This window comes from bacterium SCSIO 12643, assembly GCA_024398135.1.
In the GTDB taxonomy this organism is placed as follows: domain Bacteria; phylum Bacteroidota; class Bacteroidia; order Flavobacteriales_G; family Salibacteraceae; genus CAJXZP01.
In genome coordinates, this window is sequence record CP073750.1 from 2191513 (window position 1) to 2249183 (window position 57671).

At 37.4% G+C, this 57671-nt stretch carries 52 protein-coding genes and 1 tRNA gene (2 of these 53 only partly in view); 40 read left to right on the forward strand and 13 right to left on the reverse strand.

The window, feature by feature from the left end; genetic code table 11:
* The 10 genes from KFE94_09265 to KFE94_09310 all read left to right on the forward strand — a co-directional run.
* Positions 1-36, forward strand: partial view of an Lrp/AsnC family transcriptional regulator gene (locus KFE94_09265; protein UTW64872.1) — the final stretch only. 438 nt of this gene lie to the left of the window's left edge; 36 of the gene's 474 nt are visible here — the last part of the coding sequence; the start codon falls outside the window, past its left edge; the stop codon is at positions 34-36.
* Positions 36-389, forward strand: coding sequence for an MmcQ/YjbR family DNA-binding protein (locus KFE94_09270; GenBank protein UTW64873.1), 354 nt, complete (start codon positions 36-38; stop codon positions 387-389). The genes KFE94_09265 and KFE94_09270 overlap by 1 nt, the downstream gene beginning before the upstream one ends.
* Positions 390-947: a DUF502 domain-containing protein gene (locus tag KFE94_09275; GenBank protein ID UTW64874.1), complete on the forward strand. Its 558-nt coding sequence runs from the start codon at positions 390-392 to the stop codon at positions 945-947.
* A 6-nt stretch (positions 948-953) separates the two neighbouring features.
* Positions 954-1709: a 1-acyl-sn-glycerol-3-phosphate acyltransferase gene (locus tag KFE94_09280; GenBank protein UTW64875.1), complete on the forward strand. Its 756-nt coding sequence runs from the start codon at positions 954-956 to the stop codon at positions 1707-1709.
* Positions 1706-1996: an Asp-tRNA(Asn)/Glu-tRNA(Gln) amidotransferase subunit GatC gene (gatC, locus tag KFE94_09285; GenBank protein ID UTW64876.1), complete on the forward strand. Its 291-nt coding sequence runs from the start codon at positions 1706-1708 to the stop codon at positions 1994-1996. The genes KFE94_09280 and gatC overlap by 4 nt, the downstream gene beginning before the upstream one ends.
* A 94-nt stretch (positions 1997-2090) precedes the next feature.
* Entirely contained in the window at positions 2091-2990 is a 900-nt protein-coding gene (locus KFE94_09290) for an EamA family transporter (GenBank protein ID UTW64877.1), read from the forward strand.
* Between the two features lie 57 nt (positions 2991-3047).
* Entirely contained in the window at positions 3048-3920 is an 873-nt protein-coding gene (locus KFE94_09295; protein UTW64878.1) for a YicC family protein, read from the forward strand.
* A gap of 1 nt (position 3921) precedes the next feature.
* On the forward strand, positions 3922-4488 hold the full coding sequence (gmk, locus tag KFE94_09300; GenBank protein ID UTW64879.1) for a guanylate kinase: 567 nt from the start codon (positions 3922-3924) through the stop codon (positions 4486-4488).
* An 11-nt stretch (positions 4489-4499) separates the two neighbouring features.
* Positions 4500-5111, forward strand: coding sequence for a nicotinate-nucleotide adenylyltransferase (locus KFE94_09305; protein UTW64880.1), 612 nt, complete (start codon positions 4500-4502; stop codon positions 5109-5111).
* Positions 5108-6091, forward strand: coding sequence for a glycosyltransferase family 9 protein (locus tag KFE94_09310; protein UTW64881.1), 984 nt, complete (start codon positions 5108-5110; stop codon positions 6089-6091). The genes KFE94_09305 and KFE94_09310 overlap by 4 nt, the downstream gene beginning before the upstream one ends.
* Here the strand turns inward: KFE94_09310 and KFE94_09315 are convergent, their stop codons facing one another.
* Positions 6092-7102, reverse strand: a complete 1011-nt coding sequence (locus KFE94_09315; protein ID UTW64882.1) for an SPASM domain-containing protein — start codon at positions 7100-7102, stop codon at positions 6092-6094. It abuts the gene before it with no gap.
* Between the two features lie 84 nt (positions 7103-7186).
* Here KFE94_09315 and KFE94_09320 point away from each other — a divergent pair, with 84 nt between their 5' ends.
* The 3 genes from KFE94_09320 to KFE94_09330 are packed head-to-tail and all read left to right on the forward strand — an operon-like array spanning position 7187 to position 11573.
* Complete coding sequence (locus KFE94_09320; GenBank protein ID UTW64883.1) at positions 7187-8095, forward strand: amidinotransferase; 909 nt, start codon at positions 7187-7189, stop codon at positions 8093-8095.
* An 18-nt stretch (positions 8096-8113) separates the two neighbouring features.
* The gene (locus KFE94_09325; GenBank protein ID UTW64884.1) at positions 8114-10984 is read left to right on the forward strand and encodes a S9 family peptidase; all 2871 of its coding nucleotides are present in this window, start codon (positions 8114-8116) and stop codon (positions 10982-10984) included.
* Between the two features lie 10 nt (positions 10985-10994).
* Positions 10995-11573: a uracil-DNA glycosylase family protein gene (locus KFE94_09330; protein UTW64885.1), complete on the forward strand. Its 579-nt coding sequence runs from the start codon at positions 10995-10997 to the stop codon at positions 11571-11573.
* Here KFE94_09330 and KFE94_09335 read toward each other — a convergent pair.
* Positions 11570-12814, reverse strand: a complete 1245-nt coding sequence (locus KFE94_09335; protein ID UTW64886.1) for an ABC transporter permease — start codon at positions 12812-12814, stop codon at positions 11570-11572. The genes KFE94_09330 and KFE94_09335 overlap by 4 nt on opposite strands.
* 244 nt (positions 12815-13058) lie before the next feature.
* Here KFE94_09335 and purH point away from each other — a divergent pair, with 244 nt between their 5' ends.
* Genes purH through KFE94_09365 form a run of 6 tightly spaced genes read left to right on the forward strand, consistent with a single transcriptional unit; the run spans position 13059 to position 20150 of the window.
* On the forward strand, positions 13059-14573 hold the full coding sequence (gene purH / locus KFE94_09340; GenBank protein UTW64887.1) for a bifunctional phosphoribosylaminoimidazolecarboxamide formyltransferase/IMP cyclohydrolase: 1515 nt from the start codon (positions 13059-13061) through the stop codon (positions 14571-14573).
* Positions 14574-14609: 36 nt separating this feature from the next.
* On the forward strand, positions 14610-15632 hold the full coding sequence (locus tag KFE94_09345) for a rod shape-determining protein (GenBank protein ID UTW64888.1): 1023 nt from the start codon (positions 14610-14612) through the stop codon (positions 15630-15632).
* Positions 15633-15668: 36 nt separating this feature from the next.
* Positions 15669-16493, forward strand: coding sequence for a rod shape-determining protein MreC (mreC, locus tag KFE94_09350; protein ID UTW64889.1), 825 nt, complete (start codon positions 15669-15671; stop codon positions 16491-16493).
* Positions 16490-17005, forward strand: coding sequence for a hypothetical protein (locus KFE94_09355; protein ID UTW64890.1), 516 nt, complete (start codon positions 16490-16492; stop codon positions 17003-17005). Before mreC ends, KFE94_09355 begins: the two co-directional genes overlap by 4 nt.
* Positions 17006-18850 (forward strand): penicillin-binding protein 2, encoded by a 1845-nt coding sequence (mrdA, locus tag KFE94_09360; GenBank protein UTW64891.1) that lies wholly within the window; start codon positions 17006-17008, stop codon positions 18848-18850.
* On the forward strand, positions 18837-20150 hold the full coding sequence (locus tag KFE94_09365) for a rod shape-determining protein RodA (protein ID UTW64892.1): 1314 nt from the start codon (positions 18837-18839) through the stop codon (positions 20148-20150). Before mrdA ends, KFE94_09365 begins: the two co-directional genes overlap by 14 nt.
* 60 nt (positions 20151-20210) lie before the next feature.
* Here the strand turns inward: KFE94_09365 and KFE94_09370 are convergent, their stop codons facing one another.
* From KFE94_09370 to KFE94_09385, 4 genes are all read right to left on the reverse strand, one after another.
* Complete coding sequence (locus KFE94_09370; GenBank protein ID UTW64893.1) at positions 20211-21641, reverse strand: leucyl aminopeptidase; 1431 nt, start codon at positions 21639-21641, stop codon at positions 20211-20213.
* 117 nt (positions 21642-21758) lie between these two features.
* Positions 21759-22274 carry a hypothetical protein gene (locus KFE94_09375; GenBank protein UTW64894.1) on the reverse strand — a complete coding sequence of 172 codons (516 nt, stop codon included), beginning with the start codon at positions 22272-22274 and terminating at the stop codon, positions 21759-21761.
* A complete protein-coding gene (locus KFE94_09380) occupies positions 22267-22953 on the reverse strand; it encodes an HAD family hydrolase (GenBank protein UTW64895.1) in 687 nt (228 codons plus the stop codon). Before KFE94_09380 ends, KFE94_09375 begins: the two co-directional genes overlap by 8 nt.
* A 73-nt stretch (positions 22954-23026) precedes the next feature.
* Positions 23027-24577, reverse strand: a complete 1551-nt coding sequence (locus KFE94_09385) for an aldehyde dehydrogenase family protein (protein ID UTW68250.1) — start codon at positions 24575-24577, stop codon at positions 23027-23029.
* 156 nt (positions 24578-24733) lie between these two features.
* Between KFE94_09385 and KFE94_09390 the strand changes: the two genes are divergently transcribed.
* A complete protein-coding gene (locus KFE94_09390; protein ID UTW64896.1) occupies positions 24734-25579 on the forward strand; it encodes a DUF2911 domain-containing protein in 846 nt (281 codons plus the stop codon).
* A 114-nt stretch (positions 25580-25693) separates the two neighbouring features.
* Complete coding sequence (locus KFE94_09395; GenBank protein ID UTW64897.1) at positions 25694-26683, forward strand: HAMP domain-containing histidine kinase; 990 nt, start codon at positions 25694-25696, stop codon at positions 26681-26683.
* On the opposite strand, the gene KFE94_09400 is transcribed toward KFE94_09395, so the two are convergent.
* The gene (locus KFE94_09400; protein UTW64898.1) at positions 26680-29883 is read right to left on the reverse strand and encodes a choice-of-anchor L domain-containing protein; all 3204 of its coding nucleotides are present in this window, start codon (positions 29881-29883) and stop codon (positions 26680-26682) included. The genes KFE94_09395 and KFE94_09400 overlap by 4 nt on opposite strands.
* A 113-nt stretch (positions 29884-29996) precedes the next feature.
* Here KFE94_09400 and KFE94_09405 point away from each other — a divergent pair, with 113 nt between their 5' ends.
* Positions 29997-31385, forward strand: a complete 1389-nt coding sequence (locus tag KFE94_09405; GenBank protein UTW64899.1) for a dipeptidase — start codon at positions 29997-29999, stop codon at positions 31383-31385.
* A 152-nt stretch (positions 31386-31537) separates the two neighbouring features.
* Here the strand turns inward: KFE94_09405 and KFE94_09410 are convergent, their stop codons facing one another.
* The gene (locus tag KFE94_09410) at positions 31538-32812 is read right to left on the reverse strand and encodes a hypothetical protein (protein UTW64900.1); all 1275 of its coding nucleotides are present in this window, start codon (positions 32810-32812) and stop codon (positions 31538-31540) included.
* A 255-nt stretch (positions 32813-33067) separates the two neighbouring features.
* Positions 33068-35935, reverse strand: a complete 2868-nt coding sequence (locus KFE94_09415; GenBank protein ID UTW64901.1) for a carboxypeptidase-like regulatory domain-containing protein — start codon at positions 35933-35935, stop codon at positions 33068-33070.
* A gap of 218 nt (positions 35936-36153) precedes the next feature.
* Here KFE94_09415 and KFE94_09420 point away from each other — a divergent pair, with 218 nt between their 5' ends.
* The 3 genes from KFE94_09420 (at position 36154) to KFE94_09430 (ending at position 38948) form a co-directional block, all read left to right on the forward strand.
* Complete coding sequence (locus KFE94_09420; GenBank protein UTW64902.1) at positions 36154-36819, forward strand: response regulator transcription factor; 666 nt, start codon at positions 36154-36156, stop codon at positions 36817-36819.
* Positions 36820-36857: 38 nt separating this feature from the next.
* Entirely contained in the window at positions 36858-37901 is a 1044-nt protein-coding gene (locus tag KFE94_09425) for a sensor histidine kinase (GenBank protein ID UTW64903.1), read from the forward strand.
* 78 nt (positions 37902-37979) lie between these two features.
* Entirely contained in the window at positions 37980-38948 is a 969-nt protein-coding gene (locus tag KFE94_09430; GenBank protein UTW64904.1) for a threonylcarbamoyl-AMP synthase, read from the forward strand.
* Positions 38949-38950: 2 nt separating this feature from the next.
* Here KFE94_09430 and KFE94_09435 read toward each other — a convergent pair whose 3' ends face one another.
* From KFE94_09435 to KFE94_09445, 3 genes are read right to left on the reverse strand one after another with little or no spacing between them, the layout of a single operon-like run.
* Positions 38951-39280, reverse strand: a complete 330-nt coding sequence (locus tag KFE94_09435; protein ID UTW64905.1) for a nucleotide pyrophosphohydrolase — start codon at positions 39278-39280, stop codon at positions 38951-38953.
* Positions 39280-39732, reverse strand: coding sequence for a D-tyrosyl-tRNA(Tyr) deacylase (gene dtd, locus KFE94_09440; protein UTW64906.1), 453 nt, complete (start codon positions 39730-39732; stop codon positions 39280-39282). Before dtd ends, KFE94_09435 begins: the two co-directional genes overlap by 1 nt.
* 29 nt (positions 39733-39761) lie before the next feature.
* A complete protein-coding gene (locus KFE94_09445; GenBank protein UTW64907.1) occupies positions 39762-41036 on the reverse strand; it encodes an aspartate kinase in 1275 nt (424 codons plus the stop codon).
* Positions 41037-41186: 150 nt separating this feature from the next.
* Between KFE94_09445 and KFE94_09450 the strand changes: the two genes are divergently transcribed.
* From KFE94_09450 to KFE94_09515, 14 genes are all read left to right on the forward strand, one after another.
* Entirely contained in the window at positions 41187-41915 is a 729-nt protein-coding gene (locus KFE94_09450) for a Bax inhibitor-1/YccA family protein (GenBank protein ID UTW64908.1), read from the forward strand.
* A 10-nt stretch (positions 41916-41925) separates the two neighbouring features.
* Positions 41926-43605, forward strand: a complete 1680-nt coding sequence (locus KFE94_09455) for a TlpA family protein disulfide reductase (protein UTW64909.1) — start codon at positions 41926-41928, stop codon at positions 43603-43605.
* A 219-nt stretch (positions 43606-43824) separates the two neighbouring features.
* Positions 43825-45645, forward strand: a complete 1821-nt coding sequence (locus KFE94_09460; GenBank protein ID UTW64910.1) for a hypothetical protein — start codon at positions 43825-43827, stop codon at positions 45643-45645.
* A gap of 186 nt (positions 45646-45831) precedes the next feature.
* Entirely contained in the window at positions 45832-46212 is a 381-nt protein-coding gene (locus tag KFE94_09465) for a hypothetical protein (protein ID UTW64911.1), read from the forward strand.
* Between the two features lie 88 nt (positions 46213-46300).
* On the forward strand, positions 46301-46795 hold the full coding sequence (locus KFE94_09470) for a hypothetical protein (GenBank protein ID UTW64912.1): 495 nt from the start codon (positions 46301-46303) through the stop codon (positions 46793-46795).
* A gap of 160 nt (positions 46796-46955) precedes the next feature.
* The gene (locus KFE94_09475) at positions 46956-47993 is read left to right on the forward strand and encodes an efflux RND transporter periplasmic adaptor subunit (protein ID UTW68251.1); all 1038 of its coding nucleotides are present in this window, start codon (positions 46956-46958) and stop codon (positions 47991-47993) included.
* Between the two features lie 20 nt (positions 47994-48013).
* Positions 48014-52642, forward strand: coding sequence for an efflux RND transporter permease subunit (locus tag KFE94_09480; protein UTW64913.1), 4629 nt, complete (start codon positions 48014-48016; stop codon positions 52640-52642).
* A 130-nt stretch (positions 52643-52772) separates the two neighbouring features.
* Positions 52773-53813, forward strand: a complete 1041-nt coding sequence (locus KFE94_09485) for a S9 family peptidase (GenBank protein ID UTW64914.1) — start codon at positions 52773-52775, stop codon at positions 53811-53813.
* Between the two features lie 15 nt (positions 53814-53828).
* Positions 53829-54767 (forward strand): hypothetical protein, encoded by a 939-nt coding sequence (locus KFE94_09490; GenBank protein ID UTW64915.1) that lies wholly within the window; start codon positions 53829-53831, stop codon positions 54765-54767.
* On the forward strand, positions 54742-55425 hold the full coding sequence (locus KFE94_09495) for an ABC transporter ATP-binding protein (protein ID UTW64916.1): 684 nt from the start codon (positions 54742-54744) through the stop codon (positions 55423-55425). The genes KFE94_09490 and KFE94_09495 overlap by 26 nt, the downstream gene beginning before the upstream one ends.
* Positions 55426-55448: 23 nt before the next feature.
* Complete coding sequence (locus tag KFE94_09500; GenBank protein UTW64917.1) at positions 55449-55820, forward strand: VOC family protein; 372 nt, start codon at positions 55449-55451, stop codon at positions 55818-55820.
* Positions 55821-55854: 34 nt separating this feature from the next.
* The gene (locus tag KFE94_09505) at positions 55855-56268 is read left to right on the forward strand and encodes a hypothetical protein (protein UTW64918.1); all 414 of its coding nucleotides are present in this window, start codon (positions 55855-55857) and stop codon (positions 56266-56268) included.
* Positions 56252-56623, forward strand: coding sequence for a DUF2752 domain-containing protein (locus tag KFE94_09510; GenBank protein ID UTW64919.1), 372 nt, complete (start codon positions 56252-56254; stop codon positions 56621-56623). Before KFE94_09505 ends, KFE94_09510 begins: the two co-directional genes overlap by 17 nt.
* A complete protein-coding gene (locus tag KFE94_09515) occupies positions 56614-57000 on the forward strand; it encodes a nuclear transport factor 2 family protein (GenBank protein ID UTW64920.1) in 387 nt (128 codons plus the stop codon). The genes KFE94_09510 and KFE94_09515 overlap by 10 nt, the downstream gene beginning before the upstream one ends.
* 110 nt (positions 57001-57110) lie before the next feature.
* On the opposite strand, the gene KFE94_09520 is transcribed toward KFE94_09515, so the two are convergent.
* Positions 57111-57183, reverse strand: a tRNA-Phe gene (locus tag KFE94_09520).
* A 124-nt stretch (positions 57184-57307) separates the two neighbouring features.
* Between KFE94_09520 and KFE94_09525 the strand changes: the two genes are divergently transcribed.
* Positions 57308-57671 carry the 5' end (the start) of a type III pantothenate kinase gene (locus tag KFE94_09525; GenBank protein ID UTW64921.1) on the forward strand. Its footprint extends 368 nt past the window's final position, so only the first 364 of its 732 coding nucleotides appear in the window; its start codon is at positions 57308-57310; the stop codon falls past the right edge of the window.

Sequence of the window (57671 nt, forward strand, 5' to 3'; positions counted from 1 at the left end):
ACCGTTAAGAGCTCCAAGAAAATACCTATTGGGTAATGCATATCGAAGAATTTAGAACATACTGTTTATCAAAGCCCGGAACCAGTGAAGATTTACCATTTGATGAAACCACATTGGTATTTAAAGTATGTGATAAAATATTTGCTATAACAGGCATAGATACATTTGAAGGAATAAATTTAAAATGTGATCCGGAGAGAGCCATTGAATTGCGTGAACAATATGATGGAGTTCAACCTGGGTATCACATGAATAAAAAACATTGGAATACTGTATCTACGGATGGTTCCGTTAACGATCAATTAATTATAGAACTGATCGATCATTCATATGATATGGTGGTAAAAGGATTAAGTAAGAAATTAAGAGAATCTTTAAAAGAGCTCTAGATGCGTAAACTGGTTTCATATTTTCTTCAGGGATTGTTGCTGGTTGTTCCTGTGGCGTTGACCATGTTCATTGTTTACAAAATGTTTGTGGTCGTGGATGAGTTGTTGCCATATCATCCATTTCCGGGTTCCGGGGTTATTATTTTACTGGTGGTGATTACGTTTATTGGTGTATTGGGAAATACGCTGATCGCGCGTCAATTAAATGAGTGGTTTCACGCGGTATTAAAGAGACTGCCTTTACTCCGTACGATTTACACTGCGATAAAAGATTTGTTATCGGCTTTCGTAGGGGAGAAAAGAAAGTTCAATCATCCGGTCTTAGTTAAATTGAGTAAAGAGTCCAATATCCAAAAGTTGGGATTTATCACACAGGAGAATTTGACAACACTTAACATGGGGGAAGAGAAAGTAGCCGTATATTTACCCCATTCCTACGCTTTTAGTGGGAACTTATTTATTGTAGATAGAGAAAATATAACACCTATAGATGCTTCGTCTGCTGAAGTGATGAAGTTTATCGTTTCGGGTGGAGTTGCTATCCCAGGAGGAAAATAGAAAACTTTGAAGAGATTTTTTTGGTTGTCATATAAGGTCTATGTGCTTTCAGTGTTTTTCGTCACTTTAATTCCCTTTTATCCCATATTCATTTTCTATTTATCAAAAGAAAGTCGCTGGGAAAGATGTTATCCCTGGCAGGTGAGATGGGGAAATGTCGTAAGGTTTTTTTCAGGTATAAGATTAGATGTGGAGGGGCTCCGAAACTTACCGCCTCCACCATATGTGATTGTTTCTAATCATGCATCATATATTGACACGTTTTTGATGTACGGGATCATCCCACATTTCTTTGTATTTATGGGAATGGCTGAGTTACGGAAGTTTCCTATGTTTGGACGCTTTTTTAAATCCGGACAAAATATAGCAGTAAATAGATCAAGTGTGGTAGAGTCTATAAAAGCTTTTCATTTGGCGAATGAACGTATTGAATCTGGTTATTCTGTAGCAATCTTTCCTGAGGGCGGAATCAAGCCACAGGTGCCCAAATTAGCCCCGTTTAAAAATGGGGCATTTAAGTTAGCGATTAATCAACAAGTTCCTATTGTGCCGATCGTCATGTTTGATACGCATATTTTGCTCGAATCCAATGATGTTTTGCGAACTGTGGGTAAACCTGGAAGAGCTCCTGTAAAAGTTTTAACACCTGTGTCAACTGTTGATTTGAAACAAGAAGATTTAATACCTTTGCGCGAGCAAATTCATAATTTAATTTCAAATGAATTGGAAGATTATTATGAAGGGATAAAAGAAGGCGTATGAAAATTGATGATAATATAGTGGATAAAGTTGCTGGACTGGCAAAATTAGAATTCGTAGGTGAAGAGAAAGAAGCTATAAAAAAAGATATGGAGCGTATTTTAACTTTTATGGATTTACTTAATGAAGTAGATACAGAAGGTGTTGAGCCATTAAAATATGTTACTGAGGGTACGCAAAAATTAAGAACGGATCAATCATCAATTACGATCTCTAAAACCGAGGCATTAGAAAATGCACCGTCAAAAGATTCAGACTACTTCAAAGTTCCTAAAGTATTGAATAAATAAGGTTGTCACTTATTTGACGCATAGTCTTTTAACGGTTTCTTAAAACAATCCTATTCGGATATAAGATTACTTTCGCGTTTCAATAAAGTATTCTATGAAAAGCAATAACGTCTTGCCACATTTGGCCGTATTGGGAGCCAATGTGATATATGGTATTACATTTACTGTGGCTAAAGATGTAATGCCGGAGTATTTAACCCCAAATGCATTCATATTGGTTCGCGTTACAGGTGCCTTTTTATTATTCTGGATGTTGTCATATGCGTTGCGAATCAAGGATAAAGTTGCGAATCGTGATTGGTTAAGATTAGCAGTAGCGGGAATATTTGGTGTCGCGGCCAATCAATTGCTATTTTTCCAAGGTCTGGCCTTAACGACACCAATTAACGCGGCAATTATTATGACCGTAAATCCGGTTATGGTGCTACTCATAGCTGCAGTTATTCTTCGGAATAAAATCACGCCTACCAAAGCATTAGGAATCACTCTGGGCCTAAGTGGAGCAGTCTTGCTTAATACATATATTGGAGGTGAATGGGTAGTGCCATCATTTTCAAATGAAACCGCTTTTGGTGATTTTCTGGTATTTCTAAATGCGACATCTTATGCTATTTATTTAGTGATTATCAAGCCGGTTATGCAAAAATATAACCCGGTTACAGTCATAAAGTGGGTGTTTACGTTTGGATTTATATATGTATTGCCATTTGGGTTGATGCAGTTGAGTCAGGTGGATTGGAATACCATCCCAGGATTTGTTTTAGGTGAAATTACATTTGTTGTAGTAGCTACTACATTCCTGGCTTATTTGTTCAATATTTATGGCTTGAAAAAGTTAAGTCCATCGGTAGTGAGTATATATATATATTTACAACCGTTTTTGGCAACATTGGTGGCTTTATTGTGGGGGCGTGATGAACTGAATTGGATCAAAATAGTTTCTACGGCATTTATTTTTGCAGGAGTCTATTTGGTGAGTAAGAGAACAAAATAAAATTATAGTCCGCAAACCAATTACTAAGCTATATTTGAATTCTTAAATTAATTGTAGATGCTGAAATCAATGACAGGATTCGGGAAAGCCATGGGAACCCGAGAAGATGTGACTTATAACGTAGAAATTAGATCCTTAAATAGTAAGCAAACGGATATTTATGTGCGTGTTCCAGCGCTTTTTAAATCTAAAGAGTTAGAATTAAGGACGAAATTGGCGAAGCAATTGTCACGTGGTAAGATTGAAATGTCATTGAACGTAAACGGTAATGGAGCTGAGACCATTCAAAATGTGAATCGGGAAATGGCTTTACATTATCATAAAGAATTAAGTGCTTTGGCCAGTGAAATAGGTGAAAGTACTGAAGGGCTTTTACAATCGATTATTAAGATGCCGGAAGTATTAGTGAATAAAGCTCCAGAATTGAATGAACATGAATGGAACTTTATTAATGGGTTGATTGATGAAGCTATTTCTACCCATTCAGAATTCAGATCTGATGAGGGAGCTACGATTGCAGAAGACTTTAAAAATCGTATTGATGCCATTACCAGACTTTTGGGTGAAATCGATAATTATGAGGAAGCACGAATTGAGTCTGTTCGAAATAGATTAAACAAGGGAGTAGAAGAACTTTTAAACCAGGATAATCTGGATAAAAACCGTCACGAACAAGAGATCATTTATTATATCGAAAAATTGGATATTAATGAAGAGAAAGTACGTTTAACTGCACATCTAAAATATTTTGTGGAGACCATGAATGTGGGAGGGGTGACTGGAAAGAAACTAGGGTTTATAGCCCAGGAAATGGGAAGAGAGATCAATACTTTAGGGTCTAAAGCGTACCATCAGGATATTCAAAAAATTGTGGTGCAGATGAAAGACGAATTGGAGAAGATTAAAGAACAAGTATTAAACGTATTGTAAAATGCAGGAAAAACTGGTGATTATATCAGCTCCGTCTGGGGCCGGAAAATCTACAATTGTTGGAAATGTATTACCCGAACTAAAGGATTTGGAATTTTCCATTTCTGCTACTTCTCGTGCACCACGAGGAGAAGAAAAGCATGGAAAACATTATTATTTCCTGTCTCCGGATGCTTTTAGAGAAGCAATAAAAAACGAAGACTTTTTAGAATGGGAGGAGGTTTATCCGGACCAATTCTATGGTTCGCTTAAAAGTGAGGTGACTCGACTTTGGGGAGTGGATAAAGCTGTTATTTTTGATATAGATGTGGTTGGTGCTTTAAACTTAAAAAAACAGTTTGGAGATAAGTCCATCGCGATTTTTATTGAGCCCCCAACATTTGATGTTTTAGAGCAAAGACTAAGAGGAAGAGGAACCGAAACGGAAGAAAAAATCCAGATTCGATTGGGTAAAGCGAAAGAGGAGTTGTCTCGGGCCAATGAGTTTGATTATGTGGTTGTGAATGACGATTTGGAGAAAGCCACACGAGAGGTATATGATTTGGTTCATGACTTTTTGAATAACTAGAATACAAGTCAATGGGAAATAATAACATAGGACTGTTTTTTGGAACATTTAATCCCATTCATGTCGGGCATTTGATTTTGGCCAATTATATGGCGCAATTAGATCATATTGATCAGGTTTGGTTGGTTGTTACACCTAAGAACCCGTTTAAGGAAAAAGATACGCTTTTAGATGATATTCACAGATTGGCTCTGGTGCGTGAAGCAGTAGATCAAAACCCGTTGTTGCAGGCAAGCAATATTGAGTTTGATTTACCACAACCTAACTATACGGTGAATACATTGGCAGTATTAAGCGAAAAATATCCGGAAAAGAACTTTTCTCTTATAATGGGAGAAGATAACTTAAGGAGTTTCCATAAATGGAAAAACTATCAGGTCATTTTAGATCATTATCAGGTGTTGGTATACCCAAGAGTGTATACACAAAACGAAATGACCGATCGACCTCAGGTGATTGAAGAGTTTCTAAATCATCCAAAGATTGAGTTGATTGATGCCCCATTAATGAAAATTTCTTCCAGTACTATTCGAAACATGATTGCAGACGGGAAAGATGTAAGATATATGCTGAGTCCGGAAGTACATCAATATGTGGATGAAATGAATTTTTATAAGAAATGACAGTAAAAGTTCTCATCATAAGATTTAGCTCCATTGGAGATATTGTTTTGACAACTCCAGTAATTCGAAATGTGAAAGAGCAGTTGAATGACGGAGATGTGGAAGTGCATTACTTGACCAAGAGACAGTATAAGGGGATTCTGGAAAATAATCCCTACATTGATAAATTGCATTTTATTGATGAAAAGGTAGCTCCGATTTTAGATGAGCTGAAAGATGAGTGCTTTCACTATATTTTTGATTTACATCGTAATCTGCGTTCCTCTCAGGTAAAGCGAGGTCTTGGGATTATGGATTTTACATTTAAAAAATATAATCTGCAAAAGTGGATTCTGGTGAATTTCAAGATCAACAAAATGCCGGATGTGCACATCGTGGACCGTTACATGGAAACCACAAAAGCATTTCAAATCGTAAATGATCAAAAAGGTTTGGATTATTATATTCCAAAGGTTGATGAGGTGAAATTGGATGTTTTCCCGAAAGAGTTTCAAAATGGATATATCGCTTTTGCTATTGGTGGACAACATCAGGGAAAAATTCTCCCAAATCATAAGATTGTGGAGATCTGCGATGGATTGAAAACACCGGTGATATTGTTAGGGGGTAAGGAAGATGCGGAGAATGGAGATGCTATTGTTTCAAAGTCAAAGAGCCACGTTTACAATGCAGCTGGTAAGTTCAGTTTAAATCAGAGTGCTTCGATTTTACAGCAAGCTACAGCTGTGATTTCACATGATACCGGACTTATGCATATTGCATCTGCTTTAAAAAAGAAGGTGATCTCCATTTGGGGAGCAACCGTTCCAGAGTTCGGAATGTATCCGTATTTACCAGGGGCGGGATCTCAAATTATTGAGCCAAAAGGGGTTTCCAGACCCTACTCTAAATTAGGAAATAAACAGTGGTATAAACCTGCGTTTAAAGGGATGGAAAAAATTGAAGTCAAAGAAGTCGTGGCAGCCGTAGAGCAGAATTAATTACATCCAGACTTTTGTTCCTTCTGTACAGTTTTGACAGATGTCAATGTTTTTTCGAGATTGAATAATTGCATTTCTAAACCCTTTATAAGTGTCATTATGCCAAATGTCCTGAAATGTATGATTTTGTAGTGTGCCCATTTTGTATTTGGCATCTTTATCAAAACAACAAGGAACAATATCTCCATCCCAGGTTATTACAGCGGAGTGCCAAAGTCTCCAACAATGATTTCTGAGTCTGTTTTTTATCTCGTAAGTCCCATCATCCTTCATCCGATATCTCGAATACTTTTGATCAGAAGGTAAAAGTGGACTTCCATTTTTGTAGTCGTAGATTTGAGCTGTTTTTAGGGCCACTTTATCTACACCCAATTCTTTGGCTAATCTATGAACTTCATCAATTTGATGTTCATTATGTTTCACAACTAAAAACTGAAAAACAACTTGAGGAGTTTGAGAGTTTAGTCTTTTCTTCGCTTCCATAATGTTTCGAGTGCCTTCTAATACTTTATCCACTTTGCCATGAATTCTATATTGCTCATACACTTCCTGAGTTGTTCCATCCAAAGAAATAATCAAGCGATCTAAGCCAGAATGGACAATTTCTTTCGCAACCTTTTCATTGATGAAGTGTGCATTGGTTGATGTGGAAGTGAAAATTCCTTTTTCAGAAGCATATTTGACCATCTGAAGAAAATGCTTATTGATAAAAGGTTCCCCTTGAAAGTAAAAAGTCAAATAGATCAGTTTTTTATGAATTTGACTGATGATTTTTTCAAAAAGTTCAGGACTTAGATTTCCTGTGGGACGCGTAAACATTTTTAGCCCACTAGGACACTCCGGACAGCCCAGATTACATGCGGTAGTGGGTTCGATACTTAAGCTGATCGGTTCACCCCATTGAATGGGTTGACGTGTGATTCTGGAAGTATAGTAGCCTAAAATCAGAACCAATGCATTTAGAACCCTGGAAAAAGTTAGTTTTCGAATAAGATGAAAGCTTTCGCGCATTGATTTGATTTGATACAAATTTATGTTTTAAAGCGAAATGTAATAGTGGCTGTAAAAGCTTAAGTTTGGAACAAATAAAAATAGATGAATCCGTATTTTACCTCCAGCATATTTATGGTTCGTCCGGCAAGTTTTGGGATGAACCCGGAAACTTCAGGAACCAATGCCTTTCAAAGCACTATTTTAATGGATAAAGTTGATGTAATTCAGCAAAAAGCAGAATCCGAGTTTGATGCCATGGTAGATAGGATCAGAAAGCATGGTGTGAATGTCAAAGTATTTCAGGATACTAAAGATCAAGTCAGACCAGATGCTGTTTTTCCGAATAATTGGATCTCAACACATCCTAATGGGCCGACTATCATTTATCCGATGTTGGCACCAAATAGAAGGTTAGAAGTTAGAGAAGATGTAGTGGATTATGTCATGACTTCTGAAAAAGTAGATTTGACCTCCTTTGCTGAAAAAGAAGTGTTTTTGGAAGGAACCGGATGCATGGTGATAGATCATCAAAAGGGAATTATTTATGTGGCAAGATCGCAAAGAGTAGATGATGAACTGGTAAAACAAGTAGCTGAGAAACTAAATTTTTCCATTTGTAGTTTTCTAGCGACCGATCATCAAAACAATCCGATATACCATACAAATGTTGCTATGTTTGTAACGCACAGTCATGTGGGAATTGCATTGGAAACAATCAAGGATGAAAAAGAAAGGTTCGAAGTAGTTCGAGCGATTGAAAGTTCCGGGAAAAAGGTTTTGGAATTGAGTTATTATCAAATAACCCAGTTTTCAGGAAATATGATTCAGTTGCAAGATGCGGATGGCCAGCTCGTTTTGGTAGCATCTTGTTCTGGATGGAACGCTTTGGATGAGCACCAGAAAGAAGAGTTAGAAAAGGAATCGAAAATTGTGGCAGTAGACATTCCGACCATTGAAATGTATGGTGGAGGGAGTGCCAGGTGCATGATTGCAGAGGTTTTTAGAGCATAAATAGAATAAAAGATAGAAATGAGAATAATGATGAAATGGGCGTGGTTGGTTGCGTGTGTGTTGATCATAAATGTAGGTTTTGCCCAGGAGAAAAGAAGTTTAACACCGGAGGATATGCCGGGTTGGAAAAACTTGAGAGGAGTTAAAATTTCGAATGATGGAAAATGGTTAACCTATCAGGTGATTCCTAATGTTGGGGATGGGATTTTGCATCTTAAAAATCCGGATTCCGGGATTGAAAAACAATTTGAGAGGGGATATAAAGCGAAGTTTTCGGCTAAAAGTAATTACATCGTTTTTATGATCAAGCCACATTTAGATTCTTTGAGAAAAGTAAAGTTGGATGAAGTGCCAAAATCCAAATGGCCGCAGGATACATTGGCGGTCTATGTATTTGATCAGGATACTTTGATGAAGTTTGAAGGGGTGAAGTCGTTTAAGTTATCTGAGGAAGGTAGTGATTGGATGTCTTTCTACTATAAGAAACCCCAAAAAGAGAAAACACCTCCACCAGGTGGTAAAAAGAAAAAAAAGAAGAAAAAGTCAAAGAATACTCCGGCACCTAAGAGTAAGAAGAAGCCAATTAAAAGAAAGACGAGTGATTTGGTCTTGTTTCATCCAATAAGCGGAGAGACGAAAAAAATCAAAAATGTACAGGAATATAGCATTTCCAAGTATGGAAATAGCATGGGGTATATCCGTTCCTTTGGAGATACTATTGACAGTGTTGGTGTGTATTGGTTTAATAATATTACCGGAAATATAGATACTTCTTATGTTGGCCTGGGAAATGCAAAAAAGCCAACTTTTAGTGAAGATGGAGATCATTTTGTTTGGATTCAATCTGCCGATACCGGGAAAGTGAAAGCTTATTCTTTGTATACTACCAGAGGAAACAAAGGAACCAGAATTATAGTAGATACCAATGATAGAAATTTACCGGAAGGACATACGGTAAGTGAAAATGGACGCATTTATTTTTCCAGAGATGGTTCTAAAATATTTATAGGTACCGCAGAAAGGCCAGTGGAAGAACCAAAAGATAGTATTCCGGCAGACGAGAAATCTACTTTGGATGTATGGAGTTGGACAGATCTGGAGCCACAGCCGATGCAATTATTAAAGAAGGCGCAAGAAGAAAAGAAAACCTACTTAGCGGTATTCCATATTGCTAGCCAAAAACTAGTGCCTTTGGGAAATGATTCTACCAGATACATTCAACCATTGATGGAAGGGGATAACAATTATGCATTGATGGTAGAGTCTAAAAAATATGATTTGTCTATGAGTTGGGCTTTTCCTTTTGCCAGAGATTACTATCGAATGGATTTGACCTCGGGAAAGAAAAAACTTATTGGTGAAGCCATTGGTTATAACTCTAATATTTCACCTTCAGGAAAGTACTTTGTGTATTTTGATGGTGAAGCAGGTATATGGTATTCTTTGGATATTGATACGGATACTAAAGTTGATATATCCAAGCCGTTGGTTAAAAATGGTCAGATTCTGGTTAATTTGGATTCTGAAATTCCGACTGCACCTTTTGCGTTCGGAATCGAAGGTTGGACCGATGGTGAAGCATGGGTTTTAGTGAAGACTAAATATGACATTTGGATGGTAGATCCTAAAGGAGAAAAAGAGCCAGTTGCTTTAACCAATGGAATGGCAGATGAAAAACACTTGGCAATAGATTTCGTGAATTTAGATAGAGATCACGATTATATTAAACTGGACTCTATGATGTTATTGGCTGCACAAAATGTAGATGATAATTCAGAAGGGATGATGTTGCGTTATCCTGAAGCTGAGAGAATTACGAATTTGATTTGGGGCGAAGAATCTATTTACCAATTCACCAGAGCAAAAGAAGCGAGTAGGTTCTTTTATCGATCAATGAATTATATACAGTATCCGGATATTATATATTCTTCTAAGGTAAATGGAAACCCAATTGAAAGTCAGTTTAATAATTCTATAAAAGTATCCAATGTTCAGTCTCAACAAAACGATTTTTATTGGGGATTTGTAAAGAAACACTATTGGACAGATGAAAATGGGGTAGAACAAAAAGGATTGTTGTATTACCCTGAGAATTTTGATGCAAGCAAGAAATATCCGGTGATGATTTATTTCTATGAAAAGTATTTTAGCTCTGAGTACCAGAGAAAACCATTTAGACCATCGCATTCTACGATTTCTATTCCATTGTACACCAGTAATGGATATATGGTGTTTGTACCGGACATTCACTATGGAACAGGTCATCCTGGAAAAGATGCTTTGAATACTGTGGTAAGTGGCGCAAAATCTTTGCAAAAAATGGAATATGTAGACCCAGATAAAATGGCGATTCAAGGACAAAGTTGGGGCGGTTATCAAGTGGCGTATATTGTGACTCAGACAGATATGTTTACTGCAGCTATGGCGGGTGCTCCGGTAAGTAATATGACCTCTGCATACGGTGGAATCAGATGGGGCTCGGGTATGAGTAGAGAATTCCAGTATGAAAGAACACAAAGTAGAATTGGAGATCATTTATGGAATGCGCAGGACTTATATATCGAAAATTCACCATTGTTCTATCTTCCGAATGTGAAAACTCCATTATTGATTATGCACAATGATAAAGATGGGGCAGTTCCTTATTATCAGGGAATAGAGATGTTTATGGGGATGAGAAGGCTCCAAAAACCATCATGGTTGTTGGTATATAATAACGAACAACATAATCTGAGAAAAATGCCAAACCGTTTGGATTTGAGTTTGAGAATGTTCCAATTCTTTAATCACTATATGAAAGGAGCACCAATGCCAAAATGGATGTCGGAGGGTGTTCCGGCAGTGGATAAAGGAAAAGATTATGGTTTCGAATTAGAAGAAAAGAAGTAATAAGTTCTGGATGAACGAACTTTTGAAAGAAATATCACAATGTCGCATTTGCGAATCGTATTTGACTCATGGTGTGCGTCCGGTTGTATTGGCGCACCCAAAGAGTCGAATTGTGGTTATTGGACAAGCTCCGGGGATAAAAGTTCATACTTCCGGAATCCCTTGGGATGATAAGAGTGGGGAGAATCTTCGTAATTGGATGGGAATTTCTAATGAAGATTTTTATACTCCTGAAAAAGTTGGGATTATGCCTATGGGGTTTTGTTATCCGGGAAAAGGTAAAACCGGAGATCTTCCACCAAGAACAGAATGTGCCCCTCAATGGCATCAACCGTTGTGGGATAAAATGGATGATGTAGAATTAATTTTACTCATTGGAAAATATGCGCAGGATTATTATTTGAAAGGTCAAACAAAAAGGACCTTGACAGAGACTGTGAAATCGTATCAAGAGTATTTGCCAAAGCATTTTGTATTACCACACCCTTCCCCACGAAACAATATCTGGCAAAAGAAAAATCCATGGTTTAAGCACGAGGTAATACCTGCATTAAAGCAGACCATATCGCATATTATGTCTTCTTATTAGCTACGAATAGCTTCTACCGGATCCTTTTTAGCGGCTTGCCATGCTGGAAATACCCCGGCAATGATTCCTATGATTACAGAAATAGAAATACCCAAAATGATATTCCCTGAAGTCATCACCACTTCATATTCAGTGAATAGATTTACGGAGACCGATAGGATTGAAATTAGAATTAAACCAAATATTCCCCCAATTAAGGATAAGATCACTGACTCACTCAAAAACTGAAAAAGGATAAATCCGTTTTTGGCACCAAGTGCTTTTTGAATTCCAATGATTCTGGTTCGTTCTCTCACCGAAACAAACATGATATTAGCAATACTTACGGCTCCTACCAGGATAGAGAATCCACCAATAATTCCTCCAAGCCAATTGATAAACCCAAAAAAGCCATCAAAACCTTCGGAGATGATACTGATTTCATTTAATGCAAAATCATTTTGCGCACGCGGTTTTAATCTCCGTTCCGCACGCATAATTCCGGTAAGTTCATCTTTTAATGCCGCATTATTGATGCCTTCTTTTGCTTTGACATAAATAGTTGGGTCTACACGTCTGGATTTGACATTCACCATGGTACGTGCATAATTCAATGGAAGCACGACATAGGGGTCAAGAGAAAAACCAATCATACTTTCGCCTTCGCGTTTAAACACTCCTATCACCTTGGCTTTACGTCCTCCGATTTTAATGGTTTTTCCTACGGCAGGAGTGTACCCAAAGAGATCGAAAGCAATTTGATTTCCAATGACACAAACATTTGCTCCACTTCGAAGTTCTTTTTCTGTAAAATACCGTCCATTTTCAACTTCGAAATTCCGAACTAAATCGTAACCTTTAGAAGCACCAATTATGATAGTGGATTCCACACTGTTTCTGGAAAACTGAACTGTCCTTGAAAAGTTACAGGTATAGGCACTTCCAGCAGCGTATTTAGAGTCTTTGGCAATGGCAACTTGTTCTTCCGGTGATGGATATGGACGAGCCATATAGTCCCACCAGTTATAAGCGCCTCCAAATTTCCAGGGCCATTTTTGGACAAAGATGACGTTGTCTCCCAGATCTTCTACGCTATTTCTAATTTTCAATTCTAAAGAGTCGACCAACGTAAAAACCGTGATAATTGAGAAAATTCCAATTGTAATTCCTAGAAGAGAAAGTGTGGTTCTTAACTTGTTGGTTGATAATGCAGTAAGCGAAAACGAAATGCTCTCTAAAAAAAGTTTAATGTAAATTTCCATTTTTACTGCATTGGAGATCTTATCCAAAGATCTGTTTCTGTTGTGAACTAAAAAAACAAAACTAAAGAAGTCAAAGTTTCGTTCGTGACCGCTCGTAAATTGATAGCGACTTCCGTCACAAATAAAAAAGTGTAAAAAGATGTTCAAAACACGTTGAAAAACGTAATTTATTCAGACTTTTGCACGTTGTCTTTCGGTAGCTAATTGGTTAAAATTGCTACTACTTCAAAATCAATTAAAAAGGATGTCGGTAAAAATTAAAACTGCTTTAATATCAGTATTTTATAAAGATGGTTTAGCGCCAATTGTAAAAAAATTAAATGAACTGGGAGTAGAAATACTCTCAACAGGTGGGACGCAAAAATTTATTGAGGAATTTGATATCCCGGTAACCCCTGTTGAAAGCTTGACAGGATACCCATCAATTTTGGGTGGAAGAGTAAAAACTTTACACCCTGCTGTATTTGGAGGAATACTTTCTCGAAGAGAGCTAGATAGTGATAAAGCACAATTGGAAGAGTACAAAATTCCTGAGATTGATTTGGTGATTGTGGATTTATATCCATTCGAAGAAACTGTGGCTTCAGGAGCAAGTGAGCAGGATATTATCGAGAAGATTGATATTGGTGGGATTTCTTTGATTCGAGCAGCTGCAAAGAACTTTAAAGATGTTTTGATTGTGTCTTCAAGAAGTCAGTACGATGATGTGTTGAATGTGATTTCAGCGGGTGACGGAACTGTGGATTTAGCTACACGTAAGAAATATGCAGGAGAAGCTTTCGATGTCTCATCGCATTATGATTCGCATATCTACAAATATTTTAATCCGGAATCAGATTCGCTTAAGTTAAGTGAGCGGAACCAACAAGTCTTGAGATACGGAGAAAATCCACACCAAAAAGGATACTTCTACGGGAAAATGGACGAGTTGTTCGATAAGAAGAACGGAAAAGAATTAAGCTATAACAATTTGTTGGATGTTGATGCGGCTGTAAATCTTATTGCAGATTATGATGATTGTACCTGTGCAATCTTAAAACATAACAACGCTTGTGGATTGGCAACAAGAGAAACTGTTGTGGATGCGTTCAAAGATGCTTTGGCTGGAGACCCAATATCAGCGTTTGGAGGAATTATTATTACCAACCGTGAAGTAGATTTAGCGACTGCAACGGAAATCGATAAGATTTTCTATGAAGTAGTAATTGCGCCATCATTTAGCGAAGACGCATTGGCTTTATTATCGGCTAAGAAAAACAGAATTATTTTGGTTCAAAAAGAAACTTCAATGTCTGGCCAAATGGTACGTACGGCATTAAACGGGTTCTTGGTTCAGGATAAAGATGTAAGTACTCAGGTTGCGGATGATTTAAAAGTGGTAACAAAATTAGCACCTACCGGAGATCAGGTGGATGATTTGTTATTTGCGAATAAGTTGGTGAAACATACCAAATCAAATACAATCGTATTGGCTAAAGATGGTCAGTTGTTGGCAAGTGGAACAGGGCAAACCTCAAGAGTAGATGCATTGAAACAGGCGATTTTAAAAGCGCAGTCTTTCGGATTTGATTTATCAGGTGCGGTGATGGCTTCGGATGCTTTCTTCCCGTTTGCAGACTGTGTAGAAATTGCGAATGAAGTGGGAATTAAAACAGTGATCCAACCAGGAGGTTCAATTAAAGATAATTTGTCAATCGAGTTTTGTGATAACAACGAAATGTCAATGGTAATGACGGGAGTGCGTCATTTTAAACATTAAAAAGTCGCATGAACACACATAAATAAGGAGAAATATATGGGATTATTTGATTTATTTACACAAGAAATTGCCATTGACTTAGGTACGGCAAATACCTTGATTATTCATAATGATAAAGTAGTTGTTGATGAGCCATCGATTGTGGCTTTGGATCGTGCTTCGGGTAGGGTTTTGGCTGTTGGAAAACAGGCGCAACAAATGCATGGTAAAACGCATGAGAATATCAAGACGATTAGGCCTTTGAAAGATGGTGTGATTGCGGATTTCCATGCTGCTGAGCATATGATTCGTGGAATGATCAAAATGATTCCTGCAAAAAGCAGATTATTTTCTCCTTCTTTAAAAATGGTGATCTGTATCCCATCAGGTATCACCGAGGTAGAAAAGAGGGCGGTTCGAGATAGTGCAGAACATGCAGGAGCAAAGGATGTGTATTTAATTCACGAGCCTATGGCAGCTGCAATAGGAATTGGGATTGATGTGGAAGAGCCCATGGGAAATATGGTCATTGATATAGGTGGAGGTACCTCTGAGATTGCTGTAATTGCTTTGGGTGGAATCGTTTGTGATAAGTCAATTCGTGTTGCGGGAGATGAATTTACCAGTGATATCGAAGACTATATGCGTAGACAGCACAATATCTTGATTGGAGATCGCACGGCAGAGCAAATTAAAATTGCAGTAGGTGCTGCAAGTATGGAATTAGATAATCCACCAGAAGACTATGCAGTTCATGGGCGTGATTTGATGACTGGAATTCCAAAAGAGATAAAAGTAACTTATCTGGAAATTGCACAGGCTTTAGATAAATCGATTTCAAAAATTGAAGAAGCGATTTTGAGTGCGTTAGAGATGACTCCACCGGAGCTTTCAGCGGATATCTATAAAACCGGAATCTACCTTGCAGGTGGTGGTGCAATGTTAAGAGGTTTGGATAAGCGTATTGAGCAAAAGACAAAGTTGCCGATTCATATTGCAGATGATCCGTTAAGAGCGGTTGCGAGAGGTACTGGTATTGCGCTAAAAAATGCGGATAATTTGACATTCCTAATCAGATAGGAAACATACTATAAACATTAAAACCAGTTACGCAGCATGCGCAAACTGATAGAAGTATTAGAGAAATATTATTTGTTTTTTCTATTCCTGATATTGGAGTTGATTGGGTTTTTAATGTTAGTGAGGTACAATACCTATCATCAAATATCATATTTATCCTGGACCAGTGAAATCACGGGAGGAGTCAACGAGTCCTTTAGTGATATTACAGAGCATCTACAGTTGGTTGAAGATAATGAAATTCTAGCTCAGGAAAATGCTTTGTTGAGAGCGCAATTAAAGCAAGCATACTTATCTACTGGAAAGGATTTTAATCCGTGGGTGGATACCAATTATCAACAGAATTATATTTATCGATCCGCTAAGGTGGTGAATAACGAATTGTCGAAACAGGATAATTATCTGATGATTAACAAAGGTAAATTGGCAGGGATTCGCCCGGGAATGGGAGTGGTGGATTCCCGTGGTGTTGTGGGAATTGTTACGGATGTTTCCAATCACTATGCGGTAATAATGTCTGTTTTGAATTCTAAGTTTAGTCTGGGAGTGAGATTGAAAAACTCTGAGTATTTTGGAACTTTAAATTGGGATGGGAAAAGTCCGAATCACGCAATTCTAAAGGATATTCAACAATTTGTGAATGTACAGAAAGGCGATAGTATCGAAACACTGGGCAGTTCAGGAATTTTTCCTGAGGGGGTATTTTCTGGTGTGGTTGAAGATATAGAGCCTATCGAGGAGTCAAATACATGGAAGATTACCATCGCATTATCAGCACCTATACAGCAGGTGAAACATGTGTATGTGATGGAAAACATATTTGAAGAAGAAATCCATACACTAGAGGAGGGAATAGAATGACATTAGATATTGTTAGAAATATACTCAGGTGGGTGCTGCTGATGGCGGTGCAAATTCTGGTATTGAATAACATCTATCTGGGGGGTGTTTTTAATCCCTATGTGTATGTATTGATTATTCTGAGTTTACCTATTGAGATGTCTGCATTGGCAGTTTTATTGATGGGATTCTTTACGGGATTTATATTGGATATTTTTTCTCATACCATCGGACTACATACTATGGCATTGACTCTGGTAGGTTTTTTACGTCCGCAGATCTTAGCAATAGTAGCGCCTAGAGATGGTTATGAATTTGGGTCTTCTGTTAATGTGAGAGATATGGGATGGAGTCGATATTCGGTATATGCTTTACTGCTCATTTTTCCACATCATTTAATGCTATTTGCAATGGAAGGCTTTTCCAGTGGTTTATTTGGATTAGCCGTTCAAAAAACGTTGTTAAATACTGTTTTAACCTTCGTATTAATTCTACTTGTTCAATCGTTCTCACCTATAAAGGAAAAGGGCTAAATGGATAAGTTTGAGAACAGACGATTTGTGGTTTTGTCGATCATGATTTTGATCGGCATTATCTTTTTGGGACGCTTATTTTATATACAGGTTCTAGATGAGTCTTATAAACATTCCGCTGAAAATCAAGCACTAGTTAAAACCACTTTATACCCTTCCAGAGGTGTGATTTATGATCGAAATGGAGAGGTTATGGTCTATAACCAGGCATCATATGATTTAATGGTGATCCCAAAGCAGGTGGATAAAGACATTGATACGGTAAAGTTTTGTAAGGTTTTGGGAATTACCCCAGAGGATTTTGTAGAGAAAATGAAAAAGGCGAAGAAATATTCCAGATATCGCGCTTCCATTTTTGAAAAACAAATTACGGATAAGAACTGGGTGAGTATTTCGGAAAAACTATTTCAGTTTCCGGGTTTTTTCGGACAAAAAAGAACCTTAAGAAAATATTCCAGACCCGTTGCGGCACAGGTTTTAGGATTTGTAGGAGAAGCTAGTAAAGAAAACATCAAGAAAGATCCATTTTATAAACCTGGAGATTATCTAGGAATTAGCGGACTGGAAAGTTGGTACGAAAAAGAACTTCGAGGTAAAAGAGGGGTGAGTGTATACGTAAGAGATGTCCATAACCGAATTAAAGGTAGTTATGATAATGGACGTTTGGATACTTTACCAATTGCAGGTGAGGATTTGCTTTCAACAATTGATTTGGATTTACAGGAGTATGGAGAAAAGTTAATGCAGAACAAAAGAGGAAGTATAGTGGCGATTGAACCGGAAACAGGTGAGATTTTAGCCATGGTTTCATCTCCGAATTATGACCCGAATATGTTGGTAGGTCGAGAGCGAACAAAGAATTATTCGATGCTTGCTGCGAATGATTCATTAAATCCATTATTTAATAGAGCGACCAATGCGGTTTACCGACCTGGATCGATTTTTAAATTAGTAGAGGGGCTGATTGGTTTACAGAAGAATGTGATTACTGTAAATACCAGAATCCGATGTAATCGAGCCATTATCAATTGTCATGGTAGTCATACCAACGATGATTTAGCAGGTGCGATTCAGCATTCTTGTAACCCGTATTTTAGAGAAGTGTATCGAAGATTAATCCAGAGTGGTGAGTATAAAAGCATTTATGAAGATTCCAGATTTGGACTTAAAGTCTGGCGAGAATATGTAACGAGTTTTGGATTAGGAGAGCGCTTGCAAACGGATATATCAGGGGTGAGTCCTGGATTTGTGCCGGATGTGGCTTTTTATGATAGATGGTATGGCGAAAAACGATGGGCATTTAGTACTATTTACTCGAATAGTATTGGAGAAGGAGAAATGGGTGTAACGCCTTTACAAATGGCTAATTTGGCTGCAATCCTGGCCAATCGGGGATATTATTATACGCCACATTTTATCAAATCTATTGGAGATAAAGGACCGCGTGAAGAATATTTAGAGAAAAACTATACCAGGATTGATAGTAGCTATTTTTATGTAGTGATTGATGCTTTGGCTTCAGTGGTTAATGAGCCTGGAGGAACTGCGCGAAGAGCAAGAATTGATAGTATTACAGTTTGCGGTAAAACAGGAACGGTTCAGAACCCAACAACACCGGATCACTCGGTATTTATGGCATTTGCCCCTAAGTTTAATCCAAAGATTGCTATAGCGGTATACGTGGAAGAAGCTGGATTTGGAGGTACATGGGCCGCACCGATTTCCAGTTTGATGATTGAGAAGTATATCACCGGTGAGGTAACCAATAAGAAAAAGGAACAACGAATTTTAGAAGCCGATTTTTTAATTCCGGTGAAGAAGACAGAAACAGATGAGTCGCACTAAGAAGAATATATTTACCAATGTAGATTGGTGGCTCATAGGGTTGTACTTTATGTTGGTGCTCATGGGGTGGCTAAATATTTATGCTACTTTGTATAACGAAGAGCATAGCAATATTTTCGATTTTACGCAGAGCTACGGAAAACAGCTGATTTGGATTGGAACTTCTGTGATTCTGGCTTTGATTATATTCCTGGTCGATTCCCGACTTTTTGAGACGTTTGCCTATTTTCTTTATAGTATCGGAATGTTACTGCTGGTCGCGGTATTGATTTTTGGCACGGAGATTAAGGGCGCGAAATCCTGGTTTGCGTTAGGTGGATTTCGGTTTCAGCCCTCGGAGACCGCTAAATACGTGACTGCATTAGCAGTAGCTTTTTATCTGAGCCGACCGGGAATTAAGATAGGAAATGCCAAGCCGAAGTTGATGATGTTGGCGATGATTGCATTGCCTGGATTATTGATTTTGATTCAACCTGATGCAGGATCCACATTGGTTTATCTGGCGTTTATTTTCGTTTTGTATCGTGAGGGTATGTCGGGTAATATCATGATCATTGGATTAATTATGGTGATGCTTTTTATCGTGACGCTCTTTGCCAAACAAACATCAATCGATGTCCCCATCCTGGATTATGCTTTAAATGGGAAATATGTCTTGATCATTATTCTCGCAGTTATTTGTGGAGCGCTGTATTTGCTTTTGCATCGATTTAGTAAAGGCATATGGAAACTCATTGTTCTGGGCTTTATCATTATGGTGGGAACGGTTTTAAGCGTGGATTATATTTTCGATAATATATTTAGTGACCGTCACCGTAATAGGGTCAATGAATTGGTTGGAATTATATCAGACCCCAGGGGGACGGGTTATAATCAACATCAGTCTAAAATTGCAATAGGTTCCGGTGGATTTTGGGGTAAAGGATACTTAGAAGGAACGCAAACTAAGTATGATTTCGTTCCAGAGCAAAGTACCGATTTCATTTTTTGTACTGTAGGAGAAGAATGGGGCTTTATCGGGAGTTTCTTTGTAATTGTTATGTTTCTAACCTTGATCGGAAGGCTGATTTTTGTTGCGGAACGACAGCGGTCTAAATTCGCCAGGATTTACGGTTATTCGGTGGCATCCATTCTCTTTGTACATTTCATGATCAATATCGGAATGACTATTGGGTTGGCTCCGGTAATCGGGATTCCATTGCCGTTCTTTAGTTATGGAGGATCCTCCTTATGGTCGTTTACCATTCTGCTTTTTACTTTTATTAAACTAGATTCTGACCGAAAGCACGTATTAAGTTAAGGCATAAAAAATGCCGTAAGGAAATCCCAACGGCATCAATTTTTTCATTTTAGGTGAGTTTTATTTTGCCATGTTTTTGGCAAAATCATATACCAATCGTACACCGGTTCCGGTGCCACCAGCCGCTTTATACGGTTCTGGTTTTTCTAAGAATGCTGGTCCAGCGATATCTAGATGAATCCAAGGATAATCTGTAAAGTGTTTTAAGAAAACACCTGCAGTAACTACTCCGCCAACTGGGCCTCCAAGATTGCTTATGTCGGCAATATTTGAATCTAATTGCTTACGGTATTCACTCCACATAGGAAGTTCAAGAATACGCTCATAAACACGCTCACCACTTTCTTTCAATTGATTTTTTAGCTCTTCAGAAGCGGTAGCTACAGAAGCAATTCCATGTGAACCGGTAATCGCATGTGCCGCACCTGTTAAAGTAGCCATGTCGATACATAACATTGGATCATATTGTTTGGCATATACCAATGCATCCGATAAAATCAAACGTCCTTCAGCGTCTGTGTTTTTAACTTCTACCGTAGTGCCATCGCTAATGGTAATCACATCATCGGCAACCAATGCATTTTTGCCAATTCTATTGTCTGTTGCAGGAACCAGCGCAATGGTGTACACCGGTAGGTTATTTTTCGCAATGGCGTAAATCGCTCCGGAAACTCCGGCACTACCTCCCATGTCACTTTTCATATCGCTCATGTAAGCTCCTGGTTTAAGGTTGTTACCTCCGGTATCGTAAACCACACCTTTACCGACTAAAACCAAAGGTTTTTCATTTACGGCATTTTCAGGTTTATAGGTCATAATTGTAAATGAAGGATCGTCAATACTTCCTAAGTTTACACCCAGCAAACCACCCATATTCAAGTCTTCGATTTCTTTTTTACTCAAAATTTGAGTATCAAATCCAGCGATTTTACCTGCTCCTTCAAAACGTTTCGCCAAAGCAGTTGCGTTAAGTGTAATAACAGGTTCATTTACGATATCTCTTGAGAAACAAGTTGCTTCAACTACGTTTTCTAATTCGTTAAGATCAGACGCTGTGACTCCATCGATAGAGATACTTAATGTAGTCAGACTATTTTTTTTCTTTTTATCTGTTTTGAATTGAAGGTACTGATAGTTTTCTAAACACATTCCCTCTAAAAAGGCCAGAATGAATTCTTTTGAAATATCTGAATCAGCTAAAACAGTTAGAGACTCAAGTTTCTCAGCATTCACAGCCTTGGTAACCTGACTTCCTAAAACTCTGTAATCTTGATAAGATTGGTTTGTAGTATCTGCTTTTTTATTAGCGTATACAGCATAAACCAATTTGTCGTCTACCGATGAAAAACTTGATCCGTTTTCCTCAGCTTGAACTTTCTTGTTTAAGTAGTCGGATTGAATTCCTGCTATTTTATTTAGATCAGATCCAGAATGTGCTAAAACAATGATGTTCTGAGCATTTTGGTCTGATGATACGTTTAATTTAATCATGTTTTAAAATCTATATTCTAGTAAATAGGCTTACAAATTTGCGCTTTTTTATCGAGATGGTACAATTAAGTTTTAAGGAGATCATGTAGAGTGAATGAAACAAAACATTTCTACGGTTTAAGTTTTAGAAACTTCTTTTAAAAGCAGTTTTAAGAAGCACTCATTTTCGTACACTTTGTGATCTTGATTTGGGATGATATTAGGGATAATTTGATGATGCGCATACCATTCTTTGTTCGGAGCATAAATATCATGTTCTCCAAAGAATAAGGAAATGGATGCATCGGGTTTTTGGGTTTCTAATCTTAATCTGGTAGAAGAAACACAAAAGAGATGTTTGGCTTTTAAATCACCTAGAGATGCTTTCCAGGCAATGACTCCCCCCAAACTAAAACCAATAATGTGGATAGGCATAGTTTCAAGCAAGCAGATCTTTGCTACAGCTTTTTGAATTCCTTTGTGAACGAAGTATTGATGAATTTCATTTTCTGTTGTTAAAGAATCAGGAAGTTCTGCCAATGACCGACAATCATAATGTCGGACCTGGAAATACGCTGTTAGATTTTGTGCCCATTCAGGATTGCTGTTTCCCCATATATCAGAGAGAATAATGAGTCTGGGTTTCTTAATCATGTAATAGGGCTTTGATGTCAGGCTTGTTGAATTCGGAAAAATCATCAGCTAGATAGCGTACATTGTTTTGAATGAAATTGGTTTTGTATTGAGTCCCAATTCCAATAAATTCAAGATTGAGGTTTTGTGCAGCTTTTAAATCCCAAAGCCCATCGCCAATGGAGATGATCGTTTTGAAATTGTTTTGATCATAGTATGATTTAGCCTGATTAATGGCTTGTTGGATGATAGATTCTCTGTCCCAAAGATCATTGGATCCGACCAAAAGACTTTCCTCAAATTGTAATCCGATAGCATTGAGTTTGTGTATCGCGGGTTGAAGTAAAGAACCTGTGGCGAAACAAATCCCAAAATTGGTTTTGGATTGGAGATACTGGATGAATTTTAAAGCCCCTTTTATCTCTGCAATCACATGTTTTTTGATATCTCCGTATAATTCACGTTCAAACTCCTGAAGTAGTTTTTGATCAAAGGTTAAATCGGTATACGTTTCGAATATGGTTTTGGCAATGTATGAATCCGTATGGTGTTTAAATGAATTGAGTTGTGGTTGATCTTCGGGTTGATGTCGTGGAACACCAAGTTTTAAAAGTGCTTTTATAAAAGCTTCCTGATGAATGTGGACGGAATCGGTAACTGTTCCATCAATATCGAAAACAACTAAATTTTCTTTGAGCATGATTTAAATAAAAGAGGATATAAAAAAAGCGAATTCTATCGAATCCGCTTTTTAAATAAGTATGATTTATGAATTAAAAATCAAATTTAATTCCTTGTGCTAGTGGTAAATCAGTACCATAGTTAATCGTGTTGGTTTGTCTTCTCATGTAAGCTTTCCAAGCATCCGATCCAGACTCACGTCCACCACCGGTTTCTTTTTCACCACCAAATGCACCACCGATTTCAGCACCTGAAGTTCCAATGTTTACGTTAGCAATACCACAATCAGATCCAGCAGAAGAAAGGAACATTTGCGCTTCTCTCATATTGTTGGTCATAATCGCAGAAGACAATCCTTGATTCACACCATTTTGCATATCCATCGCTTCATTGAAATCACTGTATTTCATTAAGTATAAAATCGGAGCGAAAGTCTCTTCCTGAACAATTTCATAAGTGTTTTGCGCTTCACAAATTGCAGGTTTTACATAACATCCAGACTCATATCCTTCGCCACTTAAAACACCACCTTCACGAACAATCGTACCGCCTTCAGCAACTAATTTGTCCAATGCTTTAGAGTACATATCTACTGCTGCAGTATCAATAAGTGGTCCCATATGATTAGAAGGATCTAATGGATTACCAATTTTAATTTGATCGTAAGCATTGATTACTTTTTCTTTTACGGTATCGTAAATAGAATCATGAATGATTAATCTTCTGGTAGAAGTACAACGTTGTCCTGCCGTTCCAACAGCCCCAAATACAGCACCAATAATAGTCATTTCCAGGTCTGCATCAGGAGTCACAATAATTGCGTTGTTACCACCTAATTCTAAGATAGTCTTACCTAAACGACCACCAACAGTAGCACCAACGATTTTACCCATACGTGTTGAACCTGTTGCAGAAACAAGAGGGACACGTTTATCGGTAGTCATCATTTCACCTACTTTGTAATCACCGGTAATGATGCCTGAAATTCCCTCCGGAACATCATTTTCAGCAGCTACCATATTAAAGATGTTTTGACAAGCTACGGCACACATCGGAGCTTTTTCAGAAGCTTTCCATACTACTGGATCACCACATACCCATGCTAATGCAGCATTCCATGACCACACTGCAACTGGAAAGTTAAATGCCGAAATTACTCCTACAGTTCCTAGAGGGTGATATTGCTCTTGCATCGCGTGCATAGCTCTTTCAGACTTGATGGTTAATCCGTGCAATTGACGAGATAAACCTACTGCGAAATCACAGATGTCAATCATTTCCTGAACTTCTCCCCAACCTTCTTGTAAAGATTTTCCCATTTCGTAAGAAACCAATCTTCCCAGAGGATCTTTAAGTTCTCTTAATTTATTTCCAAATTGGCGAACGAACTCACCTCTTACCGGTGCAGGAACAACTCTCCATTTTTTAAAAGCCTCTTGAGAAGTGGTCATTACTTTCTCGTAATCGTCACTCGTAGTACAAGATACTTTTCCGATTAATTTCCCATCCACAGGAGAATAAGATTCTATAATATCACCATTTCCGAAAAAGTCTTTTCCGGTTGATGTTCCTTCGTTTAGTTCTTTGATTCCAAGTTGTTTTAAAGCATCCTGGATTCCATAATCGTTTGCCATTATATTAATGTTTTTTGAGATTCAAAATTCGCGTCAAAATTAGTTAGATTATGAAATAAAATGAAAGAATTAGTAAATTGTTAAGGTATTACTAATCCTCTTTAGAATTCTTCTAAAAAAAGTAGAATTGGTATTATTGTTAGGTAAAATAAAAAAATGTTCAAAATGAAAAAATTAAGACTTTTAGTAACACTTTCCTTAATGGTTGTTTTAGGGTTTGGAGCAAATGCTCAAGATCTTCCACAACCTAGTCCGGCTGCTTCTTTTACGCAAAAAGTTGGGGTGACGGATATTACAATGAATTACTCTAGACCAAGTGTTCGTGGTAGAGAAATCTGGGGAAGTTTAGTCCCTTATGATAAAGTATGGCGTGCAGGAGCCAATGCATCCACTAAAATTGAGTTTAGTACAGATGTAAAAATCAATGGAACCGATGTTAAAGCTGGAAAATATGCTTTGTATGTAATTCCATCTAAAGAAGAGTGGACATTTATTATTAGTTCTTATGTTGATGGCTGGGGTGTTGATGAATATACTGAGAAAACGGATGTAGTGAGAGTAAAAGCTAAGGTTATGGAAAATTCAATGACTGAAAGTATGCTATTTTCAATGGATCAGATTACAAATAATTCTGCAATGCTTAGTTTGGCCTGGGATAAGGTAAAAGCGGGGTTCAAGATTGAGATTAACACAACAGAGTATGCGCATGTTAATATGACAAAAGCAGTAAAAGAAGCTGATGGAAGTTTTAGAGTTTACAACAGAGCTGCAGCCTGGATATTAGAGAACAAAGGAGAAGAAAAAGAAGCTTTAAGATTGGCAAAAAAATCTGTAGAGCAAGATAAAAGATTCTGGAATTTGACAGTTTTATCTGAGGCATATGCTGCAAATGGAGATATGAAAATGGCTTTAAAAACGGCTAAAGAAGCTTTAGCGATGAGTGAAGAAGCTAAATACGATGGGTACATCGAAAGAAACAAAAAGAACATTGAAGCCTGGGGAAAGAAATAAGCTTCGATAAATAATATTAGAAAGCCTCATTTGACAATCAAATGAGGCTTTTTTGTTGGTACTGATGAAAGTAAATAAGAATTACTTTTATTTTGCTTCTTAAATTAGAGCGTTTTGAAAAATAGAAAACAAAGAATATCGGTTTTTATTTATTTACTCATGGGGTATACGATCATCCAATTTTTTTGGTGGACGTATCTCATTTTTGAGCTAAATGCGGAGATCATTGAACTGGAAAAACTAATTATTAGAGTGGGGAATATAGAGACTGTAGAGTTTATTGCAGCACAGGATAATTTAGATTCGGAGTTTTTTAAAAAGAAAATGATGATCATGGGAGAAGGTGGGGTCTTCCTATTGATTCTGTTGACGGGTTTCTATTTGATCAAAAGATCTCATCAGAAAGAATTAGATCTGGCGAAACAGGAACAAAACTTTATGCTGGCGATAACTCATGAATTAAATTCTCCATTGGCCGCAATTAAGTTAAATATTGAAACTTTAATGCGGAGAAAGTTGGCAGCGGATAAAGTGAATATGGTTTTAGAACGTACGATGCAGGAATCCGAAAGGTTAAATCATTTAATCAATAATATTTTGGCAGCTTCAAGAATGGAGAAAACAGGGTTTGAGTTATACCCGGAACAAACGGATTTGGTAGAAAATGTAAAGCATTTGGTTCACAAATATGAGCATCTCATTCCTCAGAAAATTGAAATCGAATCAGACCCATCCATTCAGGTAGAAATTGATGTTTTAAGTTTTGAATTAATTCTTCAGAATTTATTGGAGAATGCATCGAAATATAGTGAAGATGATACCGTGATCACGGTTTGGTTAAAATCAAAAGAAAATGTGATTTGTATGAAAGTGAAAGATTTGGGTATTGGAATTAGCGATGAAGAAAAACCTAAGATACTTTCAAAATTTTATCGAGTAGGAAACGAGTCTACACGTAAATCAAAAGGTACAGGATTGGGATTGTACTTAGTATCTAATCTGGTAAGTGAAATGAACGGAAGAGTTTTGATTCAAAACAATCAACCTCAGGGAACCATATTCACAATAGAGTTCCCCAAGTCTGATTTAAAAGTTGAGGTTTAGTCTATGACGTTGACCGTTCCGGTCATGTCAATTTTTTGTTGCTGGAAGCCTTCAACGGTAATCTTATAAATGTAAGGTCCATTCATTACACGTTTGCCGTTTTGTGTTCCATCCCATTCGAAATCACTAGATCTTGATGAGAAAACCAATCCTCCCCAGCGATCAAATATCTCAATTCTGAATTCTTTGATCTCATAGCCTTGTTTAAACCCTTCACCATAAACTTTAAAGACATCGTTTAAGTTATCTCCATTTGGGGTAAACGCGTTTGGAACAAAAGCAATAAGCGGAGGAGTAATTCTATGATATGCGGTATCAATACACCCATTAGAATCAGAGGCCACCAATAGAACGTTATATTCTTTACTAAACTGATACTGTTTCAGAGGCTCAAATACGGTTGAAGTTGTATCTCCATCCCCAAAGTCCCATAGATAGGTATGCGCATCCTCAGAAAGGTTTTTGAATCCTACGTTGAACGCATCAAAGAAGAAGTGTTCAAACTCTGCAGATGGATTAGAAATGGTAATATTAATATCATCGGTATCTCTGATTTTACAATCATCGGTAACGGTCACGTCATAGAACTGACCAGTATTGGTTTTAGACCTTAATGTCGGACCTACAGTTCCGTCATTCCATAGATAGGAATAATTTCCGGCACCTCCAGTTACCACAGCTTCAATCACCACTGGCTCTTGTTGACATAAATGGGTGTCCGGAGGTAAAGTGACTATCAAAGGATCGTGAGATCTCACCACATAAGTTAATGTCTGGCTGGTAGAATCATTGTTACAACGATCTACAGCTTGAATGGTAAACGTTACGGTTGAATCAATTTGAGCATAGAAATAATTGTTCGTAGTAGCCCAATTATCCCATGAGACATAAGAATCACCACTCCCACCTTTGACTTGAGTGGCGCCAACGGTTACAATTTCTCCGGGACAGTTAAATGTATCTCCAATGAGTGTGTCAATGTACAATGGAGGATACGTTATCATAATGGCATCTACATTTGCAGTTACAGTATCCAGTCCACATATGTCGGTAACAGATACGGTATAAGTCGATGTATTTCCTGTGGCGACAACGCTTTTCACTGAATCTGTTCCCCCTCCACTCCAGGCATATGTATATGGAGGATATCCTCCACTAGCAAATACTTGCAATACTGCGGTATCCCCAATACATTGGAAGGATTTATTTGGCGCATACAATTGAACTGGATTGTTGATGACATATACTGTAGCACTATCTGTAATTGACCTGACCCCACATGCATCAGTAGCTGTAAAATAATAGGTTGTGGTTACAGAAGGATTGACAAAAGTAGACGTGCCAGATGCTGCGCCACCGCTCCATTGATAATTAAAACTTGGGGTGGCATTTGTGACATGAGCCGTGAGTACCGTACCTCCATCAATACAACTGATCGTATCATCATCAATATTGATGGTAAAAGGAGGATTATCTACGACCAGTTCAAACGTATCCGTTAAATATTGTCCGGAACAGGTTTGTGAGACCGTGACCATAAAATTGGTTGTGGTAAACGGATTGAACCCCCAAAAGGATTGGCTGGTATGCCCGGTATTCCATTGGACCTGCATGTTGGGCATGGAGTTAGTAATGTTGACGTACACCGGTGCTCCGGATGATTCACATGTAATCGTATCCGAGGGGGCATCTATACTAATGACGGGATTCTGTATGACCAGATGGGCAGTGTCAATTATGGTATAAATAGAACAAGCATCCGTAATTGTTACGATGTAAGACGTGCTGACCGTTGGCGTTGGATTAATTGTAATCGTATCTGTGGTGTCTCCAGTATTCCAAATGAAATTAAATGGAGACAGACCTGTGGCATTTGTTGCAAGTTGCGTATTATTTTGTGTACAGTTAATGGTATCAGACCATGCATCAGACAGTAAGGGGAGTGGATCATGGATTACGATCTGTAAAGTGTCTCCGGTTCCGGTACATGTGACTAAATCAGTATCCGTAACAAATACCATAAGTGTTTCAGGACCTTCTACTAAATAGTCATTTGGAACCAGAAAGGTATGTGTAAAAGAAGTTTGACCTGGTTGGAAAATAACACTGTCTGGAAGAAGTGTATAATCAATTCCATTTGTTGCGTTACCCGAAATATCAAAGTGAATGGTATCTGCATTCTGAATATTATCTGCACGAATTACTTCCATATCGATCGAACCGCAACCTTCATAAAGAATAGAATCACCACCCAGGTCGTATGTCGCATTAAATGCAACTTGTACACCAGTTGAGTTAAAACTATTTGCCTCCATCAATACATACGAAGAAAGTGCGCCATCTGATCCATCAGCAATTGCCATTGTAAAATTGTAAGTTTGACATGGTTGAACCACAAACTCCACTTCCATAATGGTTGTATAATGTGCAGTCATTCCCGAAGCAGTGGCAACGTTAGGTACAAAATAAGTCGGATATGAGTTGGTACATGTACTTGGGCTATATCCGGTAGCATTAATTGATGTAATGGTAATTGGAATATTGGTCCCTGGAATAACGGCATAATTTTCTGCGCCATTAGGATATCCTGGAGGGCTATAATAACCTCCTGAAATACCAGGTCCAGATACAAAGAATCCAAATACATCGTTGTAAGAAGAACATGGGAAACTTGGCCATTCCTCAGATGCAAATACGAATCTGAAATGCATGGTATCCAGAGTCGGAACAAAATCAAAAGAAATAACCGCAGCATCATTTACATCATTTGGTGCGGTTCCAAAACCTAAAAGTGTCGGTACAGATGCGGATACATTATATAAGTTATTATTTGTTGTTGATCCAGTTGCTGCTCCCATCCATGGAAATCCAAATGTCGTTCCGTTAAATCCACCCGGATTACCTGGAACTGTAGATGCGTTTGGACAGTTGCTATTACACAATGCGTTAATGGTTCCGGTTGATAATACAACCCCACTATCTAGTCCAATGGTTGAGTTTCCCGTAAAAAATCCCATTTGGCTGGAGTTACCATAGGAAGTAACATTTGAAATGGTCACATTCCCTCCGGCAAAAACATCGTTAATAAGGTAAAAAGGAGTATTATAGGGTGCAGTATTAGAGGTGCTAAATTGAGCCATAAGAGATGGACTTATTAGCGATAATGTTAAAACGGTAATAACAAAGTAAATTTTTTTCATTCCCCTAAAGTTTATACTACATTGAATCCAGAGCCAAAAATTGTGTAATTTGGCTGCCCTGAAAACGCTTTTCAAGGCAATTGGTTGCCTCACAAATGTAATAAAATATATATATGAATAATACACAGAGTTTTATCGCAGAGAATAAGACGAAATTCTTAGATGAGTTGTTTGATCTGTTGCGTATCCCTTCAATAAGCGCAAACCCTGATCATAAGGAAGATATGTTAAAAACAGCAGAGGTTGTGAAGCAATCTTTATTGGATGCTGGGGTAGATGTTGCCGAAATATGTGAAACCCCAGGAAACCCAGTGGTTTATGGTGAGAAAATCATTGATCCGAGTTTGCCAACTGTGGTCGTTTATGGACACTATGATGTGCAGCCTGCCGATCCATTAGATTTGTGGGATTCTCCGGCATTTGAACCTGTGGTGAAGAAGACGGAAATTCATCCTGAGGGAGCTATTTTTGCGAGAGGAGCCTGTGATGACAAAGGTCAAATGTTTATGCATGTAAAAGCATTTGAGGCTATGAATAAATCAAATGAACTTCCATGTAATGTGAAGTTTATGATTGAAGGAGAGGAAGAAGTAGGTTCCACCAGTTTAGGAGGCTGGGTAAAAGCGAATCGTGAAAAACTAGCTGGCGATGTGATTTTGATTTCTGATACGGGAATGTTGGGAAATGATATGCCTTCAATTACCACTGGATTAAGAGGTTTAAGTTACGTTGAGGTTGAAGTGACCGGACCAAACAGAGATTTGCATTCCGGATTGTATGGAGGAGCTGTAGCCAATCCAATTAATGTCTTGAATAGAATGATTGCATCATTGCAAGATGAGAATAAGCATATTACCATTCCTGGTTTCTACGATAAAGTGGTGGAGTTAAGTGATGAAGAACGTGCGGATATGGCCAAAGCACCATTCAATGTGGAAGATTATAAAGCGGCATTGGATTTGGGAGATATCGAAGGAGAAGCAGGCTACTCTACGATGGAAAGAGCTTCAATTCGTCCAACACTAGACGTGAATGGAATTTGGGGAGGTTATACCGGAGAAGGTGCAAAAACAGTAATTGCATCAAAAGCATATGCGAAGATTTCTATGCGTTTAGTTCCGGATCAGGATCCTGATGAGATTACAGAGCTATTTAAGACGCACTTTGAAAGTATTGCACCTGAGAGTGTAAAAGTAAACGTAACAGCATTCCATGGGGGACAACCTTATGTGTCTCCAACGGATTCAATCGCATATCAAGCGGCAAGTAAAGCGATGGAAGATGCTTTTGGTAAGAAACCGATTCCTGTACGTTCAGGTGGTTCTATTCCAATTGTATCTTTATTTGAACAAGAGCTTGGAATGAAAACTATTTTGTTTGGTTTTGGTTTGGATTCAGATGCAATTCACTCACCAAATGAGCACTATGGATTATTTAATTTCTACAAAGGAATTGAGACTATTCCACATTTCTACAAGCATTTTACTGAGATGAAGAAATAATTTAGGATGATATTAAAACGAAAAAAGCTCAAGGTTTTCCTTGAGCTTTTTTTATGCCTTCCTGAAAAAGAAAAACAGGATACAAACTTAATTGTATCCTGTTATATCGGAGTCTATATATTTAGGGATATATAGTTCTGTTTAAACTCTTATTAAAGAGCAGTAGTCCATCCGCTTGTCCAATCATCAGAAGATTGTACAGCACCAATGTAGTTAGCAGCGTTGAACCAAGATCCTAAAGAAGATGGGTCAGTGCTTTCAGAACCAGTGTAAGTTCCAACGTATCCATTTAAGAAAGAAGCGTCAGTAACACTGTTTTTAGCATCGTTTTTGAATTTATCACAATCTTTCCAGGCTTTAGTCATGTCAACTGGAGCACTGATAGAAGAAGTTACTAATAATGAACCATCAGCCATGTTATCACCAGTTTGAGTAGAAGGATCTTCGTCAGAAACTCTAACACCATATTTTGTAGCCTCAACAACGATTGCGTTATAGATTTTACCTTTAGTACCAGCTCTTAAACGGAATCCAGTGTTTTTGCCATCGCCATCGTCAGCCATCAATACAGTTACGTTAGAGATAGTTGGGTTAGAGAATGGAGTAGCAGCGTTATCATCACCGTTGTTATCACATTCGAAACCTCTATCACCTTTATCAGTACCCTGGTTTACAACTAAGAATTGAGCGTTTCCAACCCATCCTTGAGTCCAGTCGAAAGAATCATCATGGTTTCCAGTAGAAATACAGTGACGAACGTTTACAGCACCACCGAAGAATTCGAATCCATCATCAGCACCTCTATAAGCTTGTAAGTAAGAAACTTGAGTTTCTGAACCAACAGCGTTGAATGAGAATCCGTTCAATTCGTTATCAGTACCTAAGATACGACCAGCGTATTCAACAACGATATATTTCATAACACCTGAGTTATCCGCATTGTTATCACCACCGTAAGTTCCAGTTCCACCTTCACCTTCAGCAGTTCCACCAGCTACGTTAATTTTTCCGTAACCGTTAACGATAATACCACCCCAGTCGCCAGGAGCAGGAGTAGATTTTACAGTTGTAAAACGAATTGGTTTTGCAGCTGTTCCTTCAGCCATTAATTTACCACCTTGAGCAATAGATAAAAATGCAGTAGCACCATCGTCAGCAGCTTTTACTGTAGTTCCAGCTTCGATAGTTAAAGTTCTTCCAGAGTTTACGAAAACACCACCTGAAAGCATCCAGTTTTCATCAGCAGTTAAAGTATAGTTTTCGTTAAATTTACCTTGGATTTTTTTGTAAGTAACACCGTCAACTACTTCGTCAGTAATAAAGTAAGTTTTTGATGCTGGTTCCGGGTCGCTATCTTTTTTACAAGAAGATAAGCCAGCCAATATTGCTAGAGACAAAAGACCGAATGATTTTGTAATCTTTTTCATTTTTGAAGTTTTAATAATAAAATTCGTTTTGTTTAATTCTTTGCTGCAAATCTGTTCAACTCGTGTTGTTTTGGGCTTAAGTCAGTATTAACGAATAATTAATTAATACAGGGATATGTTAAGTGAATGTTTAGAATTAAAATTTTGGTTTAAATGAAGGGTTATTAATAATACTGTAAATGTGCAGAATAAAGGGTGTAAAACAAAAAAGCCGAAACATTCAATGTTTCGGCTTTTTTGAAATAAATATTAAACTTAGTTGTTAGTGAAGATTTTATATACTAAAGTACCACCTACTGTGATTCCTCTTTTGTAAGAGCTCACGATTGTAGGTGCATTTCCCTGTGTAGATTCTTGCTCAACTTGAATTTCTGGATTTAGTAAATTGCTGGCTGAGATATTGAATTGCCAGTGATCACCAAAATCATTCTTCCAGGTTAAATTCAAAGTGTTGATTGCTCTTTCGTAAGAATCACCAATATTTTGTCTACCTACCGCATATAATCTTCTACTGAAGAAGTTATAAGAAGCTGTGATGGATACTTTGTATTTCTCAGTATATCTTTTTTCGTAAGTTAAATCCGCATTGGCAAGAATTGGTGATGCGCCTTCTAACTGTCTGTTTGGATTGTTAATTGTTACGCTACCACCAGTGGTGTTGTTGGTATCAATTTCAACTTTTGAATAAATGTATGAGAAGTTTGCTCCGAAAGCTAAGTTTCTCAATGGAGATGAATCTGAAACAAAGTTTCTGAACTTTTTGATGAACTCAAATTCAATACCATATGCTTGTGCTGATTTTGCATTTTGGTATGTTAAAAGGATACCAGATGCAGAACCAATAGTAACTTGCTCGATTGGTTTATCGATCATTCTACCAAAAACGGTTACAGAGTATAAATCTCCAGAGTTTGGATAGCGTTCAAATCTTAAGTCCAAGTTGGTGTTACTTGAGTTTTGAAGTAATGGGTTACCTTGTCTTACTTTACCCCCAAAGAACTCACGATACTGGAAAGGAGCCATTTCTTTAAAGTTTGGTCTGGTAATCGTTTGAGAAGCTACGAATCTTACCGAAGATTTCTTATTTGGCGTATACTTTAAAGAGGCCATTGGTAAGATACTTAATGTATCAATTACTTCACTTTCTACGAATTGAGGCTCTAAAGGACTTGATTGATTTCTGTAACGAATTTCCTGGTAACTTTTCTCCACACGAGCACCTGCTAAAGCATACCATCTTTCATTAAAATGGTAATCCAATGAAGCATATCCGGAGTGGATATTTACAGTACCTTCGGTTGCAGACTCTGGTCTTGACTCTTCTCTTTGCCAGAAGAAACCTTGTTCGTGATTCGCATCATTAATATAGTAATCAGGATTGTTCGCATCTACAGATTCAAATCCATTCGCTTGATTGATTCCTTTTAAGTTATGAGAATAGAACTTAAAATCCTGAGTTCTGGTTTTTAATCTTCCCTGGTATCCACCAGAAACAGTCATTTTTGCTTTTCCTGTTGAATCTTCTTGAAGAACGTATTTACCATTAACTGCAAAGTTGATTTCACGCTCATCCAGATACATGTAGTAACGGTGTTGATCCGCAATATTATCTGTGAAGAATTGGTACTCATCTCTTGGAGCCCCTGGATCATGTGTCCAAATTAATTGTCTTCTGTCTGGTTCCTTTGAACCGGTGATTTGGTAAGCTGCATTCCAGTTAATCGTTAATTTCTCATCTTTTAATTTATGAGAACCTAAGATTTGGTTGGTCCATAATTTGTTTTGAACCCAGGTGTATCTTCTTGTGAAGATATCTCCAAGGTTGTCGTAATCCCAGTGATAACCATCAGTTTCTCTAACAACATCTCTAGATAAGTTCACAAACATGGTGTTGAACTTAATGTTGTTGTTACTGTTGAAACGATAGTACAAAGATCCTAATGATGACATGCTTGTAGATTGGATACTTGCATCATAGGTATAGTCAATGATTCTTGCATCTTGTGCATTTACCACACGGTGAATACCGCTTACGTTGTTGTTTTTGTTTTCAAAGCTTGTTAAAACTAAGAAACCAAGACCTTTACTATTGTCATCATTCCCATAGAAGTTACCTAAGTTAAATCCGAATTTAGAATTGATAGGAGCATTGATAAATGATGGGTTGAAGTTCTTTTTGAATGGAATTCCAGGATAAGATGGGTTTTTACCCGCATCGTTACTGTTGTATAATTCCTTTGGAGGATTGTCCAGTTTGTTCCATTGTGGATTCAACTCAGAAGGAACTGCACGTGTACCATCATCAAATCCGAAATAATCTAATTTACCACCATCATAAGTCATAAATGTTTTTCCGGTAGTTTGTGTGTTCATCCCAAGACCACCATATACGTTGAAAGTTTTATCCTCAGGATAATCTTTAGTGTTGATGTTAATAGATGCTCCGGAAACGTCACCAAATTGATTTGGAGTAAACGTTTTTGCCACAGTTAAACTCTGAACAACAGATGTAGGGATGATATCCAAAGGAATCACCTTTTTATCCGGATCAGGACTTGGTAATGGAATGCCATTTAAGTATGCATTGTTATAACGGTCTCCCAATCCACGAACCAAAATACTTCCGGCTCCTACCTGTGATACACCCGACATTTTTGCTAAACCTTCCTGAACATCACCAGCACCTTTTTTAGATAACTCTTGTGCGCCAATTTTTTCTTCTAAAGCTTCCGCATCTTGCCTTTCCATCATCAAAGCACTTTCTGACTCACGGTTTGCTTTAGCAATTACCTGAACCGATTTTAAAGAGAAAGATTTTTGTTGAATCTGAAAGTTTAATTCATAAGTCCCACCTTCAGCAACAGTAACTTCAGTGGTGTCTGTTTCGTATCCGGTGAAACTAACCGTCACGCGATGTGTTCCTACAGGAGCATTGATTTGAAATTTACCATCAAAGTCTGTAGTCCCCCCACTCGTTGTGCCTAATAAAAACACATTGGCGAATGGTACGGGCTCCTGTTTACCGTCAATAGATTCAGTAACTAGCCCTTTAATTGTTCCCGTCTGCGCCCAGGCGCTAAACGTAAAAATAATCCCTAATAGAAATAATCCGATATTTTTCATTTCTGTATATATTATACGTACGATAATGTGGCGCAAAAGAACTTCTATAATGATACTTTGCGCTTAATTCAATCTTAAGGTTGAGTTAACTAATTCGGCTTTATGTTAAGCTAGTATTAAGTTTGTGAAACCGTTTTGTGGTGAATTATTTTCTTACTTGGTGTTCCTAGTGATTAGTCTAATTTTGACTTTACAATTTTTACATAAGATTTACGAAGATGAATAAGATACTTTTAGTAGATGATGACCCGGATATTTTAGAATTTATAGAGTATAATCTTGAAAAAGAGGGTTTTGATGTTTCTACTGCCGCTGATGGAATTGAGGCTTTAAAGAAAGCTGAAGAGATTGTGCCGGATCTGATTCTTTTAGATATGATGATGCCGGAAATGGATGGCGTGGAGACCTGTACTAAATTGCGTGAAATAGATTCAGTTAAAAATACACGTATTGCTTTCTTAACTGCGAGAGGGGAAGATTACTCTCAAATCGCTGGTTTTGATGCGGGTGGAGATGATTACATCTTAAAGCCTGTAAAGCCAAGAGTTTTGGTGAGTCGTATTAAGGCTTTGTTAAGAAGATCAAGTGATGTAGATAACAATGCACAGGAAAACGAAGGGTTAAAAATCGATAGAGAACGTTATGAAGTTACACGTGATGGAGAAAGAATCTCTTTACCACGTAAAGAATTCGAATTATTAGCCTTGCTGATGTCTAAATCTGGTAAGGTATTTACACGTGAAGTAATCTTGTCGACCGTTTGGGGAGAAGAAGTTGTTGTTGGAGATAGAACCATTGATGTTCATATCCGTAAGTTAAGAGAAAAATTGGGTAGTGATTATATTAAAACGGTAAAAGGAGTAGGCTATAAATTTAGTGCCTAGCCCAATTTATCGTTATATTGCCTACCTTAATGTGATCTATGAAAGAAGAATCACCGCACGATATTGCGCGTAAGATTTCAGTATACATATATGTAGTTCTTACGTTAACCTTGCTACCATTGGTATTGTATTATACGCATGGGTGGAAGCCTATTGTTGTATTTACAGCAGTAATGGGAGTTGTTTTTTATGCAATATGGCGTTTGATCAAATACAATATTGAGTTCTTTGTTTATAGAAGAATTAAATTGATCTATAAAACGATTTCCAAATTGAAAACCAATAAATATCCGCAGGAAGCGATGGATTATGAAACGGATATTATTGGAGATGTAAACAAAGATGTTTTACAATGGGAGAAGGAAAGTAAGAATGAAATTCGTCAGCTAAAAGAACAGGCCAAATACAGAAAGGAATTTATTGGGAATCTGGCGCATGAGTTAAGAACTCCGGCATTTAATATGCAAGGATATTTGTTGACCTTGATAGAGGGTGGACTGGAAGACCCAAAGATCAATACCAAATATTTAGCGCGCGCAGATAAGAATCTGGATCGTTTAATTTATTTGATTAACGATTTGGATAAGATTACGCGTTTGGAAGCAGGCGAAGATCCTTTGGAAATGGAGGAGTTTGATTTGGTGGATTTGGCCAATGAGCTGGTAGATTATCAAGAGGACCGTGCATCAGAAAAAGAAATTGAAATCACTGTAGCCAATTCCGATAAGCCATTGAAAGTAATGGCCGATAAGGAGAAAATTTCCCAGGTGTTTACCAACCTGATCGTAAATGCCATCAGATATGGGAAAGACAAAGGGTGGATCAAGATTCGTTTCTATGATATGGCCGATAATATTCTGGTGGAGATTGAGGATAATGGGATTGGTATTGCGGAAGAAAATATCCCAAGGCTTTTCGAACGTTTTTATAGAGTAGACAAATCCAGAGCGCGACACTCAGGTGGTACAGGATTAGGGTTGGCTATTGTAAGACATATTATAGATGCACATCAGCAAACTATTAATGTACGAAGCGCCATTGGAGAAGGCTCGGTGTTTTCATTTACACTTGCAAAAGCTTAGAATAGGATTCTCATATGGACGTCATTAAATGGGCTTAACAATGCTCTAAATATTCCGAAAGACCTATATTTGCAGCCCATGGCAGCTTTAGGAAAGGATTTAGAAGTAGCAAAGGAATTTTTAATTAACGATGGGTTAGTTGCAATTCCAACTGAGACGGTTTATGGTTTAGCCGCAAATGCATTAAAAGAAGAAAGTGTAATCAAAATTTTCGAAGCAAAAGAGCGACCATCTTTTGATCCGTTGATCGTTCATGTGCCAAGCTTATCCGCTGCAGATGAATTGGTTGAAGAAATCCCTGAATCTGCAAAAAAATTAGCAAAAGCTTTCTGGCCGGGTCCATTGACTTTGGTTTTAAAGAAAAGTGAGAAAGTACCGTTAGCCGTAACTTCTGGGATGGATACTGTTGGAATCCGTGTTCCAAAACATCCATTGGCTTTAGAGTTATTAAAATCATTAGATTTCCCATTGGCGGCACCAAGTGCCAATCCGTTTGGATATACCAGTCCAACCATCGCATTTCATGTAAATACACAGTTAGGACATAAGGTAGATTACATTCTGGATGGTGGACCATGTTCCGTGGGGATTGAGTCTACGATTGTGAGTTGTATTGATGATCGTGTAGAGGTTTTAAGATTGGGTGGTTTGACTTTAGAAGAGATTGAAAAAACATTGGGAAAACCAGTGGATGAAATCAGAATTTCAAGTGATAAGCCAAATGCTCCGGGGATGTTGTCCAGTCACTATAATCCAGGTAAAAAGATCATTATAGGAAATATTGATCATAATTTAAGAAAGTTTCCACGTGCCAGAGTTGGTGTGTTGTCTTACAAAAGAACTTTCAAGAATTTAAACATTACAAAGCAGGTTGCGCTTTCTCCAAAGGGAGATATTAAAGAAGCGGCAAAAAACCTATTTGGAGCACTTCGCAAATTGGATTCTCGTGCAGTAGAGTTTATTCTTACAGAAAAAGTTCCGGATGAAGGTCTTGGGAAGGCGATTAACGATAGATTGTTACGCGCTTCCCATAATAAAGAAGATTAGTCTTATTGTAACTTCGGATTGTTTTTATGACGATCCTTATCTCTTTCGGTCTTTAGTTTCATTTTATTCTGGAAAGCTGTTTCCAAATCAACACCTGTTTGATTGGCCAGACAAATCGCCACAAAAATTACGTCAGCAAGTTCTTCTCCCAGGTCTTTTTGTTTGTCAGATTCTTTTTCACTTTGTTCTCCATATCTACGCGCAATGATTCTCGCCACCTCGCCAACCTCTTCGGTTAGTTGTGCCATATTGGTTAATTCGTTAAAGTATCTAACCCCCACGGTTTTTATCCATTCATCTACTTGCTCCTGTAGTTCTTTCATTCCTGCCATTATTCTTTGTTTTTGGTATCGATAATGATGGTAACCGGTCCATCATTGGTCATAGAAATTTGCATGTCGCCTCCAAACTCACCTGATTGAATTGGTTGATCCAGAAGATTAAATAATTCATCGATAAAATCTTCGTAAAGTTTATTGGCATGTTCTGGACGCCCCGCTTTGATGTAAGAAGGACGGTTGCCTTTTTTTGTTTTTGCGTGAAGTGTAAATTGACTGATCACTAAAATGTTTCCTTTTACATCTCTAATGTTGAGGTTCATTTTACCATCTTCATCACTAAACAATCGAAGTTTATAGATTTTAGAAGCGAGCCATTTCACATCCTCAATGGTATCTGCGTCTTCAACACCCAGAAGGACAACATATCCTTGTTGTATAGCTCCAATCTTTTTGCCTTTGATGGATACCTTGGCTTCAGTGACTCTTTGGATAACGCTTCGCACAGATGAATTTTTAGAAAGTCAAAAGTATGTTATACAGATGGGTTTCCTAAAAGAACACGATATGTTTGACGTGTTTTTTGTTCCATAAATACGATTCGATCATTTTTAAGTTGATCGATGATCTCCTCGTTGTAATGTCTAATGGTAATAAGTTCTACATCGCTATTGTATTTGACCTCATAAGATTGTTGTAAATCTTTGATCAATTCTAACAAACGCCATTCTTTATTATGAACTGCGGCCGTAAAATAAACTGCTGAGTTTTGCATGATATCGATCTTCACTTTATGACGTGCAAAACATTCGAAAATATGGCTTAAGTGCTCTTCTACAATAAATGAAAAATCTCGTGTGGCGATGGTAATTAACCATTGACCATTTTGCGTGATGTAAGAAGGAATCTCTGTATTGGTTACTGCATTTTGACTAATCAAGGTTCCAGTAGCATCAGGGTCTACGAACGATTTTACATACATGCGGATGTTTTTTCGTTGTAGAGGTTGGATGGTTCTGGGATGGATGACAGAAGCTCCATAGTAAGCCAATTCAATTGCTTCGTGGAATGAAACTTCATCCAGTTTTACGGCATCCTGGAATTTTCTTGGATCAGCGTTTAACACTCCAGGAACATCCTTCCAAATAAACATTTCATCGGCATCCAAACAATAAGCTAAAATGGCTGCAGAATAATCTGAACCTTCTCTTCCTAGTGTAGTGGTTCTACTTTGGTTATCGGAAGCGATAAAACCTTGAGTAACTACGATACTTGTTTCAGATACATTTGGAGCCAATTGTGTATTGACCAAACGCTCCGTTTGTTCCCAGTTAATACGACCCTCTTTAAAATTGCTATCTGTTTTGATGATTGTACGTGCATCTACCCAAATCGAGTTGAGACCGCTACATTTAAGGTGATTGTCAATGATTAATGTACTGGTAAGCTCTCCAATCGAAACCAATTTGTCATAGAGTTCATCCGAGTTACCTTCAAATGCTTCCGTCTGATAAGGTATAATTTCTTCAAAAAGATTGGATACGTGTTTTTTTAACCATGGACGATCTAATTGAAATAATTCATCAATAATTATATCATGGAAATCCTTAAATTTTTGAATATGCTGATCTAATTCACCATCATTTTCAATAATAGATCTATGGATAGCTTCCAGTGCATTGGTAGATTTACCCATGGCAGAAATAACAACAACCAATGGTTCTCCAATAAATTTGTTAAGAATGGTGGTGACATTACGAATTGCGTCTGCATCCTTTACCGAAGCCCCACCAAATTTAAAAACGCGCATATTCAATAATTTAGTGCAATAATAACATTCTAAGTCTGACTTAAAAATCGATTAAAGGATTCTCTAAAATGCGGATTAACATTTTTTAAATTTCACCAAAATTTAGGGTTTAGAACATTTTGACGATTTTTGTGTTTTAAAATTAGAATTATGATTAAAGAATCATCGAATCCGATATTAAATACGAAGGCATTTGATAAAGCGTCTTCTACTATTCATAGTACAGAGGTAATGACCGTAAACGGAACGGTTCAGAAAACGTTTGTGTTAACGATTTTGGTTTTAGCCAGTGCCATGTGGTCATGGATGAATCCGGGAAGTTTATGGGTAATGATTGGTGCTATTGGCGGTTTAATTGCGGCTTTAGTAACAGCTTTTAAGCCAATGGCTGCACCCATATCCGCTCCTATTTATGCCGTATTGGAAGGATTGTTTTTAGGAGGGATTTCTTATTTATATGCAGGTGGTGAAGGTTTTGGAGGGATTGTGATGCAAGCGATTACGTTAACCATTGGAGTATTGTTCCTAATGCTATTTTTATACTCTTCCGGAATTATCAAAGTGACAGAAAAATTGAAAATGGGAATTGTAGCGGCAACGGGCGCAATTTTCTTAATGTATTTGATCAATTTTATCATGAGTTTTTTCGGAGCTGCGTTTTTCACGATGCAGGATACCTCAATGACCGCAATCGGAATTAATTTACTTATTGTTGGTGTAGCAGCATTTAATCTACTGATAGATTTCGATTTTATTGAAAAAGCTGCAGCTGCAAGAGCGCCAAAAGCCATGGAATGGTATGGTGCTTTTGGATTGATGGTAACATTGGTATGGCTTTATATTGAGCTTTTAAGATTGTTATCACGTTTACGCGATTAATCCGATGAGATTGAATAAAATTATTGCAGGCATTTCAATGTCTCTGGTTTTGTTTTCTTGTCAAAGCGAGGAGCAAAAAACAACCGTAAGAAAAGAAGGAACATTAGATTTTAACCGGGAATGGGTACGTTTAGATTCTATTAAAATGGGAATGTCTAAAAAGGTATGGCGTTCTGATGCTGTTGAGAAAAAGCAAAGCAAGAGTCCGAATTGGGCCGTAGAGCTTAAACCTTTTGTAGATGCGGATTTCAATAGACCAGGAGTCGTAGAGAAATATTCCAGGACCATTTTGGAGAGTCCACTTTCAGGATGGAAGGATGTTGTTTGGGTAGCGAACGATCCTAAACAAACTACACGTTGGGCAGTGTATCGTTATAAAGATGATGTGTGCATTGGCGCTTCTATTCTTGTAGATAAGGAATCCGATGCTTATCGAATGAGTGAGCAGTTAACTTATATGCCTCAATATGGATATGTCATAGAAAATGAGCAGGATTTAAATTACATGGATAATGAACAGTTCTTTTTGGAGTCAGAATTTGACGGAAAGAACCAGCCATGGAGGATGTTTTTTAATATAGGGACGCAATCAGTTCCAGTAAATTTTGATTTAAGAACGACTTCTAGTTCATTAGAATTGCTGTTTTATCAGGGTAAGGAAACTATTGCAGTGAAGGCCATTCCAACGGATAGTGGATATTATGCGGAAATGCCAATATTCCAGTCGTATTTGAGGTTTGAGAAAGAAGAAAATGTGATTAAAGGAACTTTTCACAATTTAGATAAAGGTTTAGATTATATCATTCCATTTGAAGCTTCTAAACTTTCGGTAAGTCATCGATTGAATTACGACCCCACAGAGGATTATGCTAATCTTGGAGGTAAATGGGAAGTACATTTCGGAGAAGGTGAAGACGCATATGCGGCTATAGGATTATTTGATCGTTTAGGAAATGATTTGATTGGAACATTTGCGACAGAGACCGGTGATTATCGTTTCTTGCAAGGTAAGATCGTAGGAGATAGTTTTTCATTAAGTACGTTTGATGGTTCTCATTTATTCTTATTTATGGGTAAGATGAATGGAGATGAAATTACGAATGGACATTTCTATTCAGGAACACATTATACGAATACCTGGACTGCAAAAAAGAATGATCAATTTGAATTGACGGATCCAAATTCGATGACATCTTTAAAAGGAGATGAGAATAAAATCAATTTCACATTTCCGGATTTAAATAATAATCCGACTTCTTTGTCAGATGAGCGCTATCAAAACAAAGTGGTAATTATCCAAATTTTAGGTTCATGGTGTCCGAATTGTATGGATGAGACCAGATATTTTGTGGAATTGTATGACAAGTACCATGATCAGGGATTGGAAATTATTGGATTGTCGTTTGAGCGTAGTAATGAATTTAAAGAAGCAAAGAAAAGTCTATCGAAAGCAATATCTGGTTTAAATGTACCGTATAAAATGTTGATTGCAGGAACGCCTCGAGAATCTGGTAAAGCATTACCAATGTTGACAGAGATCTTATCATATCCAACATCTATTGTTTTGGATAGAAATGGTAATGTGGTGAAAATTCATACAGGCTTTTATGGCCCTGGAACTGGCGAATATTATGAGAAATATACGCAGGAAACAGAGACGTTGTTAGAAAAGTTATTGACTTCTAAATAGTTGTACTTTCTTACTGAAGAATGTCTGGATTTTGTAATTCTTCGGAGTACAAAGTAGGTCTTAATGTTATTCTTGCATAATATTAAGAGTCAATCATTTGCAATAAAAGCCCCAAAACGGAATAAAACTTTTTTGTCCCCTGCATTTTTTGCACCTTTGCATATTAGTACGAGAATTACTGCTGATATATTAGTAGGGCTGGAAAAAGAGAATTAGAACATGATTGATACTGCAAATACATCTCCGCATTCGTTTCACATTCCTGTAATGGGTATCGCGTTTACGATAGACACTCCCATTAAGGTGGCGCATTATGGAATTTCATCTGTGATGTCCTTGGTAGATGATGAGTTGATCGAGCAAATGAGAGAGCATCATTCCAAGGAGAATGATTTGCAATATGAACCGATCTCGAAAAAGGAAGAGGATTTTCGTGCCAAAAGAATCACAGCATATTTAGACCTGGTAGATTATTTGGTGAAATCAAATTTTAAAAGAGTTCAATCTACGGAGTTTGAAGAAGGCAGTGAAATTACCAAGTACTTTGAAATGCTTTCTGAAAAGGAGCCTTTGAGAATTGCGTATGAAAAGATGTTGGCTTTACCGGAGGGAGAAGCAAAAACATTGATGCAGAAAGGTTTAAGGGAGAGTATGCGTCCGGGAAGTATTGATGTAAACATCATGACAAAACTGGATCGTGTGACTTATGCGAAGAAAGATGCGTTGCCAATTGAGTTTAATGAGGCGCATTCAGCTTTAAGAGGATATGCCAATAGTAACTTAGATTCTTCAATCATCTTTTCTGCAGGAATGAATCCAAGATTGTATTCATACATTTCACAATTTGATGATTTTTATCCAAATGAAAATGGATACATCAAGAAAAGAATTGTATTAAAAGTGAGTGATTACCGCTCATCTTTGATTCAGGGGAAATTTTTAGCGAAGAAAGGATTGTGGGTTTCTGAATATAGAATTGAATCCGGATTGAATTGTGGTGGACACGCGTTTGCTTCTGACGGGTTCCTGATGGGACCAATTTTGGATCAGTTTAGAGTGAGTAGATCTGCGTTAATTGAATCAGTACATGCTATATTGATTGATTATTTATCAAAAAACAATAAGAACGTACCAGCGGCACCATTACCAATGAAGGTAACAGCTCAGGGTGGAGTAGGAACATCTGAAGAACATGATTTTCTGATTGATCATTATGGGATGGATAGTGTAGGTTGGGGAACACCGTTTTTATTGGTTCCTGAAGCGGTAACTTTAGATGAGCCAACCAGACAGCAATTGGTTAAGGCTAAAGAAGAAGATTTATATTTAAGTAATATTTCTCCATTAGGGATACCTTTCAATTCTTTAAGAGGAAATACCAAGGATGTAGAGAAGCAAGAAAAAATTGACCAGGGAAGACCAGGATCATCTTGCCCTCTAAACTATTTGGTGTCTAGTAAAGAGTTTACTGAAAGAGCAATTTGTACAGCTTCACGTCAGTATCAAAGACATAAGCTAAAAGCTTTGGAAGCATTGAATTTGGCTAAAGAAGAATACAAAAAACAGTTTGATAAAATCACCGACAAATCTTGTATTTGTGTTGGGTTAGGTACATCTGCGGTTAAGGTAAACAATCTGGAAAATAAGGTGCGTGGTGAAGGAATCTCTGTGTGTCCCGGACCAAATATGGCATACTTTGATGAGGTGATTTCATTAAAGAAAATGGCGAACCATATCTATGGTAAGATTAACATCTTGAGCGATGCGTATCGTCCAAATATGTTTGTGAAAGAAATTGGTTTGTATATTGATTATCTGGAAAACAAAATCAAGGATGTTTCGGGACCAATGGATAAACAAATGAAGTATTTCAATACATTCCAGTCTAATATGGAAGAAGGATTGGCGTACTATAAAGACTTGTTTACGAACGTGATGAAAAACTCTGAGTCAATGAAGCAAAAGATTAGTGCTGAAATTGATGAAATGGAAGCGAAGTTGTCATTGTTAAAGGCAGAGTTGGCATTAGTAGTGGCATAAAAACAAAAGAATTAATTCGGAAAGCGTATCAGTTATGATACGCTTTTTTTATTGCGTTATGTTTTGGTGTTAAATATTTGTGAATTAGTGCTATTTAAGAAAGTATATGTGGTAAGATCGGTTTGGAATAAAATTAATCCATAATTTTGTCCTGTTTTTCAGACTATTGTTTTTGTGAAATCAGAGTTGAAAATAGCAATTTTATTTACACATCTTTTTTTGATTGTGGTGTCATTCGGAACTGTAGCGCATAACGTTACGGACATGACACGGATAGCTCATGAAAACATGCAACCGGAACAGGTTCAGAAATTAGGTGTTCCAGTCTCCATTCAAAATCAAAACCAAAGTCCACTTTCATCATTTCCATTCTCTGAGCAGTTGGATATTGAGTTGGAACCAGATGAAGAAGAAATTGGTAAGAATGGGGCGAATCAGGTGATACCTAAAAATAAAGCGTATAGTTATTATCATCTAAAATCTCCTCCGGTATATTTCTTGAGTAACCGGGAGCATTTAATTACCCAGAACCCTTTATACATATTGATTGAAGTATTTCGACTTTGAGAGAAAAGGAATTGCACAGCGATAGAATCGCTGCAATCTACACAAGAAATTGTGTTTCACTCTTTGTAAAAGTCGAATTATTCTGATTATGTATTCCATACAACAACAATGTAATACCACCACATATTTTCATGCGCACGTCCCGTTAAAAAAAACTTCAAGAATTAACGAAATGGATAGTGTTAAGCGTAGTTTCCAGAAGTTAGTGGCAATAATGCTAATCGTTCAATGGCTCTTGCCATTTTTAGGTTCAAGCAGTACGTCCTGGAATCAATGGACATCTCTAAACTACGGAGTAAATAATGTGCATCATACTTTTCATGTCATTCCTAGAAATTCTGGGATAATAGAGTCAAAAGGTGCTTTAGAGTATTTTGAAGAATGCGAAGAGATAGATGAAGATTTAAGAAAGCGTATTCAAATGATCTTCATTGCTACGGTTCTGGTATATCGGAAGGTGGCATATGTTGTGAAGCCACAGAAGTACTTTGATTTACCCGATTGGAAATATCAAATAACACATCCACCTTGTTATCTAAAATATTGTTCCTTTAAAATTCCTTCGAAATTCATATTCAGTTAGTCGCGTTCGTCCCTCCACACCCACTTAGAATAAAAACTAAAATGGATAGGGAAAATCCTATCATAATAAAAAGAAAATGAATTTTAAAGGAAATAGAATTGTAGCACGTATTATAGATTATACGCAGTTCGGTACATTAGGACTTATAATAGCCTTTGCAATGATAAGTTGCCATCATGAGGAACATGAAAGCCATGAAGAGGTGAGCTTTTTGGTAACGAGTCCTCTAAAAAAAGATACGTCTTATATCAAAGAGTATGTTTGCCAAATAAGATCAATACAACATATTGAACTTAGAGCTCTGGAAAGAGGCTATTTGCAAAATATTTATGTAGATGAAGGTCAGTTTGTCAAAAAAGGACAAAAGATGTTTCAAATTATGCCAATGCTGTATGAAGCTGAATTGAAGAAAGCAGAGGCAGAGGTAAGTTTTGCTGAAATTGAATATAGAAATACACAGAAATTAGCAGATAGTGATATTGTTTCACCTAACGAGTTGGCCCTTGTAAAAGCGAAATACGATAAAGCTTTGGCGGAACTTTCTTTAGCTAAAGTGCATTTAGGTTTTACAGAAATTAAAGCCCCTTTCGATGGTATCATGGACCGGTTTCATGTAAGGTTAGGAAGTCTGCTGGATGAAGGGGATTTATTAACCAGTTTATCTGATAATAGTAAGATGTGGGTGTATTTCAATGTGCCTGAAGCGGAATATCTGGATTACAAAACCAATGTCAAAAGAGACAGCTTGATGCATGTAAATCTGTTGATGGCCAATGGTAAACCTTTCGATTATTCAGGAGTGGTTCAAACTATTGAGGCAGATTTTAATAATGAAACCGGGAATATAGCTTTTAGAGCTACATTCCCAAACCCGGAAGGTCTATTAAGACATGGTGAGACTGGGAATATTCAGGTTCGCGTACCATTAAATGAATCGGTGATCATACCGCAAAAAGCAACCTTTCAGGTATTGGATAAAATCTATGTGTATGTTGTGGATCAGAAGAGTACTGTGCATGCAAAACAGATCACCATTGAAGCAGAAATGCCACATGTTTTTGTAGTGAAATCAGGGATTTCGGAGAACGATAAAATCCTGTTGGAAGGGTTACGAAAAGTCAGAGATGATGAAGAAATTTCATATGACTATCTAAGGCCTGATTCTGTAGTGTCGCATTTGGAACTATACGCTGAGTAATAACCTGTAAATCTAGAGTCATGTTTAGAAATATTATTCATAGACCAGTATTGGCTATAGTGATATCTGTGCTTATTGTTTTTACGGGGCTATTAGCCATAAAGCAATTACCTATATCACAGTTTCCACAAATTGCACCGACTACGGTTAACATATTTATTGCTTTTCCAGGGTCAAGTGCAGATGTGTTGGTGAAATCTACTTTGATTACACTAGAAAATTCTTTGAATGGAGTTCAGGGAATGCGCTATATCGCAACAGATGCGACCAGTGCAGGTGAGGCAACTATTCGCGTCATATTTGAGCCGGGTACAGATCCTACTGAAGCTACTACTCGAGTAAAAATTAGGGTAGATCGAGTCATGCCTTTATTGCCTCCACTGGTGCAGCGAGAAGGTGTGATTATTATGCCGATTCAACCCAGTATGTTGATGTATGTGAATTTATTCAGTACCGATAAAGATCTGGATGAAAAGTTCCTGTACAATTATGCGAATGTGTCTATGATTCCGGAGATTCGAAGAATTAAAGGAGTTTCCAGAGCACAGATTTTGGGAAGTAGACAATATGCTATGCGAATCTGGTTAAATCCGGATCGAATGCGGGCATATAAAATTTCCGTGGATGAAGTAATGGAAGCTATGGCTGAGCAAAGTATTGTAGGACGTCCGGGTAGATTAGGACGGAGTTCAGGTATTCAAGCGCAATCATTGGAATATGTATTGACTTATAAAGGTAGATTTAATAAACCGGAAGAGTATAAAGATATTATTATCCGTGCAAATTCAGATGGAGAGAGTATACATTTAGGTGATATCGCAAAGGTAGAATTGAATGCCCGGTATTATGATATCTATTCCAATCTAGATGGTCATCCATCAGCAGCTATCGTGTTAAAACAGAATTATGGAAGTAATGCCAGTGATGTTATCGATGCAGTAAAAGAAAAATTGGATGAGTTGGAGGAGGACTTTCCTCCAGGTGTAGAATATAAAATCAGCTATGATGTTTCTCAATTTTTAGATGCATCTATTGATGAGGTGATCCATACGCTAAGAGATGCCTTTATACTAGTTGCCCTAGTGGTATTTCTCTTTCTGGGAGATTGGAGATCTACTCTGATTCCAACACTTGCAGTACCGGTATCTTTAATTGGAGCATTCTTTTTTATGTCGCTCTTTGGATTGTCTATTAATCTAATCACATTATTTGCATTGGTATTGGCTATTGGTATTGTGGTTGATGACGCGATTGTGGTAGTTGAAGCAGTGCATGCCAAAATGGAGGAGGAAAATGTGTCTCCTTATGAAGCTGTTAAACTTGTAATGGGTGAAATCAGTGGTGCGATTATCGCTATTACACTCGTAATGGTTTCCGTATTTGTTCCTATTGCATTTATGAGTGGACCAGTGGGAACGTTCTACAGACAGTTTTCAATTACGATGGCAAGTTCCATTGTATTGTCCGCCATCGTTGCGTTGACTTTAACTCCGGTGTTATGTGCTATTATTTTAAAGAACAATCATGGGAAACCTAAACGTAAATCACCTGTGAATTGGTTAATTGATAAGTTTAATGAGCGGTTCGACAAGTTAACAGGAAGATATGTCGGATTGCTTAAGCTCATTGTGAATAGAAGAGTTGTCACATTTGGTGTATTGTTCATTTTTGGATTGGGAATATTGTATGAGAATCAAATACTCCCTGCAGGATTTATTCCAAGCGAGGATCAGGGAACAATTTATGCGATTATTCAAACACCTCCGGGTTCAACTTTAGAACGCACCAATCAGGTGTCTAGAGAATTGCAAAAGATTTGTGAGGAGATAGAGGCTGTGGAGTCCGTATCTTCTTTGGCGGGTTATGAAATTATGACTCAAGGTAGGGGGTCAAATGCCGGAACCTGTTTGATTAATTTGAAACCCTGGGCAGAACGTGATAAATCGGTTAAAGATGTGATGGAGGAGTTGGAAGAAAAGTCTAAAGAACTTGGTGGTATTATTGAGTTTTTTGAACCACCGGCAGTTCCGGGTTTTGGCTCTTCAGCGGGTTTCTCGTTGCGTTTGTTGGATAAAACAACCAATACCAATTATCAGGAATTTGATAAAGTTAATAAAGACTTTATGGCTGCTTTGCGAGAGCGAAAAGAAATCACCGGATTATTTACATTCTTTGCGGCCAATTATCCGCAATATGAGTTGGTGATTGATAATAAAGCGGCTATGCAAAAGGGAGTTTCTATTGGTGAGGCCATGGAGAATTTAAATATTCTTATCGGAAGTACGTATGAACAAGGCTTTATTCGATTTGGAAGATTCTTTAAGGTTTATGTTCAGTCTGATCCGGAATTTAGAAGGTTGCCAACCGATTTGATGAAGTTGTTTGTCAAAAATGATCAGGGTGAAATGGTTCCTTACTCATCATTTATGAAAATTAAGAAGAGTTTGGGGCCAAATGAAATTACCCGATACAATATGTATAACTCAGCTTCTATTCGTGGATTACCTGCTTCGGGTTATACATCTGCTGATGCGATTCAAGCGATTCGGGAGGTAGCTGAGGCAACTTTACCCAGAGGATATGATATCGCATGGGAAGGGCTTTCGTATGATGAGTCGAGGAGAGGAAATGAGTCCATTTACATATTTATTGTGGTCTTGATTTTTGTGTATTTGGTATTGGCAGCGCAATATGAGAGTTTTCTATTGCCACTTGCCGTAATCTTCTCATTACCAGTTGGGATATTTGGTTCGTTTTTGATTCTAAAAATGATGGGATTGGCAAACGATATTTATGCTCAGGTAGGATTGATTATGCTGATTGGATTGCTTGGGAAAAATGCCGTGCTTATAGTGGAGTTTGCCGTTCAAAAAAATCAACAGGGCGCTTCAGTTTTCGATGCAGCTATTGAAGGTGCCAAAGCTCGTTTTCGACCAATTTTGATGACCTCATTTGCATTTATCGCTGGATTGATACCTTTAGTTATGGCGCATGGTGCGGGAGCCATCGGAAATCATACCATTGGTGGTTCAGCGCTTGGTGGGATGTTGTTTGGGACACTATTTGGAGTGATTATTATCCCGGGCTTGTATTACATATTCGGTAAGATGTCAGAAGGAAGGAAATTGATCAGGGATGAGCACAATGCACCATTGAGCGAAGAGATGGTACAGGTAGATGAACGAGAACATTTTTTGCGTCAGTTGTATAAAAAATTAAGAGGTAAAAAAATGAATTTGTGGATGATTATTCTTTTGATTGCTATGGGTTTAGCATCGTGTAAAACACAAGAAAGTGCTACCAGAAAAGAAAATAAAGCCGTTCCTGAAAGTTATCTTGACACTCATGATTCTTCGAATATTGCAGATGTGAACTGGCGAGAGTTTTTTAAGGATTCTAATTTAACTCAGTTGATAGACACTGCTTTGAGTCATAATCAGGAGTTAAATATTATGCTTCAGGAGATAGAAGTTTCAAGAAGCGAAATTAGAGCCAGAAAAGGCGAGTATCTTCCATTTGTTTCATTAAATGGTAGTGGAGGAGTTGAAAAGGTATCACGATACACCAGGAATGGTGTTGTGGAAGAGAGTTTAGATGTAGAGCCAGGAAAATCATTTCCGGAACCTTTACCAGATTATATGGTTGGGGCATACGCGACCTGGGAGTTGGACGTATGGAAGAAATTGCGAAATGCAAAAAAGTCTGCGGTTTCCAAATATCTGGCAAGCATAGAAGGGAAGAATTTTATGGTAACACACCTAATTGCAGAAATTGCAAATTCTTATTATGAGTTGTTGGCTTTAGATAATCAGTTAGAAATTGTGGAGCAAAATATCGAAATTCAGAGTAGTGCTTTAGAGGTGGTGAAGTTGGAAAAACAAGCTACCAAAGTAACTGAATTGGCGGTGAAGAGGTTTGAAGCGCAGGTTTTAAATACCCGAAGTTTACAATATGAAATTCGACAAAAGATCATTGAAACAGAAAATAGAATCAATTTTTTAGTGGGTCGATTCCCGCAGCATGTAGAACGAGACGTGAATACATTTAAAAACTTGAAGCCTAATCTGATACAGGAAGGAGTGCCAGCACAACTGCTTGCAAATCGGCCAGATATTCGACAAGCAGAATTTGTGCTGACAGCCTCGAAACTGGATGTGAAAGTAGCGAGAGCCAGGTTTTACCCTTCAGTGAGATTATCGGCAGGCCTAGGCTATCAGGCATTTAATGCAACTTACTGGTTTAAAAGTCCGGAGTCTATATTGTATTCTTTAGCAGGTGATTTAGCAGCTCCATTAATCAATAGGAATGCGATTCAGGCGGCATATCAAAGCGCCAATGCCAAGCAATTACAGGCAGTTTATTCATATGAGCAGACTATTTTGAATGCTTATATTGAAGTAGTAAATCAACTATCAAAACTTGATAATTTAGAAAATAGCTATGATTTGAAGAGACAGGAAGTGCAAGCTTTAACTCAGTCAATAGATATTTCGAATGGTTTATTTAGATCTGCACGCGCAGATTATATGGAAGTTTTGTTGACCCAAAGAGATGCTTTGGAAGCTCGATTTGATTTGATTGAAACCAAAATGCAACAGATGAATGCAATGGTGAATGTTTATCAAGCACTTGGAGGAGGTTGGAAATAGTTAGATGGAAATTGTGTTTTTCTGATTTATTGAGGCCGCATCGAATACGATGCGGCCTCTTGTTTTATGATGATCGGTAAAGAGTCGAGAGCTAAAAGTATTAAGTTTCGGTTTTTAAAATTGATATAGAATGATCGGAAAAGTGCTTCGATGTTTTTTAGGATTAATCACTTTGGTTGTTTTGATCTTTGGATTAAACATGTACTGTTTACGGAGTATTGATGGGGATATTCAAACCAATACCGTTGAAGAGACCAAAGCTAAGTTTGGAGCTTTTAATTCAGGAGAAAAAATAAAGCTCGTTGAATTAAGTGGAGTGAGATACAGTGTGATTAAAACATTTGGGTTAGTCTCTTCCAAATTGGATGTGTTTAATAGAATTGTTGTTTCAACAATGGTGTATAAGAGTGATGACTTGATGGTTACCGGGGTGGTGGTGGCTCCGAAAGAACCTGGCCAATACCCTTGTATTATTTACAATAGGGGTGGGAATAGGAACTCCGGACGAATTGGGTTTAGAATGATTAAAGAGCATATGGCTTTTTTAGCAGATCAGGGTTATGTGGTAGTGGCTTCAAATTATAGAGGAAATAGTGGAAGTGAAGGTCAGGAAGAATTTGGTGGTGCTGATGTGAATGATGTCATGAATCTGGTGTCAGTTCTATCAGAAATCCCAAATGCAGATACATCAAAAATAGGAATGTTTGGGCATAGTAGAGGTGGAATAATGACTTATAAGGCACTTCAAAATAAAGGTGTTTTTCAGACGGCTGTTGTAATGGCTGGCGCAGCAAACTTGTTTGAAACTAAAAAGTTTAGACCTGAGATGGAAACATATGTTTTTGCAGAGACGATACCTGATTATTACAATCATACAGATGAGAAATTGAGAGATCGTTCGGTAGTCTTTTGGGTTAAAGAGTTAGATGAGGTTCCACTCGGAGTGTTACATGGAATTAAAGATGATAGAGTAATGTATGTTGAAGCAACCCAATTGGCTGAAGAATTAGCTCGAATAGACTATCCATATAAATTATTTTCTTTTTCGGAGGGGAATCATACGCTTAGTAAAAACAGGAAGGAATATCGAGAAATTATCATCGATTGGTTTAATCGATATTTGTTAGACGGGAATGATTTTAATGAAGCGGTTCAGAGAGTAACTCTATAAACGGTCCTTAATGAAATGAAATTCTATTTTGAATTACAGTTTAAAAGAATCGAGCGAAAGTTTAGTGACTTTGGGGTGCATCCTATATTGGGTGTTTTGATCGCAATTTTGGGATTTGTTTTGTTGTCGACATATCTATTCCAGGAGATTCAATATGCATATGGAATATACTTAATGCTTGCTTTTTCCTTGTTGAGTAACTTAAGTGAAAAGAAAAGAAATGATCAGCTAAAGCTTATTTTCAAATCAAATCAGTATATCCAAATTCGATTGATAGAAAATAGCCTAATGATCATTCCATTCATGATGGTTTTGGGATTCTTTGGATATGGACTTTGGGGATTAGTGTTGGTTGTTATTGCTGGTCTATTGGCCATATTAAATCAGTTTAAATCTTTTGGTTTTGTAGTGAAAACACCATTTAAAAGAATTCCATTTGAAAATATTGTCGGCTTTCGAAGAGTTTATTTAATCCTTATAGCGATCTATCTTTTATTGTTGAAATCTATTCAGGTGCAGAATTACAATCTGGGTTTATTCGCATTAGGAATGGTTTTTTTAATCACCATGTCATTTTACATACGCGCTGAGGAAAAATATTTCGTTTGGATTTATTCGAATACTCCCCAACAGTTTTTGCTTCGAAAAATACGATTGGGTTTGTTGGCGAGTTCCGTTTTGAGTTTGATTCCGGTAATAGTATTAATCGGATATTACCCGGAAAATTTATGGATGACAGTGTTGATTCAGGGAATAGGTTTTGTATTTATGGTGACCGTAATATTGGCAAAGTATTCGGCATACCCAAATGAAATGGGGTTAGGGCAAGCTGTATTATTAGGCGTGAGTTTGTGGTTTCCTCCAATGTTGTTGGGAGTCGTACCATATTTTTATGTGAAATCTAAAGAACAATTAGAGTTAGTTTTAAATGATAAGAATAACAGAGTTAAATAAAACGTATGGTACGCACCATGTGCTTAAAGGGATTAGTCTGGAGTTGCAGTCCGGAAAGGTATATGGAATAGTGGGGGCAAATGGAGCGGGAAAGACAACTCTTTTTAAATGTTTGGCGCATTTAGAATCTTATGAAGGATGGATAGAGTCTGAATGGTATCCGCTAAAAAATCATATGGGATTTTTGGAAACAAACCCATTGTTTATGAGTAAAATGACAGGATGGGAATATCTCAAATTGTTATGTGTAGCCAGAGGTGTAGATTCAGATGAATTTGAAGCTAAGAATGTTTTTGAATTGCCGTTACAACAATATGTGGAAACATATTCAACAGGAATGAAAAAGAAGCTGGCTCTAACGGGAGTTTTGTTACAGGATAATAAAGTATTCATTTTAGATGAGCCATTTAATGGGGTGGATATTCATAGTAATATGATGATTGTTGAGGTGATTAGAAGATTAAAAAATCAAGGTAAAACGGTATTAATTTCATCTCATATTTTTTCAACTTTAAAAGACACTTGTGATGAAATTATGATGTTGAAAGCAGGGGAAATTACTAAACATGTCAGGCCAGAACATTTTGAAGAGTTGGAAGAGGAAATGAAGACATTTGTGATTGGGGATAAAATGGATAATTTAGAAGAGTTAATGTAAGGTCAAATTGTAAAAATATAAATATGAAATTAGGAGCTTTTTCAGTCAGTTTATCCGTTAAGGATTTGACAGTGTCAAAGGAGTTTTATGAAAAGTTAGGTTTTTCAGTATTTGCTGGAAGTATGGAGATGAATTATCTCATTATGAAAAATGGAAATGCTTTGGTCGGGCTATTTTATGGAATGTTTGAAGGAAACATTATGACCTTTAATCCGGGTTGGGATGAAAATGCACAGAAACTGGATGAATTTGATGATGTTCGAAAAATTCAGGAAAGTCTAAAAGCTCAAGATGTAGATTTGATTTCAGAAGCGGATGAATCAACAACAGGCCCGGAAAATATTATTTTAGTTGATCCGGATGGAAACCAAATTTTGATTGACCAACACGTATAATATTTAGAAACAAGTAATAGGTAAATATATGGAAATGCAATTTTCAGGAAACCCGAAGCCATTTGGGGTGATCGGATTGGTGATTGGGATCATCTCATTATTATTTTCATTAATTCCATGTGTGGGATTTTATGCATTTGTTCCAGCATTACTCGCTACGATTTTTTGTTTGATTGCATTCTTATATATGCGTCAAAATAACATGGGTACTGGGGTGCCACTTGCCGGATTAATTATTGGGTTATTGGCGATTTCAATTAGTATCTACCAATACGTGGAATATGAAGAAGTGTTTAAAACTAAATCTGAGATTGAAAATTCCATTAAAGAGGGGCTGGAGGAACAGGTGATACAGGAGGTAATGGATAATTTGGAAGAGGAGTTGGAGCAAGATACGATTGAGTATATAGATACTATCGAGTATATTGAAAATGATACCCTTCAATAAAGAAAATTGGGAGTATCATTTCTTTAATGTTCTGATTTTTGTTTTTATCATTTTGATGGCGATCTTGCTTAAAACTGATGTGATAGCCATAAAATGTGTTTATGCAGAATTAGGAGAGGAATGTAGAACTTGTGGATTGACCCGATCGTTTCAGCAATTATTAAGTGGAGAGATGAGAGGTGTTCCGTTGGGGCATGGATTGTTATTTTTATTATTTGCATCTCAATTAATCATTCGCCCGGTGGTAAGTTGGTTGGTCGAAAAATATCATTCAGTAAGACAAATATTGATACTCGACATAATATTATCTTTAGTGATTATTATTTGGACAATGAAAGAGTTGTTATGGGAATAGAAAGATTAGAAGAAAATAAGAAAAATGCCATTGCGTTTTATAGAATGGCTTACGAAGGACAACCTCAAAAAGCAGTAGAATTATACCTTGGGGCTGATTATATTCAGCATAACCCTGATGTAGCCAATGGGAAAAAAGGTTTTATTGATTATTTTAATAGAATGCAAAAAGAATATCCGGATAAGTCGATTGAATTTGTTAGATGTATTGGAGAGGAAGACCTGGTAGCTTTACATACGCATCAAATCTGGCCAGAAGGAGATGAATATGTGACGATGGATTTTTTTAGATTCGATTCAGATGGAAAAATCTGCGAACATTGGGATTCCATCCAGAAAATTCCGGCCGAATCAAAGAATGAAAATACAATGTATTAGTGTTTTAAGAGTAAATAGAAATAGGTAACAAAAAGATAATCAAATCATAATGTAACAGAGCTAAAAGAAAAAAGCCTTAAACACACAGTGTTTAAGGCTTTTTTTGAAAGTGGTGCCTCCAGGAATCGAACCAGGGACACATGGATTTTCAGTCCATTGCTCTACCAACTGAGCTAAGGCACCTCCTTGTTGTTTAACACTTCTGCTGAACGGGCGACAAAAGTAATTAAATATTGAATATTACAAATAAGAATGAAGAAAATTTTTTCTTTATTTTCATTGTTTAGATTTGCAACCGTTAAAAAATATGAATTTTATACTCGACATAGGGAACACGAATGTGAAGGCAGCTATTTTTGACCAAAATAATTTGGTGACACAAAAGGTAGTGAGCTTAGGGGACTTAGGAAATGTAATTGATCAATTTTTAGATCAGTATCAACCGTCACATATTATCGCATCTAGTGTTTCAGCGACCAAAGAAGAATTGGAAGTTTTGATTGACAATAGGGCGGAGTGGATGATGTTTGATTCAACATGTGAATTACCTATTCGTGTAGAATACCAATCTGTAGAGACTTTAGGTTCGGATAGATTAGCCGGAGTGATGGGGGTATATGAAGAATATCCTCAAAAAAATGTTCTGGTAATCGATGCAGGGACTTGTATTA

Bases quoted from the DNA above. Each gene is read 5' to 3' on its own strand.
- KFE94_09270 (UTW64873.1), top strand. From the start codon at position 36: ATGCATATCGAAGAATTTAGAACATACTGTTTATCAAAGCCCGGAACC.
- KFE94_09275 (UTW64874.1), top strand. From the start codon at position 390: ATGCGTAAACTGGTTTCATATTTTCTTCAGGGATTGTTGCTGGTTGTT.
- gatC (UTW64876.1), top strand. From the start codon at position 1,706: ATGAAAATTGATGATAATATAGTGGATAAAGTTGCTGGACTGGCAAAA.
- KFE94_09290 (UTW64877.1), top strand. From the start codon at position 2,091: ATGAAAAGCAATAACGTCTTGCCACATTTGGCCGTATTGGGAGCCAAT.
- KFE94_09295 (UTW64878.1), top strand. From the start codon at position 3,048: ATGCTGAAATCAATGACAGGATTCGGGAAAGCCATGGGAACCCGAGAA.
- gmk (UTW64879.1), top strand. From the start codon at position 3,922: ATGCAGGAAAAACTGGTGATTATATCAGCTCCGTCTGGGGCCGGAAAA.
- KFE94_09305 (UTW64880.1), top strand. From the start codon at position 4,500: ATGGGAAATAATAACATAGGACTGTTTTTTGGAACATTTAATCCCATT.
- KFE94_09310 (UTW64881.1), top strand. From the start codon at position 5,108: ATGACAGTAAAAGTTCTCATCATAAGATTTAGCTCCATTGGAGATATT.
- KFE94_09315 (UTW64882.1), bottom strand. From the start codon at position 7,102: ATGCGCGAAAGCTTTCATCTTATTCGAAAACTAACTTTTTCCAGGGTT.
- KFE94_09320 (UTW64883.1), top strand. From the start codon at position 7,187: ATGAATCCGTATTTTACCTCCAGCATATTTATGGTTCGTCCGGCAAGT.
- KFE94_09325 (UTW64884.1), top strand. From the start codon at position 8,114: ATGAGAATAATGATGAAATGGGCGTGGTTGGTTGCGTGTGTGTTGATC.
- KFE94_09330 (UTW64885.1), top strand. From the start codon at position 10,995: ATGAACGAACTTTTGAAAGAAATATCACAATGTCGCATTTGCGAATCG.
- KFE94_09335 (UTW64886.1), bottom strand. From the start codon at position 12,814: ATGGAAATTTACATTAAACTTTTTTTAGAGAGCATTTCGTTTTCGCTT.
- purH (UTW64887.1), top strand. From the start codon at position 13,059: ATGTCGGTAAAAATTAAAACTGCTTTAATATCAGTATTTTATAAAGAT.
- KFE94_09345 (UTW64888.1), top strand. From the start codon at position 14,610: ATGGGATTATTTGATTTATTTACACAAGAAATTGCCATTGACTTAGGT.
- mreC (UTW64889.1), top strand. From the start codon at position 15,669: ATGCGCAAACTGATAGAAGTATTAGAGAAATATTATTTGTTTTTTCTA.
- KFE94_09355 (UTW64890.1), top strand. From the start codon at position 16,490: ATGACATTAGATATTGTTAGAAATATACTCAGGTGGGTGCTGCTGATG.
- mrdA (UTW64891.1), top strand. From the start codon at position 17,006: ATGGATAAGTTTGAGAACAGACGATTTGTGGTTTTGTCGATCATGATT.
- KFE94_09365 (UTW64892.1), top strand. From the start codon at position 18,837: ATGAGTCGCACTAAGAAGAATATATTTACCAATGTAGATTGGTGGCTC.
- KFE94_09370 (UTW64893.1), bottom strand. From the start codon at position 21,641: ATGATTAAATTAAACGTATCATCAGACCAAAATGCTCAGAACATCATT.
- KFE94_09375 (UTW64894.1), bottom strand. From the start codon at position 22,274: ATGATTAAGAAACCCAGACTCATTATTCTCTCTGATATATGGGGAAAC.
- KFE94_09380 (UTW64895.1), bottom strand. From the start codon at position 22,953: ATGCTCAAAGAAAATTTAGTTGTTTTCGATATTGATGGAACAGTTACC.
- KFE94_09390 (UTW64896.1), top strand. From the start codon at position 24,734: ATGAAAAAATTAAGACTTTTAGTAACACTTTCCTTAATGGTTGTTTTA.
- KFE94_09400 (UTW64898.1), bottom strand. From the start codon at position 29,883: ATGAAAAAAATTTACTTTGTTATTACCGTTTTAACATTATCGCTAATA.
- KFE94_09405 (UTW64899.1), top strand. From the start codon at position 29,997: ATGAATAATACACAGAGTTTTATCGCAGAGAATAAGACGAAATTCTTA.
- KFE94_09410 (UTW64900.1), bottom strand. From the start codon at position 32,812: ATGAAAAAGATTACAAAATCATTCGGTCTTTTGTCTCTAGCAATATTG.
- KFE94_09415 (UTW64901.1), bottom strand. From the start codon at position 35,935: ATGAAAAATATCGGATTATTTCTATTAGGGATTATTTTTACGTTTAGC.
- KFE94_09420 (UTW64902.1), top strand. From the start codon at position 36,154: ATGAATAAGATACTTTTAGTAGATGATGACCCGGATATTTTAGAATTT.
- KFE94_09425 (UTW64903.1), top strand. From the start codon at position 36,858: ATGAAAGAAGAATCACCGCACGATATTGCGCGTAAGATTTCAGTATAC.
- KFE94_09430 (UTW64904.1), top strand. From the start codon at position 37,980: ATGGCAGCTTTAGGAAAGGATTTAGAAGTAGCAAAGGAATTTTTAATT.
- KFE94_09435 (UTW64905.1), bottom strand. From the start codon at position 39,280: ATGGCAGGAATGAAAGAACTACAGGAGCAAGTAGATGAATGGATAAAA.
- KFE94_09445 (UTW64907.1), bottom strand. From the start codon at position 41,036: ATGCGCGTTTTTAAATTTGGTGGGGCTTCGGTAAAGGATGCAGACGCA.
- KFE94_09450 (UTW64908.1), top strand. From the start codon at position 41,187: ATGATTAAAGAATCATCGAATCCGATATTAAATACGAAGGCATTTGAT.
- KFE94_09460 (UTW64910.1), top strand. From the start codon at position 43,825: ATGATTGATACTGCAAATACATCTCCGCATTCGTTTCACATTCCTGTA.
- KFE94_09470 (UTW64912.1), top strand. From the start codon at position 46,301: ATGTATTCCATACAACAACAATGTAATACCACCACATATTTTCATGCG.
- KFE94_09475 (UTW68251.1), top strand. From the start codon at position 46,956: ATGATAAGTTGCCATCATGAGGAACATGAAAGCCATGAAGAGGTGAGC.
- KFE94_09480 (UTW64913.1), top strand. From the start codon at position 48,014: ATGTTTAGAAATATTATTCATAGACCAGTATTGGCTATAGTGATATCT.
- KFE94_09485 (UTW64914.1), top strand. From the start codon at position 52,773: ATGATCGGAAAAGTGCTTCGATGTTTTTTAGGATTAATCACTTTGGTT.
- KFE94_09490 (UTW64915.1), top strand. From the start codon at position 53,829: ATGAAATTCTATTTTGAATTACAGTTTAAAAGAATCGAGCGAAAGTTT.
- KFE94_09495 (UTW64916.1), top strand. From the start codon at position 54,742: ATGATAAGAATAACAGAGTTAAATAAAACGTATGGTACGCACCATGTG.
- KFE94_09500 (UTW64917.1), top strand. From the start codon at position 55,449: ATGAAATTAGGAGCTTTTTCAGTCAGTTTATCCGTTAAGGATTTGACA.
- KFE94_09505 (UTW64918.1), top strand. From the start codon at position 55,855: ATGCAATTTTCAGGAAACCCGAAGCCATTTGGGGTGATCGGATTGGTG.
- KFE94_09510 (UTW64919.1), top strand. From the start codon at position 56,252: ATGATACCCTTCAATAAAGAAAATTGGGAGTATCATTTCTTTAATGTT.
- KFE94_09515 (UTW64920.1), top strand. From the start codon at position 56,614: ATGGGAATAGAAAGATTAGAAGAAAATAAGAAAAATGCCATTGCGTTT.